Source organism: Sodalis sp. RH15 (genome assembly GCF_047324255.1).
Classification (GTDB): domain Bacteria; phylum Pseudomonadota; class Gammaproteobacteria; order Enterobacterales; family Enterobacteriaceae; genus Acerihabitans; species Acerihabitans ligni.
Genome location: NZ_CP178738.1, coordinates 1 through 57671 on the forward strand (window position 1 = coordinate 1; position 57671 = coordinate 57671).

Annotated in this window: 39 protein-coding genes, 2 tRNA genes, 3 rRNA genes, 1 pseudogene and 1 riboswitch (1 of these 46 running past the window's edge); of the genes and pseudogenes, 8 read left to right on the forward strand and 37 right to left on the reverse strand. The window is 53.8% G+C overall.

Annotated elements, in window-relative coordinates:
- Nucleotides 1-38: 38 nt before the first annotated feature.
- The 7 genes from rrf to btuB form a co-directional block, all read right to left on the reverse strand.
- Nucleotides 39-154: ribosomal RNA gene (gene rrf / locus ACL2XO_RS00005) — 5S ribosomal RNA — on the reverse strand.
- 125 nt (nucleotides 155-279) lie between these two features.
- Nucleotides 280-3490 (reverse strand): 23S ribosomal RNA (locus ACL2XO_RS00010).
- A 369-nt stretch (nucleotides 3491-3859) separates the two neighbouring features.
- Nucleotides 3860-3935, reverse strand: a tRNA-Ala gene (locus tag ACL2XO_RS00015).
- A gap of 192 nt (nucleotides 3936-4127) precedes the next feature.
- Nucleotides 4128-4204: transfer RNA gene (locus ACL2XO_RS00020), tRNA-Ile, on the reverse strand.
- A gap of 74 nt (nucleotides 4205-4278) precedes the next feature.
- A 16S ribosomal RNA gene (locus ACL2XO_RS00025) occupies nucleotides 4279-5821 on the reverse strand.
- The 16S, 23S and 5S rRNA genes sit together here with 2 tRNA genes alongside, the layout of an rRNA operon.
- A 353-nt stretch (nucleotides 5822-6174) precedes the next feature.
- Nucleotides 6175-7050: a glutamate racemase gene (gene murI, locus ACL2XO_RS00030; protein WP_132924418.1), complete on the reverse strand. Its 876-nt coding sequence runs from the start codon at nucleotides 7048-7050 to the stop codon at nucleotides 6175-6177.
- Nucleotides 6995-8875, reverse strand: a complete 1881-nt coding sequence (btuB, locus tag ACL2XO_RS00035; RefSeq protein WP_413726034.1) for a TonB-dependent vitamin B12 receptor BtuB — start codon at nucleotides 8873-8875, stop codon at nucleotides 6995-6997. Before btuB ends, murI begins: the two co-directional genes overlap by 56 nt.
- A gap of 69 nt (nucleotides 8876-8944) precedes the next feature.
- A riboswitch (cobalamin riboswitch) is annotated at nucleotides 8945-9132 on the reverse strand.
- A gap of 131 nt (nucleotides 9133-9263) precedes the next feature.
- Here btuB and trmA point away from each other — a divergent pair.
- From trmA to ACL2XO_RS00050, 3 genes are all read left to right on the forward strand, one after another.
- Entirely contained in the window at nucleotides 9264-10373 is a 1110-nt protein-coding gene (gene trmA, locus ACL2XO_RS00040) for a tRNA (uridine(54)-C5)-methyltransferase TrmA (RefSeq protein ID WP_413741942.1), read from the forward strand.
- Between the two features lie 284 nt (nucleotides 10374-10657).
- The gene (locus ACL2XO_RS00045) at nucleotides 10658-12016 is read left to right on the forward strand and encodes an MFS transporter (protein ID WP_413741943.1); all 1359 of its coding nucleotides are present in this window, start codon (nucleotides 10658-10660) and stop codon (nucleotides 12014-12016) included.
- Nucleotides 12017-12409: 393 nt separating this feature from the next.
- Complete coding sequence (locus ACL2XO_RS00050; RefSeq protein ID WP_413726036.1) at nucleotides 12410-13246, forward strand: NADPH-dependent oxidoreductase; 837 nt, start codon at nucleotides 12410-12412, stop codon at nucleotides 13244-13246.
- 129 nt (nucleotides 13247-13375) lie between these two features.
- On the opposite strand, the gene ACL2XO_RS00055 is transcribed toward ACL2XO_RS00050, so the two are convergent.
- Both ACL2XO_RS00055 and fabR read right to left on the reverse strand, forming a co-directional pair.
- Nucleotides 13376-13747: a YijD family membrane protein gene (locus ACL2XO_RS00055; protein WP_132924408.1), complete on the reverse strand. Its 372-nt coding sequence runs from the start codon at nucleotides 13745-13747 to the stop codon at nucleotides 13376-13378.
- A 5-nt stretch (nucleotides 13748-13752) separates the two neighbouring features.
- Nucleotides 13753-14397: an HTH-type transcriptional repressor FabR gene (fabR, locus tag ACL2XO_RS00060; protein ID WP_132924406.1), complete on the reverse strand. Its 645-nt coding sequence runs from the start codon at nucleotides 14395-14397 to the stop codon at nucleotides 13753-13755.
- Nucleotides 14398-14604: 207 nt separating this feature from the next.
- Between fabR and sthA the strand changes: the two genes are divergently transcribed.
- A complete protein-coding gene (gene sthA, locus ACL2XO_RS00065; RefSeq protein WP_132924404.1) occupies nucleotides 14605-16005 on the forward strand; it encodes a Si-specific NAD(P)(+) transhydrogenase in 1401 nt (466 codons plus the stop codon).
- Here the strand turns inward: sthA and oxyR are convergent.
- A complete protein-coding gene (gene oxyR / locus ACL2XO_RS00070) occupies nucleotides 15988-16908 on the reverse strand; it encodes a DNA-binding transcriptional regulator OxyR (RefSeq protein WP_132924402.1) in 921 nt (306 codons plus the stop codon). The genes sthA and oxyR overlap by 18 nt on opposite strands.
- Before the next feature lie 146 nt (nucleotides 16909-17054).
- Between oxyR and ACL2XO_RS00075 the strand changes: the two genes are divergently transcribed.
- Nucleotides 17055-17792 carry a glutathione peroxidase gene (locus ACL2XO_RS00075; protein ID WP_413741944.1) on the forward strand — a complete coding sequence of 246 codons (738 nt, stop codon included), beginning with the start codon at nucleotides 17055-17057 and terminating at the stop codon, nucleotides 17790-17792.
- Between the two features lie 74 nt (nucleotides 17793-17866).
- On the opposite strand, the gene argH is transcribed toward ACL2XO_RS00075, so the two are convergent.
- The 3 genes from argH to argC form a co-directional block, all read right to left on the reverse strand.
- Nucleotides 17867-19246 carry an argininosuccinate lyase gene (gene argH / locus ACL2XO_RS00080; RefSeq protein WP_413741945.1) on the reverse strand — a complete coding sequence of 460 codons (1380 nt, stop codon included), beginning with the start codon at nucleotides 19244-19246 and terminating at the stop codon, nucleotides 17867-17869.
- 67 nt (nucleotides 19247-19313) lie between these two features.
- On the reverse strand, nucleotides 19314-20090 hold the full coding sequence (gene argB / locus ACL2XO_RS00085) for an acetylglutamate kinase (protein ID WP_413743012.1): 777 nt from the start codon (nucleotides 20088-20090) through the stop codon (nucleotides 19314-19316).
- Nucleotides 20091-20111: 21 nt separating this feature from the next.
- A complete protein-coding gene (gene argC, locus ACL2XO_RS00090) occupies nucleotides 20112-21119 on the reverse strand; it encodes an N-acetyl-gamma-glutamyl-phosphate reductase (protein ID WP_413726039.1) in 1008 nt (335 codons plus the stop codon).
- A 236-nt stretch (nucleotides 21120-21355) separates the two neighbouring features.
- Here argC and argE point away from each other — a divergent pair, with 236 nt between their 5' ends.
- Entirely contained in the window at nucleotides 21356-22507 is a 1152-nt protein-coding gene (argE, locus tag ACL2XO_RS00095; protein ID WP_413741946.1) for an acetylornithine deacetylase, read from the forward strand.
- Nucleotides 22508-22769: 262 nt separating this feature from the next.
- Nucleotides 22770-25409, forward strand: coding sequence for a phosphoenolpyruvate carboxylase (ppc, locus tag ACL2XO_RS00100; protein ID WP_413741947.1), 2640 nt, complete (start codon nucleotides 22770-22772; stop codon nucleotides 25407-25409).
- 252 nt (nucleotides 25410-25661) lie between these two features.
- Here ppc and metF read toward each other — a convergent pair whose 3' ends face one another.
- The 6 genes and pseudogenes from metF to metB all read right to left on the reverse strand — a co-directional run bounded on the left by metF (nucleotide 25662) and on the right by metB (nucleotide 32288).
- The gene (metF, locus tag ACL2XO_RS00105) at nucleotides 25662-26573 is read right to left on the reverse strand and encodes a methylenetetrahydrofolate reductase (protein WP_132924388.1); all 912 of its coding nucleotides are present in this window, start codon (nucleotides 26571-26573) and stop codon (nucleotides 25662-25664) included.
- A gap of 307 nt (nucleotides 26574-26880) precedes the next feature.
- Nucleotides 26881-27462, reverse strand: a complete 582-nt coding sequence (locus ACL2XO_RS00110; protein ID WP_413741948.1) for an ankyrin repeat domain-containing protein — start codon at nucleotides 27460-27462, stop codon at nucleotides 26881-26883.
- A gap of 3 nt (nucleotides 27463-27465) precedes the next feature.
- Nucleotides 27466-27612 (reverse strand): annotated as a pseudogene (locus ACL2XO_RS00115) (ankyrin repeat domain-containing protein); the annotation flags it as partial.
- A 12-nt stretch (nucleotides 27613-27624) separates the two neighbouring features.
- Entirely contained in the window at nucleotides 27625-27987 is a 363-nt protein-coding gene (locus tag ACL2XO_RS00120; protein ID WP_413741949.1) for a hypothetical protein, read from the reverse strand.
- A gap of 702 nt (nucleotides 27988-28689) precedes the next feature.
- Nucleotides 28690-31125 (reverse strand): bifunctional aspartate kinase/homoserine dehydrogenase II, encoded by a 2436-nt coding sequence (locus tag ACL2XO_RS00125; RefSeq protein ID WP_413741950.1) that lies wholly within the window; start codon nucleotides 31123-31125, stop codon nucleotides 28690-28692.
- Nucleotides 31126-31127: 2 nt separating this feature from the next.
- Nucleotides 31128-32288: a cystathionine gamma-synthase gene (metB, locus tag ACL2XO_RS00130; RefSeq protein WP_132924382.1), complete on the reverse strand. Its 1161-nt coding sequence runs from the start codon at nucleotides 32286-32288 to the stop codon at nucleotides 31128-31130.
- A 324-nt stretch (nucleotides 32289-32612) separates the two neighbouring features.
- On the opposite strand from metB, the gene metJ reads away from it, so the two are divergent.
- Entirely contained in the window at nucleotides 32613-32930 is a 318-nt protein-coding gene (gene metJ, locus ACL2XO_RS00135; RefSeq protein WP_132924380.1) for a met regulon transcriptional regulator MetJ, read from the forward strand.
- A gap of 169 nt (nucleotides 32931-33099) precedes the next feature.
- On the opposite strand, the gene ACL2XO_RS00140 is transcribed toward metJ, so the two are convergent.
- The 18 genes from ACL2XO_RS00140 to tssC form a co-directional block, all read right to left on the reverse strand.
- Complete coding sequence (locus ACL2XO_RS00140) at nucleotides 33100-34470, reverse strand: VasL domain-containing protein (protein WP_413741951.1); 1371 nt, start codon at nucleotides 34468-34470, stop codon at nucleotides 33100-33102.
- A 146-nt stretch (nucleotides 34471-34616) separates the two neighbouring features.
- Nucleotides 34617-35051, reverse strand: coding sequence for a type VI secretion system baseplate subunit TssE (gene tssE / locus ACL2XO_RS00145; protein WP_413726045.1), 435 nt, complete (start codon nucleotides 35049-35051; stop codon nucleotides 34617-34619).
- 3 nt (nucleotides 35052-35054) lie between these two features.
- Nucleotides 35055-35591, reverse strand: coding sequence for a type VI secretion system lipoprotein TssJ (gene tssJ, locus ACL2XO_RS00150; RefSeq protein ID WP_413726046.1), 537 nt, complete (start codon nucleotides 35589-35591; stop codon nucleotides 35055-35057).
- Nucleotides 35572-36669, reverse strand: a complete 1098-nt coding sequence (tssG, locus tag ACL2XO_RS00155; RefSeq protein WP_413741952.1) for a type VI secretion system baseplate subunit TssG — start codon at nucleotides 36667-36669, stop codon at nucleotides 35572-35574. The genes tssJ and tssG overlap by 20 nt, the downstream gene beginning before the upstream one ends.
- Complete coding sequence (gene tssF / locus ACL2XO_RS00160; RefSeq protein ID WP_413741953.1) at nucleotides 36633-38396, reverse strand: type VI secretion system baseplate subunit TssF; 1764 nt, start codon at nucleotides 38394-38396, stop codon at nucleotides 36633-36635. The genes tssG and tssF overlap by 37 nt, the downstream gene beginning before the upstream one ends.
- A gap of 52 nt (nucleotides 38397-38448) precedes the next feature.
- Nucleotides 38449-40041 (reverse strand): type VI secretion system protein TssA, encoded by a 1593-nt coding sequence (gene tssA, locus ACL2XO_RS00165; RefSeq protein WP_413741954.1) that lies wholly within the window; start codon nucleotides 40039-40041, stop codon nucleotides 38449-38451.
- Nucleotides 40041-43115, reverse strand: coding sequence for an ImcF-related family protein (locus ACL2XO_RS00170; RefSeq protein ID WP_413741955.1), 3075 nt, complete (start codon nucleotides 43113-43115; stop codon nucleotides 40041-40043). The genes tssA and ACL2XO_RS00170 overlap by 1 nt, the downstream gene beginning before the upstream one ends.
- Before the next feature lie 286 nt (nucleotides 43116-43401).
- Nucleotides 43402-44571 carry a hypothetical protein gene (locus ACL2XO_RS00175; RefSeq protein WP_413726051.1) on the reverse strand — a complete coding sequence of 390 codons (1170 nt, stop codon included), beginning with the start codon at nucleotides 44569-44571 and terminating at the stop codon, nucleotides 43402-43404.
- A gap of 4 nt (nucleotides 44572-44575) precedes the next feature.
- Nucleotides 44576-44842: a PAAR domain-containing protein gene (locus ACL2XO_RS00180; protein ID WP_413741956.1), complete on the reverse strand. Its 267-nt coding sequence runs from the start codon at nucleotides 44840-44842 to the stop codon at nucleotides 44576-44578.
- 265 nt (nucleotides 44843-45107) lie between these two features.
- Nucleotides 45108-45761 carry a DUF2931 family protein gene (locus tag ACL2XO_RS00185; RefSeq protein ID WP_413741957.1) on the reverse strand — a complete coding sequence of 218 codons (654 nt, stop codon included), beginning with the start codon at nucleotides 45759-45761 and terminating at the stop codon, nucleotides 45108-45110.
- Nucleotides 45758-47350, reverse strand: a complete 1593-nt coding sequence (locus ACL2XO_RS00190) for a T6SS phospholipase effector Tle1-like catalytic domain-containing protein (RefSeq protein ID WP_413741958.1) — start codon at nucleotides 47348-47350, stop codon at nucleotides 45758-45760. The genes ACL2XO_RS00185 and ACL2XO_RS00190 overlap by 4 nt, the downstream gene beginning before the upstream one ends.
- A gap of 107 nt (nucleotides 47351-47457) precedes the next feature.
- Entirely contained in the window at nucleotides 47458-49959 is a 2502-nt protein-coding gene (locus tag ACL2XO_RS00195; RefSeq protein WP_413741959.1) for a type VI secretion system Vgr family protein, read from the reverse strand.
- Nucleotides 49953-52580, reverse strand: a complete 2628-nt coding sequence (tssH, locus tag ACL2XO_RS00200) for a type VI secretion system ATPase TssH (RefSeq protein WP_413741960.1) — start codon at nucleotides 52578-52580, stop codon at nucleotides 49953-49955. The genes ACL2XO_RS00195 and tssH overlap by 7 nt, the downstream gene beginning before the upstream one ends.
- Nucleotides 52581-52748: 168 nt before the next feature.
- A complete protein-coding gene (locus ACL2XO_RS00205) occupies nucleotides 52749-53240 on the reverse strand; it encodes an Hcp family type VI secretion system effector (RefSeq protein WP_132924354.1) in 492 nt (163 codons plus the stop codon).
- A gap of 32 nt (nucleotides 53241-53272) precedes the next feature.
- A complete protein-coding gene (locus ACL2XO_RS00210) occupies nucleotides 53273-54970 on the reverse strand; it encodes an OmpA family protein (protein WP_413741961.1) in 1698 nt (565 codons plus the stop codon).
- 1 nt (nucleotide 54971) lies between these two features.
- Entirely contained in the window at nucleotides 54972-55643 is a 672-nt protein-coding gene (gene tssL / locus ACL2XO_RS00215; protein WP_413741962.1) for a type VI secretion system protein TssL, short form, read from the reverse strand.
- On the reverse strand, nucleotides 55640-56989 hold the full coding sequence (tssK, locus tag ACL2XO_RS00220) for a type VI secretion system baseplate subunit TssK (RefSeq protein ID WP_413741963.1): 1350 nt from the start codon (nucleotides 56987-56989) through the stop codon (nucleotides 55640-55642). The genes tssL and tssK overlap by 4 nt, the downstream gene beginning before the upstream one ends.
- A gap of 17 nt (nucleotides 56990-57006) precedes the next feature.
- Nucleotides 57007-57671, reverse strand: the 3' end of a protein-coding gene (tssC, locus tag ACL2XO_RS00225; protein WP_203524096.1) for a type VI secretion system contractile sheath large subunit. The gene runs 886 nt beyond the window's last position; only the last 665 of its 1551 coding nucleotides appear in the window; its start codon lies beyond the right edge, outside the window; its stop codon occupies nucleotides 57007-57009.

Consider the following 57671-nt stretch of genomic DNA (forward strand, 5'->3'; position numbering starts at 1 on the left):
CGCCTCTCGTTACACTCGAGGTATCGGCCTTAATGGATGCCTGGCAGTTCCCTACTCTCGCATGGGGAGACCCCACACTACCATCGGCGCTACGGCGTTTCACTACTGAGTTCGGCATGGGGTCAGGTGGGACCACCGCGCTAGTGCCGCCAGGCAAATTCGTTATCCAACCGTCATCTTTTACTGATGACCATTGGCCTTTATCCGGAACAGTCGCTGAAAATTCTCTCATCGCCCTTGCGGACAACGCTCTCATCGCTCAAACACCTTAGGTGTTGTAAGGTTAAGTCTCACGGGTCATTAGTATCGGTTAGCTCAACGCATCGCTGCGCTTACACACCCGACCTATCAACGTCATCGTCTTTAACGTCCCTTCAGGCGGCTTAAAGCCACAGGGAAGACTCATCTCGAGGCAAGTTTCCCGCTTAGATGCTTTCAGCGGTTATCTCTTCCGCACGTAGCTACCGGGCAATGCCATTGGCATGACAACCCGAACACCAGTGGTGCGTCCACTCCGGTCCTCTCGTACTAGGAGCAGCCCCTCTCAATCTTCCAACGCCCACGGCAGATAGGGACCGAACTGTCTCACGACGTTCTAAACCCAGCTCGCGTACCACTTTAAATGGCGAACAGCCATACCCTTGGGACCTACTTCAGCCCCAGGATGTGATGAGCCGACATCGAGGTGCCAAACACCGCCGTCGATATGAACTCTTGGGCGGTATCAGCCTGTTATCCCCGGAGTACCTTTTATCCGTTGAGCGATGGCCCTTCCATTCAGAACCACCGGATCACTAAGACCTGCTTTCGCACCTGCTCGAGCCGTCACTCTCGCAGTCAAGCTAGCTTATGCCTTTGCACTAACCTCACGATGTCCGACCGTGATTAGCTAACCTTCGTGCTCCTCCGTTACTCTTTAGGAGGAGACCGCCCCAGTCAAACTACCCACCAGACACTGTCCTCGACCCGGATTACGGGCCGGAGTTAGAACATCAAACATTAAAGGGTGGTATTTCAAGGTTGGCTCCATAAGGACTGGCGTCCCTACTTCTAAGCCTCCCACCTATCCTACACATCAAGGCTCAATGTTCAGTGTCAAGCTATAGTAAAGGTTCACGGGGTCTTTCCGTCTTGCCGCGGGTACACTGCATCTTCACAGCGAGTTCAATTTCACTGAGTCTCGGGTGGAGACAGCCTGGCCATCATTACGCCATTCGTGCAGGTCGGAACTTACCCGACAAGGAATTTCGCTACCTTAGGACCGTTATAGTTACGGCCGCCGTTTACCGGGGCTTCGATCAAGAGCTTCTCCTTGCGGATAACCCCATCAATTAACCTTCCGGCACCGGGCAGGCGTCACACCGTATACGTCCACTTTCGTGTTTGCACAGTGCTGTGTTTTTAATAAACAGTTGCAGCCAGCTGGTATCTGCGACTGGCTTCGGCTCGGGAAGCAAGTTCCTCCACCTAATGCCAGCGTGCCTTCTCCCGAAGTTACGGCACCATTTTGCCTAGTTCCTTCACCCGAGTTCTCTCAAGCGCCTCGGTATTCTCTACCTGACCACCTGTGTCGGTTTGGGGTACGATTCGATGTGACCTGGTGCTTAGAGGCTTTTCCTGGAAGCGTAGCATCAACCCCTTCACCACCGTAGTGGCTCGTCATCACGCCTCAGTGTTGATAAGAGAACGGATTTTCCTGTCCTCTCCACCTGCACGCTTGAACCGGGACAACCGTCGCCCGGCCGGTCTAGCTTTCTCCGTCCCCCCTTCGCAGTCACACCCAGTACAGGAATATTAACCTGTTTCCCATCGACTACGCCTTTCGGCCTCGCCTTAGGGGTCGACTCACCCTGCTCCGATTAACGTTGAACAGGAACCCTTGGTCTTCCGGCGAGCGGGCTTTTCACCCGCTTTATCGTTACTTATGTCAGCATTCGCACTTCTGATACCTCCAGCAACCCTCACAGGCCACCTTCTCAGGCTTACAGAACGCTCCCCTACCCAACGGGCGTATCCTTAAAACGCCTTACCGTGCCAGGCGGGCACAGGATAACGAGTCGTAAACACGCCGTGAATCCCTCCCTGGAGGCTCGATCCACGCCATCCATGGCGTGGACGGTTTACTCTTTCGTTACCCTGACCCGCCTCTTTGACGCCTTACGCGTCATCAGGCACCTTAACCCGCGCTGATACGCGATTAAGCATTTTAAGTGATACGCCCGCTGCCGCGGCTTCGGTGCATGGTTTAGCCCCGTTACATCTTCCGCGCAGGCCGACTCGACCAGTGAGCTATTACGCTTTCTTTAAATGATGGCTGCTTCTAAGCCAACATCCTGGCTGTCTATGCCTTCCCACATCGTTTCCCACTTAACCATGACTTTGGGACCTTAGCCGGCGGTCTGGGTTGTTTCCCTCTTCACGACGGACGTTAGCACCCGCCGTGTGTCTCCCGTGATAACATTCTTCGGTATTCGCAGTTTGCATCGGGTTGGTAATCCGGGGTGGACCCCTAGCCGAAACAGTGCTCTACCCCCGAAGATGAATTCACGAGGCGCTACCTAAATAGCTTTCGGGGAGAACCAGCTATCTCCCGGTTTGATTGGCCTTTCACCCCCAGCCACAGGTCATCCGCTAATTTTTCAACATTAGTCGGTTCGGTCCTCCAGTTAGTGTTACCCAACCTTCAACCTGCCCATGGCTAGATCACCGGGTTTCGGGTCTATACCCTGCAACTGTGCGCCCAGTTAAGACTCGGTTTCCCTACGGCTCCCCTATTCGGTTAACCTTGCTACAGAATATAAGTCGCTGACCCATTATACAAAAGGTACGCAGTCACCCCATCACTAAGCCCCCTCTGCTTATTTTGTCGGTTGGGCGTCGCTTTCGCTCCGCCTGCCGCACCTTTAGCAAAGGATGCATATGCAGCTTCACCACTGGCTTAGTGATGGGGCTCCCACTGCTTGTACGTACACGGTTTCAGGTTCTGTTTCACTCCCCTCGCCGGGGTTCTTTTCGCCTTTCCCTCACGGTACTGGTTCACTATCGGTCAGTCAGGAGTATTTAGCCTTGGAGGATGGTCCCCCCATCTTCAGACAGGATATCACGTGTCCCGCCCTACTCATCGAACCCACAACCTCTGCACCTTCGGATACGGGGCTATCACCCTCTGTCGCCGGACTTTCCAGACCGTTCTCCTGATGCAAAAGCTGATGGTGGTTCTGGGCTGTTCCCCGTTCGCTCGCCGCTACTGGGGGAATCTCGGTTGATTTCTTTTCCTCGGGGTACTGAGATGTTTCAGTTCCCCCGGTTCGCCTCATTGCGCTATGGATTCACGCAATGATAGTGCAACGAATTGCACTGGGTTTCCCCATTCGGACATCGCCGGCTAATAACGCTTCATATCAGCTTACCGACGCTTTTCGCAGATTAGCACGTCCTTCATCGCCTCTGACTGCCTAGGCATCCACCGTGTACGCTTAGTCACTTAACCTCACAACCCTAAAGTGTCTGCGGAATGGCTGCGAAAGGCCCCTGCCGGTGTTGCGCGGTGCTCGCCATGCTCATGGACATCTAGTCCACTCCGCTGGCTGCGCGCCGGGCGCCTTGGCCGGGGCTTTCTCGCTCATCCCTTAACAGGGCCATCACTGACGCGATGACCTGTTTAGGTTTGCTTGCTTTGAGAGACTCGCATACTGATTTTGCTCAGCATGTTTTTTCAAATTTTCAGCTTGTTCCGGATTGTTAAAGAGCAGTATTTCGCAGCATACTTAACGCGCGTTCACCCGCAGGTGCCGCCATATCAGTGTGCTCTGAAATAATTAAAGAAAAACCAGACAATCTCTCATTTCGCGGTGCGAAATGGTGGAGCTAAGCGGGATCGAACCGCTGACCCCCTGCGTGCAAAGCAGGTGCTCTCCCAGCTGAGCTATAGCCCCAAGTCGTTTCTAACCTTTTAGTATCGTATCAATTCTTTTTCACGCGAATATCGCTGTGCATCAATGAAGAATACAAAGCAACGTCGTTAAAAAGGAAAGCAACACGATAGCCCATTCGTTTCCAGGCAAGGCGTGGGGTCACGAAGTTTATAATAATAAACGAGTGGCGCCGCAACGCAGCATGGGAAGGAATGGTAGGCCTGAGTGGACTCGAACCACCGACCTCACCCTTATCAGGGGTGCGCTCTAACCACCTGAGCTACAAGCCTATAGAAGGTTTTTCTTGCTCAATACTGTTATCAGACAATCTGTGTGGACACGTCACTCGACGCGTATCTTTCGGTAAGGAGGTGATCCAACCGCAGGTTCCCCTACGGTTACCTTGTTACGACTTCACCCCAGTCATGAATCACAAAGTGGTAAGCGCCCTCCCGAAGGTTAAGCTACCTACTTCTTTTGCAACCCACTCCCATGGTGTGACGGGCGGTGTGTACAAGGCCCGGGAACGTATTCACCGTGGCATTCTGATCCACGATTACTAGCGATTCCGACTTCATGGAGTCGAGTTGCAGACTCCAATCCGGACTACGACGCACTTTGTGAGGTCCGCTTACCCTCGCGAGTTCGCTTCTCTTTGTATGCGCCATTGTAGCACGTGTGTAGCCCTACTCGTAAGGGCCATGATGACTTGACGTCATCCCCACCTTCCTCCGGTTTGTCACCGGCAGTCTCCTTTGAGTTCCCGACATTACTCGCTGGCAACAAAGGATAAGGGTTGCGCTCGTTGCGGGACTTAACCCAACATTTCACAACACGAGCTGACGACAGCCATGCAGCACCTGTCTCAGAGTTCCCGAAGGCACAACTCCATCTCTGAAGTCTTCTCTGGATGTCAAGAGTAGGTAAGGTTCTTCGCGTTGCATCGAATTAAACCACATGCTCCACCGCTTGTGCGGGCCCCCGTCAATTCATTTGAGTTTTAACCTTGCGGCCGTACTCCCCAGGCGGTCGATTTAACGCGTTAGCTCCGAAAGCCACGGCTCAAGGCCACAACCTTCAAATCGACATCGTTTACAGCGTGGACTACCAGGGTATCTAATCCTGTTTGCTCCCCACGCTTTCGTACCTGAGCGTCAGTCTTCGTCCAGGGGGCCGCCTTCGCCACCGGTATTCCTCCAGATCTCTACGCATTTCACCGCTACACCTGGAATTCTACCCCCCTCTACGAGACTCTAGCCTGCCAGTTTCAAATGCAGTTCCCGAGTTAAGCTCGGGGATTTCACATCTGACTTAACAAACCGCCTGCGTACGCTTTACGCCCAGTAATTCCGATTAACGCTCGCACCCTCCGTATTACCGCGGCTGCTGGCACGGAGTTAGCCGGTGCTTCTTCTGCGGGTAACGTCAATGATTGAATCTATTCAATCCAACCCCTTCCTCCCCGCTGAAAGTGCTTTACAACCCGAAGGCCTTCTTCACACACGCGGCATGGCTGCATCAGGCTTGCGCCCATTGTGCAATATTCCCCACTGCTGCCTCCCGTAGGAGTCTGGACCGTGTCTCAGTTCCAGTGTGGCTGGTCATCCTCTCAGACCAGCTAGGGATCGTCGCCTAGGTGAGCCGTTACCCCACCTACTAGCTAATCCCATCTGGGTTCATCCGATGGTGTGAGGCCCTAAGGTCCCCCACTTTGGTCTTGCGACGTTATGCGGTATTAGCTACCGTTTCCAGTAGTTATCCCCCTCCATCGGGCAGATCCCCAGACATTACTCACCCGTCCGCCGCTCGCCGGCAAAGTAGCAAGCTACTTTCCGCTGCCGCTCGACTTGCATGTGTTAGGCCTGCCGCCAGCGTTCAATCTGAGCCATGATCAAACTCTTCAATTAAAAGCTTGATGCTCAAAGATTTCATCTGGTTAATCTTTTGAATTAACTGTTTGTCACTCTTCAAGACTTGTATTGTTGTGTTTCGATACGGTCTTGTGAGTGCCCACACAGATTGTCTGATAAATTGTTAAAGAGCATGGCCGGGGAGGTCTAAATCTCACCTGGCGCGGGTTGCGTATATTACGTTTTCCCGCTGAAGAGTCAAGCTTTTATTTGTTTTAACAAAGCGCTTTTCCCTTCCCGACCCGGTCCGTCGCAGCGGTTAATCCCGGTCAGTGGAGGCGCATTATAGGGACTTCCCGAGGCGTGGCAAGCGCTTATTGCAGATTTTTCGCTGACAGGCTAATTCTTACTCAAGACGGCGTCGTCATAGACAATTTTTCCAGTGAAAAGAAGCCATAACGCTGCAAAACCGGCAACAATTCCATCGATTGCGGCGTCATGGTTAAACAATAGGCTTTATTTTCACTCGTAGAGCCGGTACCGGTTATTTCATGCGCGATAAGCCAGGCCGCGCGTTTCGCAATCGCGGAACCTGAATCCACCAGCCGGGTGCCATCAGGCAACACCGCTTTGAGCTCCTCCGCCAACAAGGGGAAATGGGTACAGCCCAGCACCACCGTATCGGGCGGCTCGACTAGCCGCAGCCAGGGCCGCAGAATTTTTTGCAAAACGGGGAGCGCAATGGTTTCACCATGCAGTTTGGCTTCCGCCAATTCAACCAGTTCGGCTGAACCCAAGGTGATGATATGGCAGTCGGCGGCAAACTTGGCGATCAAATCATGGGTATAGGTACGGTGTACCGTGGCGCGGGTAGCCAATAAGCCGACGATGCCATTGCGAGTAAGTTTGGCGGCAGGCTTGATCGCAGGCACCACGCCGACGATCGGGCAGGCAAAACGCTCCCGTAAAGCGGGTAAGGAGATAGTGCTGGCGGTATTACAGGCCACAATCACCATATCCAGCGCGTGCAATTGCTGAACAGCTGCGACGATATTGACCACTCGCTCGACAATAAAGTCTTCCGGCTTTTCGCCATAGGGGAACTCTTCATTATCGAAAACATAGATATAATGCGGATCCGGCAGTAACTCCCGCACTTCATCATAAATGGATAAACCACCCACCCCTGAATCAAAAATCAGGATGGTGGGTCGTTTTGTCTTGCTACCGTCAGAAGGAATAGGTTCCCGTGAGATAAAATTCTCGTCCTGCGGTCTGGTAGCCATAAGCTGTCTCATACTCTTTATCAAACAGATTGGCTATTCTACCACGAACCGTCAGGTGTGGCGTTAACGGATAAGAAGCGGCAATGTCCCATAAACTGACGCCCCCCATCTTCACCACCTGTTCAGTGTTATAATCCGTGTCATAACGCTGGCCGAGGTAATGGTAGTTAAGAGACCAGTCAATGGACGCCACTTGCCAATCCAACTGGTATTTTATCTGCTGCTTGGCCCGGCGGGCCAGGATCTGGTCCGTGGTGGCGTCTCGGGGATCGAGATATTCCAGGGTTAATTGATGCCGGAGCGGGCCGGTATCTACCGAGGCGGTCCATTCCACCCCTTTGATACGGGCTTTGCCGATATTGTAGTAGCGTTCATCCGCCGTATCGTAATCGATGAGATTATCAATATCGTTGCGATAAGCCGAAATACGCCAGTCCACCGGACCTGTCAGTCCTTCAACGCCGCCTTCCCATTGTTTGCTCTCTTCGGGATCCAGGTTGGCGTTACCGCCATAAGCGCCGTAGAGCTGGCCCAGGTTCGGCGCCTTGTACGCGGTGCCGTAAGAGCCGATCAGGCGGTAGCCTTCGATAAACTCCCAGGCGGCGCTGCTTTGCCAGGTGCCGTGCCAGCCAAATTGTGAATTGTCATCTCCCCGCACCGCGCCTTCCAATGTCACCGGTCCGAAAAGCTGCTGCGTCGTGGCATAGATGCCTGTGTTGTGCTGCTCGTAGCCATCGGTGAGGTAGTCGGTACCGGGTTCGGTTGTCTGTTTCTGCCAATCCACCCCGGCGCTGACCAGACCGTGAGTGACGTGGAGGGTATTGCCCCATTGCAGGTTGTATTGATCGGAATCGTCCAGGGTAGCGGAAGCCGAATAGGGTCCGTATTTGGGATCGTAGTTATAGTCCTTGGTATGGCTATAGCTGTATGAGAGCTGGGAGGCGTATATACCTTCCTGAAAACGCAGGCCGGTATCATAGGTGCGGCTATATAACTGGCGGGTATCGAGCAGCGCATCTTCATGCGCCGGGTCGGTATAGGCATAAGTGCCGTCATAAGCGGTACGATTGTCGTAGCCATACACCCGCGCGAAACCGCTGAACTGTTGATTGAACGTATGATCCAACGACGCGAACAGGGTCTTGCTCATGAATCCGTCCCGGTCGGGCTGCGCCGGATCGCCATAAGGGTCGGGCAAATTGGCCTGCACATCGAATCCGCGGGTATAGGTGTAATTTCCCGCCACCGTGGCCACGGTATTATCCCCCAGCCGCTGCTGAGTGGACCCATCGTAACTTTGGTAACCCTTTGAACCCATGCCGGCGCTCAGGGTGGTTCCGGGTTTTTCGCGGGTGGTGATGATATTGACCACCCCGCCGATGGCGTCCGAGCCGTAGACGGCGGAGCGCGGACCGCGGATAAATTCGATGCGCTGAACCAGAGAGATGGGAATTTGGCTAAGATCGGATGAGCCGGAAATCCCAGCCTGATTCAAACGCACGCCATCGATGAGCACCAGGGCGTGACTGGAATTGGTGCCGCGAATGAACAGAGAGCTTTGCTGTCCCAGTCCGCCGTATTGCGCGATATCCACGCCCGGTAAACGGCTTAAGGCTTCAGCTACCGATTTGATTTGGCCACGGTCGATATCCTCGCGTGTCACGACGCTGGTGGGCGCAAGCACTGATGAAACCGGCTGTGGAAAACGATTTGCCGAAACAATAAGTGTGTCATTACTGCCGTTTGGAGCGTTGTTATCCTGCGCCCACCCGGAGAATGTCGTAACGGACAATGCCGCCAGAACGGTATTTTTGATAGTCAACATTGACGTAGCATCCAATAGATAAAATAGGATGCCGCAGGTTCCGTGTTTGATAGCACGCGATAAACAGGGATATTGCGACGAAATACCGGCAGGTTTTCGGGCTTGGGATGTGTTTAACACCAGGCGACGACTTCCCGTCGAAAAGACAGTGTCTGCTTCCGCTATCGCCCTGACGTCCCCTCACCGCTGCGCGTCAGCTCCAGCTTAGAACTGGATTCCCTTTTAACTCACAAGAGACCGGGCAAATATCCTACAATCAAAGGGATAATTATGTCTATAGAACTCATTAGGTAAGAAATTATAAATTGAACAGCATTGGACATCATCCATTTATCCCCTACAATCCCCACAAACCGATAAAGTTGGCCCATATCGACGAGAAATCATCATGACTACCGAGACGTTGCCTATCGACGCTTACGAAACGCAATTGGCTGAAAAAGCCGCCCGACTAAAAGCGATGATGGCAGCTTACCGGGCGCCGGAGCCGGAAATATTCCGTTCACCGGTAAATCATTACCGGATGCGAGCCGAATTCAGGATTTGGCATGAAGAGCAGGACCTCTACCACATCATGTTTGATCCGCTCACCAAAGAGCGTATCCGCATCGATTTCTTTGCCGCCGGCAGCGAGTTAATCAATGGGTTGATGACGGCAATGATCCAGGCCTTGCGCCTTTCGCCGGTTTTACGCCGTAAGCTTTTTCAGCTGGATTATCTCACCACCATGAGCGGTAAAGCGGTCATCACGCTGATATACCACCGTCCGTTGGATGACGAATGGCGCGAGGCCGCCGCAGCGCTGCGGGATGAATTGCGGGCGCAGGGTTTTGCGGTAAATCTCATCGGCCGGGCCGCCAAAACCAAAATTTGCCTGGACCGGGATTATGCGGATGAAAGATTGCCGGTATCGGGAAGGGAACTCATCTACCGGCAGATTGAAAACAGCTTTACCCAGCCGAATGCCGCCGTCAATATCCATATGCTGGAGTGGGCGCTGGCGGCAACCCAAGACGCACGGGGAGACTTGCTGGAGCTGTACTGCGGCAACGGGAATTTTTCGCTGGCGCTGGCGCGTAACTTTGAGCGGGTGCTGGCGACGGAGATAGCCAAGCCTTCGGTGGAAGCGGCACAGTATAATATTGCCGCCAACCATATCGGCAATGTGCAGATCATCCGCATGTCGGCGGAGGAGTTTACCCAGGCCATGCAGGGTGTGCGGGAATTTACCCGGCTGAAAGATATCGACCTGGCCAGTTACCGCTGCGAAACTATTTTTGTCGATCCGCCGCGCAGCGGGTTGGATGACGCCACGGTGGAGCTGGTGCGGTGTTATCCGCGCATCCTGTATATCTCGTGCAATCCCGAGTCATTGTGCCGCAATTTGGAATCCCTTTCTCAAACTCACGACATCATACGCATGGCGCTGTTTGATCAATTCCCTTACACCCGTCATATGGAATGCGGCGTCTTATTGACGGCAAAAACGCCTGAATGAGCGGCGCCTGTTTCAGGGCGCTCTGCACTGCCGATTCCCGCATCGGCGAATAATCATTTCCCGCCATTACCGACACCACTGGCCCCATGACTGCAAACGCCTCCGTCGGGGGGCAATTTTCCCATTCTTATGCCCAACTCTTGGGCCCCTCCCTGCCAGGCCCTGAATATATTTTTACCGCCTTAATCGATATGTGACATGCTTCATATCAAAAATCCCATGTAAATTTAAAATATACTTTCACATTAAATAAAATGACGTTTTGTTTTTCAATGGGGTGAAGGATGTCTCGGACAAACTATCGATGGGTAATATGCGCATTGCTGTTTTTTGGTACCACCATAAATTATCTCGACCGGCAGGTGCTGAGCCTGTTGGAGCCGGCACTAGCCAAAGAATTCAGCTGGAGTAACAGCGACTACGCGAATATCGCAGCAGTGTTTCAATTTACTTACGCTATCGGGATGCTCTTTGCCGGACGGTTTGTCGATTTTACCGGAAGCAAGGTGGGGTACGCCTGGGTGTTAGGCATTTGGTCCCTTGGCGCGGTATTGCATGCCTTTGTGGCGCAGATAGGGGGTGGGATTTCCGCTATGCTGTCCTCGTTGAGTATATCGGTGCCAATAACGATAGCCGGATTTATGTTCGCCCGACTGGTTTTAGGATTGGGAGAATCGGGAAACTTCCCATGCGCTATTAAAGCCGTCGCCGAATGGTTTCCCAAGAAAGAGCGTTCTTTCGCCACCGGCATATTCAATTCGGGGGCAAATGTAGGCGCCATCCTCGCTCCCTTGGTCGTTCCGTGGTTAGCTTTACAATGGGGATGGGAATCAACGTTTGCCATCGTAGGTGTTATTGGCTTTGTTTGTTTATTCTTTTGGAAAAGATTGTTTGATTTGCCGTTGAAATTATTTACCAAAGGAAAATTGAATCAAGCAGAGTACGACTATATTTCCGAGGATGTGGATTCGAAACAAAACCGGGAACAGGAGCACGAAAAGATTTCCTGGTTTAGTTTGTTGGCCTATCGCCAGACCTGGGCATTCGCCATCGGTAAATTCTTAACCGACGGCGTATGGTGGTTCTTTATGTTCTGGCTACCGGCCTATCTGACCGCGCAATACAAGATGACAGGTACGCAAATGATGTTGCCCATCGCGACGATATATTGTATGACAATGGTGGGCAGTATCGGCGGCGGCTGGCTTCCCGCCATGTTCATGAAAAAAGGCCTTAATCCTTATGTTGCCCGTATGCGGGCTATGCTATTTATCGCCGTATTCCCGCTGTCCGCCCTTCTGGCCCAGCCATTGGGTCATGCAGGATTCTGGATGCCGGTTATCCTGATTGGTATTGCCGCCTCCGCTCATCAAGCATGGTCCGCGAATTTATTTACCACTGTATCTGATATGTTTCCTAACAAAGCCGTTGCCTCGGTAATTGGTATCGGCGGCATGGCGGGCGGATTCGGCGGCGTGGCCGTTACCAAGGTCGCCGGCGCGCTGTTCGATCATTATCAGGCGCTGGGAGAAATCAACGTGGGTTACGGCATTATGTTTATGTTTTGCGGATTAGCTTACCTCATTGCCTGGGCATTGATGAAAACGCTGGTGCCTCGATTTAAAGTCATTGAATTTGGTTAATGTTATTTAAATGTAACTGACGCTACGCAGTCGTACTCTCTAATATCAACGAATACAGCTTGATTGCACAACATATATTTGTGCTTTCAAGCTGTGAAGCAGCATCTCCCTCATCCTGCGGTCGGGTTATAATTTATATATTCATTTTAAAAATACATCCGGCCGAATTTCCTCGCGGCCATCTTCGTTACCAATATCTAACAACCAATTATCCGTTTTAACTTAATACATACCTCCATCAACCTTATTTTTCCGGCAGTGAAAACATATATTTCGCCTGCGCAGCCGATGCGGTAGATAAATATTTTGTTTCCATCATTGCATTGACACAATTGAAACAGATAGGTATGCATTGAGGTATCGCTTATTATCTCTTCCGGAGCAATTACATTAATGGCAACGTCAACATCCAAAGACCAGCAGCATGCCGCTTTGGCGGCGCGCTACGGCTCTGAATTGCCGCCCGAATGCGGCCCATGGAATGAAACCATCGCCGCTTTGCTGTCTCATCGCTCGGTACGGAAATATCTACCCAAACCATTACCGGATAATACGGTGACAACGCTCGCTGCTGCCGCCCAATCGGCCGCAACGTCATCTAATTTGCAAACCTGGTCGCTGATTGCCGTAACGGATCCTGCGCTTAAAGCACGTTTGTCCGCGGTTGCGGCCGGACAGAAACACATTATTGAATGCCCGCTATTTCTGGTGTGGGTGGCTGATTTATCAAGGCTGCGCCGCGTCGGCGAACAAAAACAGCAGCAGTTGGCGGCATTAAATTACCTGGAAATGCTATTGGTGGCCACCATTGACGCGGCGCTGGCAGCGCAGAATGCGGTGGTGGCGGCCGAATCCCTGGGATTGTCCACCGTCTATATCGGCGCGCTACGTAACGATACCCAGCGGGTGGCGGCTGAACTAAATTTGCCTGAAGGCGCGGTAGGCGTGTTCGGATTATGTGTGGGCTATGCCGATCACAGCGTTCCCGCCGAGGTTAAACCGCGCTTACCCCAATCGGTGGTGGTCCATCGGGATCAGTATGATGTCGCGGGCGAACCGGCCCGGTTGGACATCTATGACCAAGACCTGGCCGAGTTCAGCCGGCGAAATGAACTGTCGGTGAGTAATTGGACCAATCGGGTGATTGCGCGAACCAAAGAGCTCAGGGCGATGGCGGGACGAGATAAATTAGCCGCGGCACTGCGCGCGCTGGGATTCCCTTTGAGTTAAAGACAAATGATTAAAAAGGTATTAGTGCGAAAATGCTTTGATATATGTTCTATGGTTTCTAGTAGACACTACCCGGTTTATAGGTAACTGAAATTGCATAGTTAATGGCTATGGAAGGCGTAATGCTGATTAAAAATCCTGGTCCTCACCAGAACGGTCTAGCCGTTTTAATTTTCGTCCGATCCAAAACACCAGCACTACCGCCAGGATGGCCGGCACAAAATTGGAACCGATGGCCGGATACTCCGCCCGGATAATGGCGCTATAAAGCAACAGACCCAGTAGGAAACTCGCCGCGGCCAGAGAAGGAAATCCCTGGGGCATGGCGCGATCCTGGTAATGCTGATGCAGGCAGTACACCGACAGCACCAACGTTATAATGGGGAAAATGGAAAAGGGCACAATGGAACTGAATATGGCCGCGAAGGCGCCATTGATGGATAAGCCGGCGATCAATGCCAGGACTAATATTCCTTTTTCTCCGAGGGGTTTGTTCGTCATATCACCTACCTGCTTTCATCAAGAGAAAGGGCGGCCGCTTTTTCCTGCTCCCGGCGATACCAGTAAAAGGCCCCCTTTGAAATCATTCGCAGCTGCAATACCAGGCGCTCTTCCAGTTCGCGACGCTCTTTGATGTCCACATCCAGCGCCTCGGCGCCGGCATTGAAGACAATGATGACCATGGCCTCGGCCTGGGCCTCGGTAAAGCTGCGCGGCATATGATTTTCGATTTCGAGATAGTCGGCAAGTTCCGCGATAAAATGCTGGATTTCGCGGGCGACGGCGGCGCGGAAAGCGCTGGAGGTGCCCGACCGCTCACGAAGCAACAGGCGGAAAGCATTGGGATTATTGCCGATGAATTCCATAAAGGTGGCGACCGAGGTGCGAATGACGCTGCCGCCCTTGGCAATGCGCTGTCGCGCCTGGCGCATCAGTTGACGCAGCATCAGGCCGCTTTCATCCACCATAGTGAGGCCAAGCTCATCCACATCGCGGAAATGGCGATAAAAAGACGTTGGCGCGATGCCGGCTTCACGGGCGACTTCACGCAGGCTCAGGCTGGCAAAACTGCGTTCGGCGCTTAATTGGCTGAACGCCGCTTCGACAAGAGAACGTCGGGTCCGCTCTTTTTGTTGCGCTCTGACGCCCATAATTCAGTCCAGCCCTCAATACCCATAAAAAACCACTATATCAAAATTTGTTGCAACCGCGTTGATACAAAATCTGAATTTTTCCAAAAACGCCCTAGCCTGCGTCCGTTAACAACTGGAATAAGAAAAAGCCTTCGGGCGTTGGGATATTCGGGCTACAATGTTACATTAACGTTGTGAATTTGTATAATGACAGGTTTGACGCGAATGCAATCAGAATACGATTATGATGCCATTATTATTGGCTCCGGTCCCGGCGGCGAGGGTGCCGCCATGGGATTAACCAAACAGGGCGCCCGCGTCGCAGTGATTGAACGTTATAACAGCGTCGGCGGCGGTTGCACCCACTGGGGCACGATCCCGTCTAAAGCACTGCGTCAAGCGGTAAGCCGTATTATCGAATTCAACCAAAACCCGCTATACAGCGGCAGCGCCCATCTGCCCCGGGCCAGTTTTGCCGATATCCTCCATCACGCCGATATGGTCATCAAGCAGCAAATACGCATGCGGCAAGGGTTTTATGAACGTAACCAGTGTCAGATCATTACCGGTGACGCCAGCTTTGTCGATGCCCATACGGTGAAGGTCCGCTATCCGGATAACTCGGCTGAAACGTTCAGCGCGGCCCATATTGTCATTGCCTGCGGCTCACGGCCTTATCACCCCCAAAACGTGGACTTTAATCATCCCCGCATTTACGACAGCGATTCTATTCTGGATTTAAAACACGATCCCCAGCACGTGATTATCTATGGCGCCGGGGTTATCGGCTGTGAATACGCGTCAATTTTTCGGGGCTTGAACGTTAAAGTCGACTTAATCAATACCCGCGACCGGCTGCTGGCCTTCCTCGATCAGGAAATGTCGGATGCGCTTTCCTACCATTTCTGGGAAAACGGCGTGGTGATTCGCCACAATGAAGAATATGAACAGATTGAAGGCACCGACCAAGGCGTTGAAGTGCATTTCCGGTCAGGAAAACGGATGCGTGCCGACTGCCTGCTGTATGCCAATGGCCGTACCGGTAATACCGACTCGCTGGCGCTAGAAAGTATCGGATTGGAAGCGGACAGCCGGGGCCTGATCAAGGTCAACAGCATGTATCAGACCGCCATATCGCATATTTATGCCGTCGGCGATGTCATCGGCTATCCGAGCCTGGCTTCCGCTGCCTACGATCAGGGACGCATCGCGGCGCAGGTCATCATCAAGGGACAGGCCAACGTACAGTTGATTGAAAATATTCCCACCGGTATCTATACCATCCCGGAAATCAGTTCGGTGGGCAAAACCGAACAGGAACTGACGATGTTGAAAGTTCCTTATGAAGTGGGACGAGCGCAGTTCAAACATCTGGCGCGGGCGCAAATTGTCGGGATGAACGTGGGGAGCCTGAAAATTCTCTTTCATCGCGATACCCGGCAAATCCTGGGCATCCATTGCTTCGGGGAGCGCGCAGCCGAAATCATCCATATCGGCCAGGCCATTATGGAACAAAAGGGCGAAGGCAATACTCTCGATTATTTCGTGAATACCACCTTCAATTACCCCACCATGGCGGAAGCCTATCGGGTCGCGGCCTTGAATGGATTAAACCGCCTCTTTTAGCGGGTTGGTGCCCATATAGGTCTGCATATGAACGCGAATGGACTCGGCCAACTGTTCATAGCGCGCGCGCAGCGGCGAACCGGGACGATATACCAAGGCAATGGTGCGTTTCGGTTCAGGTTTGTAGCAGGGCAGATAGCATACGCCGTCACGTTTACGTTCGTTGGGTACCGCCAGCGCGGGCAGCAGGGTAATGCCGCTGCCGGCGGCCACCATGTTGCGCAGGGTTTCCAGACTGGTGGCCCGGAAATGGGTGTCTTCATCGGCGCCTGCCTGGAAACAGAATCCCAAAGCCTGATCCCGCAGGCAATGCCCATCCTCCAGCATCAACAGCTTTTCCCCCGCCAGGTCGGACATCGGTACCCGATCGCGATCCGCCCAGCGATGATCGGTATAAATGGCCAAAAGCATCGGCTCGTCGAACAGCGGAATTTCGATGAAGGCTTCCGATTCCTTAACCAACGCCAGGATCGCGCAATCGAGCTTGCCGCTGTCCAATTGCAGCAATAGCTGGCTGGTCTGAGCTTCGTGCAGGTACATTTCCAGTTTTGGAAAAGTCTCATGGAGTGTCGGAATAATATGCGGCAGCAAATAGGGACCGACAGTGGGGATCAGGCCGATATGCAACGGGCCGGACATGGACTCCCCCTGCTGGCTGGCCATCTCGCGCAGGATTTTTACTTCACGCAATATCGTCCGGGCCTGCTCCACCAGCAAAAGTCCGGCCTGGGTGAACAGCACTTTGCGGCTGGTGCGCTCCAGCAGCATAACGCCTAGCTCGTCTTCCAGCTTCCGAATCTGGCCGCTCAGTGTGGGCTGGCTGACATGGCTGGCATCGGCGGCTCGTCGGAAATGACGATGCTCCGCCAAGGCCACCAGATACTCAAGGTCGCGAATATTCATTAACATCCTCCAATCCGCGATAGTTCGCGTCGATAGATAGGATAGCAATCAACGATTATACCTATCAATAGTAAATATCAATAATAACCCCAACGCAGTATGACATGCTGTTTAATCTTTTTTTCCTTTTTATCGATGGAGTTTCTATGATAAATGCCCGTGAAGGTAAAACCGTGCCGCAGGTAATATTTCACACCCGCAAGGACGACAATTGGCTCGATTTGACTTCAGACGATCTGTTCAAAAACAAAACCGTCATCGTTTTTTCATTGCCGGGCGCTTTCACTCCCACCTGCTCTTCCAGCCACCTGCCTCGTTATAATGAGCTGGCCGGGCTATTCCATCAGTATGGTGTGGACAGTATTTTATGTATTTCCGTGAACGATACGTTCGTGATGAACGCCTGGCAAGCCGATCAAAACGCCGGGCATATCACCTTTATTCCCGACGGCAACGGCGAATTCACTAAAAGCATGGGGATGCTGGTTGAAAAAGCCGACTTGGGATTTGGGCCGCGCTCATGGCGCTATTCCATGCTGGTACGGGATGGCATTGTAGAAAAAATGTTTGTAGAGCCAAACAAACCCGGCGACCCGTTTGAGGTCTCCGACGCCGATACCATGCTGTGTTACCTGGCGCCGGAATGTAAAGTCCAGGAGTCAGTCTCGCTCTTTACCAAGCCGGGATGTCCCTTCTGCGCCAAGGCCAAGCAGATGCTGCAGGACCACGACATTCAGTATGAGGAGATCTCTTTGGGCAAAGACGCTACTACCGTAAGCCTTAGGGCCATGACCGGACGCGCCACGGTACCGCAGGTCTTTATTGGCGGACGCCATATCGGCGGCAGCGAAGAGCTGGAAAGCTATCTGCTGCAGCCGGCTTGAGGTTGTCTATGCGGGCTCACGCCCGCCGAGAGGGTTGACGATGTGTCCGGTCGAGCAGGCTAAGGGACTGAAGGTTATTTAGCATCAAGGCGCTTGTGCGCTTCGTCAATGGCGGATGATACCTGCCGCGGGGACACGCCGCCTTTTGCCGAGCGCTTATCCAGGCAGGAACGCAATGAAAGCGCCGGATAGACATCGTCGGCAATGACCGGACTGAATGCCTGCAACGCCGCCAGCGGCATCTCTTCCAGGGGCAGCGTCTGCTTTATCGCTTCCACTACCGCCTCACCGACGATATGGTGGGCTTCCCGGAAAGGCACGCCTTTGGCAACCAGATAATCGGCCAGCTCAGTGGCATTGGCATAGCCCTGCTGGGCTGCTTCCCGGCAGCGTTCGCGTTTGACCTGCAGGCCGTCCAGGACCAATGCCGCCATATGCAGGCAGTCCAACCAGGTATCCATGGCATCGAACAACCCTTCCTTGTCTTCCTGCATATCTTTGTTATAGGCCAGCGGCAATCCTTTAAGGGTGACCATCATGCCGGCGAGCGCACCCTGCACCCGGCCGCATTTGCCCCGGATCAATTCCAGGGCGTCCGGGTTTTTCTTTTGCGGCATCAGGGAGGAGCCGGATGTGACGCGATCCGATAACTCAATAAACGCGGACTCGCCGGAGTTGAAGAAAATCAGATCCTCGGCAAAACGCGAGAGATGCACCATGCTGATGGCGGCATCCGACAAGAGCTCCAGTACATGATCGCGATCGGATACGCTGTCCAGGCTGTTTCGAGTTGCAGAGGCGAACCCCAGCCAATCCGCCAACTGCTCGCGATCGATGGGATATGCGGTACCGGCCAGCGCGCCGGAGCCCAGCGGGCTGACATCAAGACGTTTCAAGGTATCCTGCAGACGGCTTTCGTCGCGCGCCAGCATTTCGGTATACGCCAGGCACCAATGGGCAAAGGTTATCGGCTGGGCGCGCTGCAAATGGGTATAACCGGGCATGACCGCGTCTTGCGTGGTTTGTGCGACGGCTACCAAGGCTTGTTGCAGTTGGCGAACAGCGGAAATCAATTCCGGAACCTGCATTTTACACCACAGTTTCAGGTCGGTGGCCACCTGATCGTTGCGGCTGCGTCCGGTATGCAGTTTTTTTCCCAAATCGCCCACTTTATCGATCAACCGCTGCTCCACCCAGCTGTGTATATCCTCCGCATCGCTGGTGAGGATCGCTTCCGGCGTGGCGCGTACTTCCTCCAGGATAAACGCCAGGGCTTCCTCCAACCGGATCTGTTCGTCCGCGGTCAGCACACCGACGGTCACCAATGCTTTGGACCAGGCCACGGAGCCGATAAGATCCTGCTCGGCCAGCCGGTAATCAAACCTCAGCGAGTCGTTAAAGAGCTTGAAACGCCGATCCGCCGCCTGACTGAACCGTCCACCCCAAAGTGCCATGTCTTACTCCCCTCGCTATACCCTTCATTTTTCAAAAAGCTTTTGGGTATTCTATTTTTTGAATACATCAAGCCAGAATACGGGTGCCGATGGCGACGCCGTTGAATAGCGCCGGAAGCTGATCGGCGTGGCGCCAACTGGCGATATCCACCGGCCGGCCCAGCGTGCGAGCGGCATCCAGCGCCGCGTTGACTTTTACGATCATGCCTTCAGTAATAATACCCTGGGCAATCAGCTGCTCGGCTTTTTGCGCGGTCATTTCCGCGATGCGCCGCCCTTTGCCGTCCAGGATGCCGCTGACGTCGGACAACAGAATCAAATCGGCGCCCAGAGTCTCTGCCAGTGCGGTGGCGGCCTGGTCGGCGTTGACATTCATCAGTTCGCCGTCGTCGGTAATCCCGATGGAACTCACTATCGGCAAATAACCCGCGCTCAGTAAAGACGTCAATAACGCCGGTGAGCCCGGCTGCGCTTTACCCACATGGCCCAGTTTCGCATCCAGCGGCGTGACTTTAACGCTATCGCCGTCGCCCAGGCATAATCCCACCGCCGGGATAGCATGCTTTTTGGCCCAGGAAAGCAGGGTTTTGTTCGCCGTGCCGGCCAGCGCGCCGGTGATGATGTCTATCTGATCCGCCGGCGTAACCCGAAGGCCATCAATTTTCACTACCGGCAATGCCAGTTTTTTCATCAACTCATCCACCAGGCAACCACCGCCGTGAACTATCACCAGCGGACGCTGATGTTGAGCGCGATAGCTGTCCAGCGCAGTAAACAGTCTTTCCAGCGCTTCTTCGCTATCCAGCAATACGCCGCCTAATTTTACAATTAACGGATTCATTATTTTGTGCCTCGTTATTAGCCGTTAAAGCAGCGCCAGGGTTTGCGAGAAACCAAACCGGATGTTAGCGCATTGAACTGCCTGCGCCGCCGCTCCCTTTAATAAATTGTCTTCTGCGGCTACGACAATAAGATGTTCGCCCTGCACCGCAAAACCGATATCGCAAAACGGTAAGCCTACCACGGCTTTTAGCGCCGGCACGCCTTTATCATACAGCCGCACCAGCGGTTTATCCTGATAGGCGTTGTGATAACATTCGGCCACGTCTTCCGCCGTGACGCCTGTCTTCAGCCGGCAGGTGATGGTCGCCAGGATGCCCCGGGCAAAATTGCCGAGATGGGGGGTAAATATTACCGGGATCCCCAGATGCGCGGCGATTTCCGGCTGATGGCGATGGGTAAAAATCCCGTAGGGTTGCAAACTGACTTCGCAAAAGCTGCTGCCCAGCGACGCTTTACGTCCCGCCCCGCTCACGCCGCTGACGGCATTGATTACCGGCCATTGTTCTGCATTTAGCAGCCCCCCGTCCACCAGGGGCTTAAGAGCCAGTTGAGACGCGGTGGGATAACAGCCCGGGACAGCAATCAGCTGTGCGTGTTTCAACGCCTCGCCCTGCCATTCCGCCAGGCCGTAAACCGCCTTGGCCAGCCAATCGCCGTGCTGATGCTCAAAACCGTAATAGCGGCTGTAAAATTCCGGCTGGTTCACTCGATATGCACCGGACAGATCAAACACGACACAGCCGGCGGCCAGGAACTCCGGCGCCAGATCGTGGCTGACTTCATGGGCGGTGGCAAGAAATACCACATCAACGGTTTTCGCCAGTTCGCTCACGTCGTCCCCCAGGGGCTGTAGCGGCAAATCGACGATGCCTTTGAGCTGGGGATGAAGATCGGAGAGCCGTTTTCCCGCATCCGCACTTTGCGCTGAAACCGCCAAAGCGGCTATGTTCATATGCGGGTGACGATTCAGGTAGGCCGCAAGCTCAGCTCCGGCATAACCGCTGGCACCGACAATCAGCGTATTCAGCATGACGTATGTACACCTTCTTAATCAATATTAACAACGAGAAGGGATCTCCAGCGTCTTCGCCCTACAGCGTTCAAGTTGCGGCAACTCAAAAACTATTGGGTATATTGGCTGTTCACCCGCGAGGCCAAGCGTAGTAGTCTGTTAAGAATCCGTTTACTTAACGCTCAACGTTAGTGTATTTTTATTCACTATTATTGCATGAATATTGATACTATCCAACCCAAAGGCTGTCAACAGTGAAGAATAATTTGCCCCCGTTTATTGAGTTGTACCGTGCCCTGATTGCCACACCGTCCATCAGCGCCACCGATAGCGCGCTGGACCAGAGTAATCAGACGCTAATCAATTTATTGGCAGGCTGGTTCAGCGCATTGGGGTTCCAGGTCGAGATCCAGCCGGTTCCCGGCACCCGGAATAAATTCAATATGCTGGCGAGTATCGGCAGCGGTTCGGGCGGTTTATTGCTGGCGGGCCACACCGATACCGTGCCTTTTGACGACGGTCGCTGGACCCGCGATCCTTTTACCCTCTCCGAACATGATAACAAGCTATATGGACTGGGCACCGCGGATATGAAGGGTTTTTTTGCTTTTATTCTTGATACCCTGCGGGATATTGACGGAAGTAAACTGACAAAACCCTTGTATGTTCTGGCTACCGCCGACGAAGAGACCACCATGGCCGGCGCCAGCTATTTCGCCTCATCCAGCCAGTTAAGACCGGATTGCGCCATTATCGGCGAGCCGACCTCTTTGCAGCCCATACGCGCCCATAAAGGCCATATCTCCAACGCCATACGCATCGTCGGCCAATCCGGACATTCCAGCGATCCGAGCCGCGGAGTCAACGCTATCGAACTCATGCATGACGCGATTTCTCATTTGCTGCTATTGCGCAACACGTTACAGCAGCGTTATCACCATGCCGCATTTGAAATTCCCTACCCCACCATGAACCTCGGCCATATCCACGGCGGGGATGCTTCCAACCGAATTTGCGGCTTCTGCGAATTGCATATGGATATCCGGCCGCTGCCGGGCCTTACCCTTAGCGATTTGAACGGACTGCTGGGGGAGGCACTGGCGCCGGTAAGTGAGAAATGGCCGGGCCGGTTGACTATCGAGGCCCTTCACCCGCCCATCCCCGGCTATGAATGTCCGGCGGATCACCGTTTGGTGTCAGTGGTGGAAAAATTGCTGGGCACCAAGACCGACGTGGTCAACTATTGCACCGAGGCGCCATTTATCCAGGAGGTTTGTCCTACGCTGGTGTTGGGCCCCGGTTCCATTAACCAGGCGCACCAGCCAGATGAATATCTCGATACCGCATTTATTAAACCGACACGGCAGTTGATTTCCCAGGTGGTACGACATTTTTGTCTGCAGTAACTCTCCCGGCACCGTTGGTCGCCCGGCAGATTCGCGCCGGAAGGGAAGAAATACGTGCAAAATGTGCCATTTTTATACTGTTGGATAAGTATTGCTTATATAGGGTCCATGTAATTAACTTTCACGAATTGCCGTGAATGCGCGGTTTTATGCCGTGAAATGATGTCATTTGACGAATCAATCGATACATGGCTAGATAATGGCGGGTGATCTACGTCATTCGGGTGTAACAAACTTTCAGGTAAGTTGGATCAGGGTCCTTATGAACGAACAATATTCGGCAATGCGCAGCAACGTTAGTATGCTCGGGAAGCTTCTGGGCGACACCATTAAAGATGCAATGGGTGAAAATATCCTGGATAAGGTAGAAACCATCCGGAAGCTGTCCAAATCCTCCCGGGCGGGTAGCGAGACGCATCGCCAGGAATTGCTAACCACGTTGCAAAACCTGTCCAATGACGAACTGCTGCCGGTGGCTCGTGCGTTTAGCCAGTTTTTGAATCTGACCAACACCGCGGAACAGTTTCATGCCATTTCCCCCCATGGGGAAGCCCTTAATAATCCGGAAGGATTAGGTAAGGTTTTTGCCCGCCTGAAAGATAATAAAGAGCTGGATGACAAAGATATCCGCGCCGCCGTGGAATCGTTGTCCATTGAATTGGTGTTGACCGCCCATCCCACTGAAATTGCCCGCCGGACCTTGATCCATATGCTGGTTGAAGTCAATAACTGCCTGAAACAGTTAGACCACAGCGATTTGGCGGATTATGAGCGCAAGCAAATCATGCGCCGGCTGCGTCAACTGGTGGCGCAATACTGGCATACCGATGAAATACGCCATAACCGTCCCTCCCCGGTTGACGAGGCCAAATGGGGATTCGCCAATGTGGAAAACAGCCTGTGGGAAGGCGTACCGCAATATTTGCGCGAGCTGAACGAACAGTTGGAAAGCGTGTTCGGATTCAGCCTGCCGGTGGAAAACGTACCGGTGCGCTTCACCTCCTGGATGGGGGGCGACCGCGACGGGAATCCCAATGTCACCGCCGACATTACGCGCCGCGTGTTGTTGCTCAGCCGCTGGAAAGCCGCGGATCTGTTCCTGCGCGATATCCAGGTTTTGGTTTCCGAATTATCCATGACGGAATGCACGCCGGAAATGCGGGCGCTGGCGGGCGGCGACGAGGTGCTGGAACCTTATCGCGTGGTGATGAAGCGCCTGCGCGGGCAATTGGTCGCCACTCAGAACTGGCTGACCGCGCAGGTAAAAGGCGAACACCTGCTGCCGCCGGATGATCTGCTGGAAAGCAACGATCAGCTTTGGCAGCCTTTGTATACCTGCTATCAATCGCTGAAAGCCTGCGGCATGAATATCATTGCCAGCGGCCAGCTGCTTGACACGCTGCGCCGTATCAAATGTTTCGGCATCCAGCTGGTCCGTATCGATGTGCGCCAGGAAAGCACCCGTCATACCGAAGCGTTAAGCGAGATCACCCGTTATCTGGGACTGGGGGATTATGAAAGCTGGTCCGAGGCTGACAAACAGGCATTTCTGATCCGCGAACTGAACTCCAAACGGCCTTTGCTGCCGCGTTATTATCAGTTAAGCGACGAGACCCACGAAGTGCTGGAAACCTGCCGGGTGATAGCCGATGCGCCGCAGGGTTCCATTGCCGCTTATGTCATCTCCATGGCGAAAACCCCTTCCGATGTGCTGGCGGTGCATTTATTGCTGAAAGAAGCCGGCTGCCAGTTCCCGTTGCCGGTCGCCCCGCTGTTTGAAACATTGGACGATCTGAATAACGCCGATGACGTGATGAGTCAATTGCTGGGTATCGATTGGTATCGCGGCTTTATCCAGGGCAAGCAGATGGTCATGATCGGCTATTCCGACTCCGCCAAAGACGCCGGGACCATGGCGGCCTCCTGGGCCCAGTACCGCGCGCAGGACGCGCTAATCAAGACCTGTGAAAAAGCCGGCATCGCCCTGACGCTGTTCCACGGACGCGGCGGCTCCATCGGACGAGGCGGCGCGCCGGCCCATGCGGCATTACTGTCGCAGCCCCCGGGAAGCCTGCGGGGCGGACTGCGGGTCACCGAGCAAGGCGAGATGATCCGTTTCAAGTTCGGCCTGCCGGAAGTGGCCATCAGCAGCCTGGCGCTCTACACCGGGGCGATACTGGAAGCCAATCTGCTGCCGCCGCCGGAACCTAAGCAGGAGTGGCGTACGCTGATGGACGACCTCTCCACCACCTCCTGCAATATGTATCGCGGTTATGTGCGTGAAAACCCCGACTTTGTGCCTTATTTCCGTTCAGCCACCCCGGAACAGGAACTCGGCAAACTACCGCTGGGATCGCGCCCGGCGAAACGGCGGCCCAACGGCGGCGTGGAAAGCCTGCGCGCCATTCCGTGGATTTTTGCCTGGACGCAGAACCGGCTGATGCTGCCGGCCTGGCTGGGGGCCGGCGCCGCCTTGCAAAAGGCCGTCGACGAAGGCAAGCAGGATGAGTTGGAAGCCATGTGCCGCGATTGGCCGTTTTTTTCCACCCGTATCGGTATGTTGGAGATGGTGTTCGCCAAAGCGGACTTATGGCTGGCGGAGTATTACGACCAGCGTCTGGTGGAAGAGAAGTTATGGCCCCTCGGGAAGCAGTTGCGCAAGCAATTGGCGGATGATATCAACGTGGTGCTTACCATTGCCAATGACGATCATTTAATGGCCGACCTGCCGTGGATCGCGGAGTCCATCGCCCTGCGCAACGTCTATACCGACCCGCTGAACGTACTTCAGGCGGAACTGTTGCATCGCTCGCGCCAGCAGGAACAGCCCGACCCTAGGGTGGAACAGGCGCTGATGGTGACCATCGCCGGCGTGGCGGCGGGAATGCGCAATACCGGTTAGCAGAAAGATATCGTCAAATTCAAACCGGGCCCTGAGGGCCCGGTTGAGCTTATCGACAAAGTGTCCGGTCGGGACAGGCTGCCAGATCGTAAACACGCCGTGAACCCGTCCCTGGGGGCTCGATCCGCGCCATCCCTGGCGCGGACGGTTTACTCTTCAGGCAGCCTGTCCCGCCTTATTGAATCCGAGCATGTTTGTCAGCAATCTGAACAGGGCACTGGGGGCCCGGTTCTGAATTGACGGACTCGCGACTTAAACCTGGGTCTGTTCGGCGGCGACCTGCGGCCTCACGCCGAGGGTATGGCAAATGGCGTAGGTCAAATCGGCGCGATTCAGGGTATAGAAATGAAAATCCTTCACCCCTTCCCGGCTGAGGATTTTCACCATATCCATAGCAATGGAGGCGCCGACCATTTTGCGGGTTTCAGCATCGTTATCCAAACCGTCAAACATGCTGGTCATCCAATTCGGCACCTTTACATTGGTCATGGCGGCGAAGCGTTGCAGCTGTTTGAAATTGGATACCGGCAGAATGCCGGGGACGATTTCGGTTTCAATGCCGGCGGCCACGCAGCGATCGCGAAAACGCAGATAGCTTTCCACATCAAAAAAGAACTGGGTGATGGCCCGGTTGGCGCCGGCTTCCACTTTCTTCTTCAGGTTAATCAGATCGGACTGGGCGCTTTTGGCTTCCGGATGCACTTCCGGATAGGCAGCCACGGAAATATCAAAGTCACCGACTTTTTTCAGCAACGTCACCAAATCGGCGGCGTACATGGCCGGTTTACCGCTGCCGGGGGGCAGGTCGCCGCGCAGCGCAACGATATGACGGATGCCGCTGTGCCAATAGTCTTCGGCAATCTTTTTCAGCTCCTCCGGCGTGGCGTCGATGCAGGTCAGGTGAGGCGCGGCATCCAGGCCGGTGCGCTCCTTGATATCCTTGATAATGCTATGGGTGCGGTCTCGCTCGCCTGAGTTGGCGCCGTAAGTCACCGAGACGAAAGTGGGTTTAAGAATGCTCAGGCGATCGATGGAGTGCCATAGCGTTTGCTCCATTTCGCTGGTGCGCGGAGGAAAAAACTCAAACGAGACGTTGATATCGCCCTGTAATTCAGCCAGATTTTGGTTCAGGGCTTCCCGCTGATTGGCGTGAAAAAAACTCATACCTTTTCCTCTTGCGCGTGGGATTGTTCATTGATGACTATACGCTGATGACGGTGCGTTGCGAACTCATCTTGGTATGCGTCTATACGTTTAGACGGCTAAATTGAATTTGACGGAAATCGTTAGCAGAGTCAACAAAATCATTGCCGACGATGGGGAGGAATGTTCACCAATGTTGAAAATTTTTCACTTTAACGTGATTGACGTTTGCCAACGACCCGGGCTATTCCTGGCGGTCGTTTGAGTGCATAAACTTCAGTTGGTTATGGAAGAGAAAATATTTTGAATATTGAAAAATGAGATCAAATCAAAAAAGACCAAACCAGTTGGACACGTTTGGAGATTTAACTGATTGCCTTTCTTGAATAAGTTCGGCTATCTTATCAAACCCTTTGCGCACTGCCAACTCATAGGCTGTCATCCCATATATATTCTTGATATCTAATTTTAAATTTGGGATTTGAAGTAACTTCTCGGTTACGCCAAAAAACTCATGGGCTACCGAAAAATGCAGCGCAGTATTATTTTGCCGGTCAATTAGGTTAACGTCTACACCTCTTTTCGCTAAATCCTCAATAAGATAGTGATAAGGACTCAATATAGCCAAATGCAATAATGTCTCTTTGTTATTGTTCTGGTGGTTTATTGCAATAGATTCTTTATCAAGGAATAGATCAATGATAGCTTTATTTATACCATTATGCTTTTTAGCAAAAGCATGTCTTAAAGCCAGATCCCCATTTTCATCACAGACATTAACATTAATTCTTTTATGATCCAGCAGTGTCTTCACAATGTCGAAATTACCACATTTCACCGCATAGTGCAGGAGAGGGAGATAATTTTGATCATCATCATCGAGATCGCTGATATTACAATTGTCATCCAAATCAATGCCTGGCATGTCAAGAAGTTTAGTTAATGTACTTATATCATTATTCTTAATAGCATAATGTAACGGCGTATATCCCTCTTTATTCCTGGCATTAATATCTACACTTTCAATCTTAAGTAGAATGCTACATATATCACTTTTCTGGCTTTGAACCGCTCAATGCAACAAGTTATTATCTGTCTTATCCTCTTTAACAAGAAAATAGTTAATATTCATTAAACGCAGAAGATTAATACTCTGACAATCACCCTTATCAACCAGCGAAAACATAGCTCCAGCTAAATCTTTACCAGTCGCTAACTCAATGTTACGCACGGCTTGGGATAAGAAGAGATGAGACGTCGCTGCCAACGGCAGTGATTCCGAGATTGACATATTCTTTAATATTTTACCAATAATTTCTACAGGCAACCTATCAAAATAAGTGATATTATTATTCTTCATGGTGTGAGCGCTATTTTGTACGCCTATTGGCGGCTTTTGCCATAAGCTGAAACTTTGCGTATTGGGATCATACATTATATAATTTCCACTAGGACTGGAAGCAGTAGTACTAATCATCATTTGATATTTCTCATTTATTTAATATTATTTTATCTAAATTAAATATTTAACTTATATATACATGAAAAAAAAATAATATGGCAAATTATGAATTTTTTAAAATATTAATCAATTATCTCATTTGCCGCTAGATTCCGTTCGAGCAGGCCAATTAATTAACCTGTCATATCATGGTATCGATAGCAACTGTTCAACACAGATATTATCGCCGATTTTTGAACAAGAGAAATGAACAAATCGGGCGGAGAAAACGTTCGGCAAAAAATGTTAAACTCGGTTGAAGTCGATTTGGTAGCACCGGCGGTACCGGAGCGTTTATTAACAGAGGACCGTCGTGAGCTCACCTTACTATTCAAAGCAAACGTTATTCAAATTTGCTTTCAGCCATTTGTCGCCGCGTCGCCATCTTACTGCAGCTTAGATCAGCCAAGGTGTATATCTTGATATCAGTGTTTGTGATTGCGTAAAAATTCTTGAGCGCTCATGATTTTTTTCCACTTAACCCCTCAAATAATTTTCCTGTCTCGCGATGACCCTTCCTCTACGCCATGAGTTGTAGATTTTGTATACGATATTGACTTAACCCCGTCTTAATTTGAGGATGACGGCTTGCGGAATTTGCCCTCGGGCGGCATTTGCACCACCCGGCAAATTGATTTACAACAGCTGCGCCAACCTGTTGAGATCCGACTGGATAGCGCCGGCGGTGACGTCCCGCCCCGCCCCTGGCCCGCGAATCACCAGCGGGTTATCCCGATACCAGCGGCTCTCGATGGCAAACACGTTGTCGCAGGGCAGCAATGCCGCCAGCGGATGCTCCCGGCGTACCGCCTCGACCCCGACGCGGGCCTTGCCATTGGCGTCAAAGCGCGCCACATAGCGCAAAACCAGACCCAATTCGCTGGCCGCCTCCAGCCGCCGGGTCATTTCTTCATTCAGGGCATCGCCATCTTCGAAAAACTGATCCACCGAGCCGCTTTCGCTGCTTGCGGAAACCAACGATTCCACCCGCACCTGATTCGGCTCGATGTCGTAACCCGCTTCCCGGGCCAGTATCACCAGCTTGCGCATGACATCCTGGCCGGACAGGTCCACCCTGGGATCGGGTTCGGTAAGACCTTGTTGCCAGGCTTGCTCAACCAAATCGGTAAAGGGCACCGTACCGTCGAATTGTAAAAACAGCCAGGAAAGCGTGCCGGAAAAAATACCGCTGATGGACAGGATACTGTCGCCGCTGTCACGCAGGTCGCGCACCGTATGGTTAACCGGTAGACCGGCGCCAACCGTGGCGTTATAGAGCCAATGCCGCCCCGTTTTGGCAAAAGCGTCGCGAATTTGGCGATAATTATCTCCGCTGGAGGCCCCCGCCAGTTTATTGGCGCTGATGACATGAAAACCGTAGCTGGCGAAATCAAGATATTGATCCGCCAGGATTTCGCTGGCGGTCACATCCAGCACCACCAGATCGTCATAGGGATGAGCGCGCATCCAGAGAAACAGTTCTTCCGGATCCTGCTCAACGGCTTCATCGTTGAAGAAGGCCAGCGCCCGGCTGGCGTTGAGTCCCTCATAGTCAAGGAGGCTGCGCTGGCTGTCCACTACGCCGCTGAGGATAAATTCAAAGCCGGTACGGGCCGACAGGCTTTCCTGTTCGCGGGCAAACAGCTCCAGCCAGCGGGAGCCGATATTGCCTTTGCCGAACAGCACCAGGCCGATGCGCTTTTCAGCGCGAAACAGCGAGGTATGCAAGCCCTGAATGACATGTTCGGTGGGACCGACGCGCAATACCGCCACCAGGCTGATGCCGTCTTCCGCCTGCCAGAAAAACTCCACCGGCTGATATTTAAGCTGCTGATAAAAACGGTGGCAGTGCAGGGGGTTTTTGGCGACGCCGGCCCCCACCATAGCCACCAGCGCCAATCCTTCGCGCAGCTGCAATTGACCGGGCAGCTCCGCCTTTTCCAGTACCTGATAGACACTGCCGGCCACTTCGGCGGTATAGCAAAGCTGAATCAACCGACGATCGCGATGGACCCCCATGGCCAACGGTTTGATTTGCGTTCTTTTCAGAGCCGCATCAATCTCTTTTTGCGCCTGGCTGAAATCATGCTGCGGCGCAACCGACAGCTCAATCAGGCAAACATCATCATGGCTGGTGACAATTTTGGCGCCGGTGCCTGACGCCAGCACCCTTTCTATACGGGTCGATCCCTGTTCCGGCTGATAGCTGCAGCGCAGCATCAGGTCGATATCGCTGCCGGACACCGGCTGCAAGGTACGGGTATGGAGGACCGGCGCGGCCAACCGCGCCAATTCGCTGGCTTCATCAAGACGCAGCAGCGGCAGCAGACAGGCATCCTTGACCTTGCGCGGATCGGCGCTGTACACCCCCGCCACATCACTCCAGATGGTGACTCGCGTTACCCCCGCCAGGGCGCCGATTTGGGTGGCGGAATAATCGCTGCCGTTACGCCCCAGCAATACCGTATCCCCCGCCTGGTTACGGCTGATAAATCCGGTTACCACCAGGCGCTTGTTGGGATATTGGGTCAAGATCCGCTGTAACAGCGGCCAGGAGAGGGCTTCGTCCACCTGCGGCTGTGCGGCATATTCGGCACGCAGGAAATCACGGGCATCTAGCCAGGCCGCATCGATATCCTGATGGTTGAGCACCGCGGCCATCAGCCGCGCAGACCAGATTTCCCCGTGTCCCACCACTTCGGCATAGACGGCTTCGGTCATCTTGCCGTCCAGCAAGACCGCCAGGCGCTCGAGATCGCGCACAAACTCGGCGAACATCGCATCCGCCTGATCGGAGGGTAGCAGGCCGCTTATCAGTTGATGCTGATAACGACGGAGAGTTTGCTGGATCTGATGCGCGGAGATACGATCGCTCTGGCTGAATTTAAGCCAACTAATTAGCTGGTTAGTGGTGCTTCCCGCTGCGGAGACTACCATCAGATCGCCGGGTTGGCTGTATTCGGCCATAATACCCGCCACCCGTTGATAACATTTCACATCCGCCAGACTGCTGCCGCCGAATTTATGCAGTTGCCTGCCCACCGGGCGTCCAATCGTCCCTAAAGCACTCATACTTACCTCTTAGTCGCTGCCTGGAAGGCTTGTTCCAAATCAGCTATCAAATCTTCACTGTCTTCGATACCCACCGACAGACGCAATAGGGTTTCGCCGATACCGGCCGCCGCGCGCGCTTCCGGCGCCATGCCGGCATGGGTCATGGTCGCCGCATGGGAAATCAGGCTCTCCACACCGCCAAGGGATTCCGCCAGTGTGAACAGCTCCAGGCTGGACAAAAAGCGTCGCAACACGGCTTCGTCGCCATCCAGTTCAAAGCTCAGCATGGCGCCGAAGCCCGACTGCTGGCGGCAGGCGATTTCATGGCCGGGATTGCCGGGCAACCCGGGATAATACAGTTTTTTTACCAGCGGCTGCCGCTGCAAGTAGTCCACTATATCCTGGGCATTGCTTTGCTGCTGCCGAATGCGCGGATTCAGGGTACGAATCCCGCGCAGCAGCAGATAGCTGTCGAATGCGCCGCCCGTGACGCCGATGTTATTGGCCCACCAGGCCAGTTCGGTGGCGAGGGCTTCATCTTTGGCAATCACCGCGCCGGCCACCACATCGGAATGTCCGTTCAGGTATTTGGTGCAGGAATGCACCACCAGATCGGCGCCCAATGTGAGCGGTTGCTGCAGCGCCGGACTCATAAAGGTATTATCCGCCACGCAGATGGCGCCGGCCTCATGGGCAGCCCGGCAAATCGCGGCGATATCCACTACCCTCAGCAACGGATTGCTCGGCGTCTCAATCAGCACCAGCTTGGGATGTTCGGCCAGTGCCGCCCTCAGCGCCGCTTCATCACCCTGATCGACGAATTTTACCCGATACGCGCCGCGTTTGCTCAGACTATCGAACAGGCGATAGCTTCCGCCATAACAATCATGAGGCGCCACCAGCAAATCGCCGGGCTGAAGGAAGACCGTGCAAACCAGATGTATCGCCGACATACCGCTGCTGGTCAGTACCGCGCCGGCGCCATTCTCCAAATCAGCCAAGGCCCGCTGCACGATATCACGGGTCGGATTGCCCCGCCGGGAGTAGTCATGCGCGCGGGGTTGATTGAAATCCACAAAGTTATAGGTGCTGGAAAGCGTGATTGGCGGAACAACGCAACCGAACTGTTCATCATCATTAAGCCCGCTGCGAACTGCGATTGTGGCCTGTTTGCGCGTCATGTACTCACATCCTGATCAGTGCTGGAGAGTGGAGGTAAAAGAGTAACCTCCTCTTAGATAGACGTCAATACATCTGGACATCTAAACTTCTTAGCGTATAGATTGAGCAAATTATCAATAACAGCTAAAATTATGCGGGTTTAAAGTGTTAAAATCTAATCTCTCTTTTACCGTGGGTAATGGTAGCGGTCGAGTGCGTTATGATAGGAAAAGCTGATAAGTCGCAAAATAAGCGGGCGTGGAGTAGTGAGTAACACGAAGTTCCGGCATAATTGGCTCGTTTTTAGCGAATTTTAATCATTTTATGAGAAATTAAGGTATCCCATGGCGGAATGGAAAGGCGAATATGTCAGCCCTTATGCTGAACATGGTAAAAAAAGTGAGCAGGTTAAAAAAATTACGGTATCCATTCCGCTGAAGGTTCTGAAAATTCTTACTGACGAAAGAACCCGGCGGCAGGTTAATAATTTACGTCACGCCACCAACAGTGAACTGCTTTGCGAAGCCTTCCTGCACGCATTCACCGGACAGCCATTGCCCGATGATAACGATCTTCGCAAAGAGCGAAACGATGAAATACCGGAAGTAGCCAAAGAGATGATGCGCGAAATGGGTATTGATCCTGAGACCTGGGATTATTAACGCATTATATGCCGTAACAGCGCGCTTGGCGTAATTGCCGATTTGTCCCGGGCGTTCACGGGATTAATTCCATGAGCCTGACGAACCGGCGGAATTCTCTCTGGAAAAGATGCAACACAGGCTCGGCCGGCATATGAAAATACAAGAAATAGTATCCGGCCGCCGGCGTTCATTCCAAATCGGTCATCAAGGCAAAGCGGTTGAGCAACTGGCTAAAACGCCGTTCAATCTGCTGACGCAAAACAGGCGACGGCTCCTCTCCCGTCTGGATCTGCTCATGATATTGCCGCAATAGTTCTTCCAGCGGCAGTGTGCGATGTAATGGTTGCTGGATGGAGAAGACCGCGGTTTTAAGGGCCGACACCGTCATGTAGCGGCCCTTGGATTGCTCCAGCTGGTTTAATTGTTGCCCCAGTTGTTCCAGGCGTGTACGCGCCAAAAAAAAATTTGCCAATTCTTCTTCGGGCGTTGCATTGGCCAAACGCTGCCGGCGCCAATCAGCGGAGAGGCGCTTGATCCGCTCGCTATAAGGCCATAATTGACGAGCCTGCGCTAATAAGCCATCGCCGTGGCGGTGCGCCCATAATGGCGGCAGTCCCCCCAGCTGTTCCAACCGTGCCCCGGTGGCCTGTATCACCGCCGGCTTGGCCTGCGCCCGCTCCGCCGGCGAATGATGTTGCTCCAGGACATTGATTCTGCGTGACGGTAACGCGGCCGGCAAGGGTTGCGTTGTTGCCAGCAGGGTTTGGTCCAGGGTTTCTGCGGAATGCCGTTGTATCAGCATGCATCCCGCTACAGTCAGGGCAGTGATGAATATGCCTGCCGCAAAACCTTGCCAGGCTTTCCAGCGCGGCAGCCTAAGTTCGGCGACATGTATGCGCGGATGCGCCTGGTTTTTGGTTTCGGCAATATAGATGAGGGGTTCACTTTGCAATCCGGTCATGGAAGAGATGGCCGAAAGGTGATTAGACCCGCCGGGCAGCGGCGGGTTATCCGCCCTGATAGAGGAATCGTCGGTATGTTCCAGACGCAGCGCGGTATCATGGATGGTTTGCCGCAAGATATCCAATTTGCAAAGATGATTGAGTTCGAGAGTGCGCAACGCATCGCAAATCGTCTCCATCCCCCGATCGGCACGGTATAACAGGGCCAAATCTCCGTAGTCCACGTGGATCATACGCCAGACCTGCTGCAACCGCTCGCAGAGACCCGCCAGCAGCGCCACTCTTGCATGGGTTGGCCGGGGCCAGAAAACTGCCCATTGCTGGATAACCAATGCCGCTATCAGTTCAACGCCCTCGCACAATCCCGCCAGACCCGCCACTCGGGCTCGCGCCAACGTAAAATCCACCGCGGTATGCAGTTCAACGCCGTTTCGGCGGAACAGCGCCAGGCAAAGTTGTTCAATGCGTAACCAGTCCACGTCCGGGCGGGCGGGATGATGTAATTTATCCAACTCATCACGCAATGCGGTAAATTCGGTAAAACCACGGGGATCGCCGCCGGTGCTGACCCTATGGCCAGTGGTCATCAATGACATAACGCCTCTGTCTAAATTATTAATTTCAGTGAATTAAAGCTGTTTCAGACGGCCGGTAATTCTGCACTTCCGGCATGAATTCACCACCGGCCCCCGCCTTGGGCGGCCAGTCTGAAACCAGAGCAAATGCAAGACGAAACGCATTATCAGATTAAAAAGCGCTGTTGCCGGAGATGGCGAACAAGCATTTTACCTTGAGCGCTAAAGGTGGTACCGAAGGTGATTGGGCCGATGCCTTTGAGTTCCGCTTCAATGGAATATTCCAACTGCCCCGGAAGACATTGTGGCAACAGACTAATGGCAACGCCTTCCAGGCGCGGCTCGTATTTCAGCAGTACTAATGTCATGGTGGTTAGCAGGCCATATGCCGAGCCGGGCATGCCCTGCAGGATTTGACTCATATCCGGCAGACCGTAATCCGGCAAATGGCTGAGAGTGCCGGCCCGGCAATTAAGAATGCGCTGCAGATTGTCCAGCACGGAGAGGATGACCTGATCGCTGCCGCTAATTTGATGCAGTTCCATCTCGCCGCTGAAATTGTGCATCATCATTTCATAGAGCGAGGGATTTTGATGTTGCATTTTTTACTCCTTCGGCGCTTTCAGGCTCAGGGTATTCTCCCCCAGTTCAATCACGCGTGGGCTATCCGGATCCAACTGCTCACGGGGGATAATAATCCGCCAGGTGTTCTTTACCGTATCCGGCGAGCGGAACAACCCTACCACCGCCACACACTTCGCCTCTTTTTCCATTGGCATATTGAGCTGTGCGCCTTCGCCCGGCTTCACCACCACTTCCCGCCAAGACAAAAGATCTTCCCGCAGCAAGGTTTCACCATCGGTCAGCAGGCGTTGGTAGGTCGCTTTATCTACCTTGCTACCGTCGCGAAGCTGATAGACCCGTACCATAGTCGGTACCGACAGGGCAGTCATATCCGTTTCATCAGTATTCAATGACGCCCGAGCGCTGAAATCCAGATACAGCGTCTTGATTTGTTTGTAGAAAATGGCTTTAGCGACGGAACCGGTGCCGTCCACCACGCTTTGCGTCAGACCGCAGCCGCTCAGCGAAGAAATGATAAAGGTTAATACAAGCGGCGTTTTAAAAGCGATAACGGACATTCTGACACTCCATTGCAACGGTATTCGGCTGTAATCCCTGATAGCGCCCCAGGCCGATGGTGATGGCAGCAGGTATAGCCGACGAGGGTTCGGCGGGCCTCAGTCCAAGTACGCCGGTTAACCCCAATTGCACCTGTTTTCCGCCCAGTACCGGCGCCGGTAAACAGCAGCTGGACAGCCTCAGCTTTAAACGGATCGAACAACGCCAGCCCAGATAAACCCTCAGCAAAACCAGAAAATCCCGCTGCAAGGGGCCGCCCGGCAACCAGTCCCGCGCCTCATTGGGATTTTCCGTTGCTAACGTCAGTAACAGTTGGCTGTTGACATCCCACCCCGAGCCGCCAAGCACCACCCGTTGACTTAGATTTACCCTACGGGTTTTATCCAGGGCCGCCGCGGGAGTCAGGGTGATTTTTTGCGGCCAGTGAGGTGTCACCGAAGCGACAGTATCGGGTGCCAGCAGGGCTACCAGCGCTACCATTCCTTCCGCGGTGCGGGTCGGCAGACGCATCAGGCCAAGCAGCGCCAGAAATCGCGACATCGGTGTGGCGATATGAGCTGCCGTCCCCGGTATCCCCAGGCCAATTAGCCCCAGCAGACATTGGGAGATGGCATCCGTGCCGCCGGCGGCAAACGTGGCCGGATAGGAATACTTGCGCCAGATACGGTAAAATTGAGTAAAGATGCGGTGGTTAAAGATATCGAGGAAGGCTTCAAGGGCCTCATGCCCTTCCCGCTGGCGGGTGATATCATCCAGGTACGGCGTCGGTAACGGCGAATCCACGCCGTACAATCCGAGAAAGGAGGTTCGTACCGTGGCCGGGCGTCCGGGGCGTTCTCCATCGGTCTCGATGGCTTTCAATTCGCTGACCGGAAACCCCATGCCGGGATGAGGCCTGAAACGCACCGGATCGTTTGCCGGGTCGGCGGTACTGCCCAAAGGAAGGCTATCCGGCACGGCCAGTTCCACCAGTTGGCAAAAACGGTATACATCCACCTCAGCCATCCGATCGGCCATCGCTTCAACCAGCCGGGTAGCCCTCAGCCGGGCACCCGCTGACTGTGGTTCTCTTTCCATCGCAAACATGTTCCCAAGGGTTGAAGATTTAGCGTTAGCCGGGTAAAGAGATGGACATCAGCGTACAGCGCAAAGAAACGGCTGAGCATCTCGCCGAACAGGCTGATATCCCCTTCGCCGGCAAAACCGTTGCTATCAAGAGTGATTTCGATGTCGACGCCTCGCAGCAGGAAGCCTTTTTCGAATCGTTGTGCCAAATGGTGTTTCACCTCGACTATGGCGGCCAGGCGACGGCGGTTGAGTTCATCTTCCGTCCAGTCATAAAGCGCCAGCGTGCCCCGCAGCACTTCAGCATTGTCCATCATCGACAGGAAATTCGATCCCAGATGACTCAATACCCGCCAGTGGAAGCGATCCCGGTTCGGAGGATAACAAGGATGGGTGGGCGCGCACAGATTGCGCACGGCGAGGCCCGTTTGCGTGGATTGCACTACCGTATCCAGCAGAGTGCTTTGCAACGCCTTGCGGGGCAGTTGTCCGTTAGTGCCGGTCAATGTCAGAGACAGACACTCATTGGCGCTGAGTTTGTCGGTGTCGAACGCCTCGCCGCCCAAAATCAGCCAGGTATCGTGTATACCGCTGGCGCCGCGTTTGACGCGGGAATGGAAATAGCGCTCCGGCGCCTGCGCACGCAGCATGCCACCCTTGTGGCGAAAGCTGCTGAACGGTACGTATTCTTGATGTCCGCTGTGTTTGGAGGAAATCACGCTGTCCACTGAATAGATTTCAGTATGGCCGTCCTGCATGCGCATGGGCCGCAGCAGATAATCGGTTGCCAACGGAGAAAGCGTCAACGGATCGGCCTCGAGGGGAAACAGGTTTATCACCGGCACGCAGTGCAGGCGGATACTTGTGGTATCGATCCGCAAGTCATGGCGCCATTGCTCGCTAAGCACCACGTCCAGCTCAAACCAGGGCATTCCCTGCGTTAAAACGATGTACTCCAGTCCGTGCAACGCCACGAACATGAATTTTTCCCGGAACGTGAAGTATTCAAGCAACAATTGGTAGCCGCTGAAGGCACAGTCCCCTTTCGGCCACAGCCGATCCCGGTCGCCAAACCCCAGCGGCGAAAAAAAGCCTTCCAGCGGCCGGCGGTCCGTGTCGCCGGGCAGCCGAATGTACATCCCCTGGGTTTTCAGCGTTAGCGCCCGATGCAGCGCGCAGGCCACCGTGCTGTCGGCATTGAGGTATAACGGCAGGCGGCACAGGTCAGTTTGGCTCCAATCCGCCAGTTCGCCGCAGCCGAACCGCAGCCGGATGACAGAGCGGCCGTCCGGTTCGGTAACAACGCCGGCCGATTCCACAGACAGCGGGGTTAACGTCATGTCCTGGGTGGTGGTGTAGCGGCAGCGTGTCCCCTGAGGCCCCATGGGCCTGGACATCACCTCGAACCCGCGGCCGACGGTCTCACTGTGCTTCATCAGGCGCCGGTCTGGCGTCAATTCAACGATGGATAGCGACGGTATGGTGCGTAGATAGTGCGGCCACAGCAGGCTCACCAGCCCTTCGGTCAGCTCGGGCAGATCATCATCAAGCTTTTCACGCAGCCGCCCCATCAGGAAGGCAAATCCCTCAAACAGGCGCTCTACATAGGGATCGCGCGCGCCGACCTTGTCGAGGTTGAGCATCGCCGCCCGGTCAGGGTGCGCTTCGGCGAATTCCTTGCCCGCCTCATGCAGATAGCGCATTTCGGCGTCAAAATAACGCAGGGTCAAATCATCCATGGGGAAAATTCTCATTAAAAGAGGGCAATATAAAAATCGGATTTGAAAGAAATCACGAGCAAAGGATGGCGGCCCGCACCGGATCGATAGCCACCAGCGCAGCCAATAGGGCTTCCATCCGCCGCGCCAGCGCCGTCTTGTCGGCATCGTTGCGCTGAGCTTTCAACCTCATAAGTTTCAGCAGCCGCGCTTTGACTTCAAAGCTCAGCTCCGGCTCCCAATCAGCTAACGGCAAACCGGCGGAGGTAGTGTTGAGCTCTCCCAACAGATGCAGAGCCAGGTCATTTTTGCCGTACTGCTCGGCCACCCTCGCCATCAATAAACGCAATAACCAGCGTTGGCGAACCGTTTGAGTGCCGGGCCGGGCCGCCAGCCATGCCAATGCGGCGTCCACTCCGTCGCTGTCCGCCTGGGCCAGTGCCTCGCTTTCCAAGGCCAGAATGTCATTGCCATCCGCCGGCGCCGTTACTGAGGTTACGGGTGCCCAATGCTCGGCACTCCCGCTGACCTGCTGGGCTATCCAACCGCGAGTCACATCGTCGGCAAACGGCGTGCCGTCATTCCAGCTCAGATTTTCCAGCCCGGGCAAGCGCGCCAGCAACATCCCGAGATCCTGCTTGACGAGATCCGCCCAACCGGAGAACGGCTGCCCCTGCTTGCTCAATGCCTGGCAGGCATACCATTGCAAATCCAGCCAAAAGTGGTTAACGCCCTCCGCATACATCCGCTCGACCTGTTCCAGCAGTTCGTCCCAGCTCTGCTGCAGATACAGGCGTTTAAGCTGGGCGCGACAGTCACTGCGCGGCGGGGTCAAGCGGGTATTGCCAGCCTTTTCCTGCTGCGGTAAAAGATGCACCGTGTCCCAACGCAGACTTTTCATCAGGCGGTGGCTTGCCAGCCAGCCTTGCGGCTGTTCGCGCAGGTAGCGCGAGAGCGCTTTTCCCTGTTCCAGCAGGTCGCGGCCCGACTGAACTTGACGCAATCCCGGCTTCAGCCCGGCGGAAGAGGAAAGCATTCCGGGGCCATCCACGGCGCTGTGTTGCGGCACCACCGCCTCCAGCCCACCCGATTGCGCCAGACGCAACTCCAATGCGCCGTATAGCGCCCCCAGGGCCGGCCGGTCAAGCTCAGACCATGCGCCGACAGCGTGTTCCAGCAGGGCCAGCGCCGCCACGATGCGCACCAGCTCGCTCTTCGCCACTTCCGGATAGCGGGCCAGACTATCCAGCATTTTGTTGCCCGCCAGCCATTCCAACGCCGTTCTGCGGCCGTTGGGACGAGCCGGCAGCACCCGTTCGCCAAAACGGTCGACCAGTCCGGCCAGCAGCATCAGCCCGTCAGCCAGCCCCGCCTCGCCGTCGCCATGCAGGCGCGCCCACAGATAATAGGTAGCAACGCGGACGTCCTTACAGACGGTGGTTAGCAGCGTCTCGGCCAACTGGCAGATGAGGCCGGTATCCGCCCCGGTGATTTTATTGACCTCCTCTCGCATGCGCTGGAAATCGTCGCAATAACACGGGTCATCGCCTACCGGGTTATCAGCGGAGAGAGGCAGCAACCATTTTTCCCACTGGACCATGTGCCCACGGGCCAGTTCAAGCGCGTTCCGTTCCGCCAGACAGGTAGTGATTAATGTTTGCAACATCACCCATCTCCTCCTATGGCCGCGGTATTTCGTGGCATTGTTCCACCGCCGGTATCAACATCGAATATTCGGGCCGGCAGTGAAAAACCCCGCAGCTTCAGCAGCGCCAAGGGTCCTTCGGCCAGTTCGGTGCGCAGGTTCCAGGTTAGCGGTAAATCATCCGGGCCGGTCAAGACCAGGCGGTAAAGGGTATCGCCGTCATCCAGCGCCGTGACCTTGGCTTGCTCCAGCAGGCGGATAAGCCCCCAGGTTCCTTGTTCATCGGCGAACAGGCGCGGGCCGGCGTTCACACTGCTCCAGCTCAGCATCACTCCTGGTTTGTCCGAAGCACCCGGCCAATGGAAATTTTGCCAGCTTTCCTTCTGGTTGAAGTACCTGAGCTTCTGACCATCGAGATTGAAGGTGGTTTCCACCACATCACGTACCGGTTTGGCCATCAGCTCGAAACTTATGCCCATACCGCCGTTAGTGTATAAAATGTCGGCAAGCTGACTAAGGTGGTTAACCGCCCGCAGGAAAGCCGGGTTAAAATGCAGCCCTTGGCTGTTCAGCTTGTCCGGCACCCAGCGATTGCCTTCCTTGTGCAATACTCCGCTTAACTGGCGGGTCAGGAACTGTTCGATGCGTCCGGATTCAGTGCGGACAAATTGCCCAAGCATCGGCAGAGACGCATCGCTGCGCGTGTCCGCAAACGGGTAGCGCCCATTGAAAGCCCGATCCCAATTATCCGCTATCGACGTTCGCCACTGCACATTCAGGCTGGCGGCGGATGGCTGCAGTACCTTCTGCCACGCCTGGGCCAGCGGCTGGACAAACACCGCCCGGCCAAAACCGCTCCACTCTTCCCCCAGGCTGGCGGCAAGCAGGCTGCCGTATTCCTGCGTGTCTGTCAGATCAATGCTCTTGCCTTGGAACACCGTCTGCGCCAATAGCTGGGTCATCTCCTGCGGGTCATTGGAGTTCGCCACCTGCTGGAGTTTGAGGCGCACCCTGGTGATACGGGTCAGGAAGGTTTGCAGGCTGAGAGAGCTGTCGCCGGTCATGACTCCCGCCGGGCTTCCCTTTCCCATCATTGCCAGCAGCGGGCCAAAGGTGCCGTCCAACGGACCGGTCAACCCCGCGGCGCGCTGGTCGATGGCGAGCAGGTCGTCTTTATGCAGCAGGCTCTGTACGGACTTCACCAGCGAATCTGACAAGGCCGCTCCCCGTTGTCCGGTTTGCCCCTGATAGCTAAGGGTGTTCATCAGGGCAATCAGCGGGGACTGACGCACATCGGCCATCAGGGTGAGCTGGTCGGTCACATCCGACAGATTTTTCGCCTGCTTCCATCGCAGACTATTGAGAAAATTCAGCCAGGCACCGCTGAAATCGGTAAAATAGCGTTCGGTAAGGCGTTCTTCAAGCGCTTCCGGCGACACCTCGGCCGTCACCGGATGTGTGGCGTCGCTGAGCACCCAGTCAATTTCCTCCCGGCGGGAGGCAACGGCCTCATCAATGGCCTTCTGCACCTGTCCTTCCCAGGCTTGACGGGTAAATACCCCCGGCACCACTTCGGTGGAGCTGAACAATCCCTGCGCGTCCCTATCTCCTACCATATGCATTAAGCCAAGTTCGGCGTAGTTGTTCGACACGGATTGCAGTATCTTCTGATAAAGCGTTGCCTCGGCGTTACGCTGCCCGATCTGCACCAGCAATAGCCGGCGCACCTGCGCCACCAGATCAGCATCGGGCACGATGCGCCATTCCGGGTGCTCCGCCAGATTCACGGCATAAAAACTCCATAGCCCCGGCGACAGGCTCCGCCATAAGCCGGTAGCAACCCCGGCACGGACCGGTTCGTTTTCTTCGAGGATTCGAGTCAAAAAGTCCGCATCGGCTTTTTCCGGATACGCCAGCATCAGGTAGGCTTTAAGCCGGCCGTAGCCCACCAGGGCTCGCTTGGCGCGTTGCGGACTGTGCGGCGGCAGGGCAACCAGTTCAGCGAGATGGAAGCTTAACTGTTTTGCCGCGCCGTCACGGACAAGGCGATTATTCATGGCGCCGTAGCGCGGCCATAAGGCGGCCGATAACATGCCGCTTTGATTTAAGCCAAAACGTTGATACCAGGGCGCCCCGTGCGAGGAAAGATACTGCAACCGCCCCAGTTCATTCGCCAGTTGACGAAGCGCCTTCAATTGTTCGCCGATGGGAACGTCTTCCCTCAGCGCCGTCAGTTGCTCCCTGGCGGTAACGATATGACTGCGGTTGGAGATAAAAGAGAGCAGGCTGCCGCCCCCCCACAGCAGCGTCAATCCCAGCACCGCATAAAAAGCGTTTCGCTCCCACGAAAAACCGGCGCGGCGGCCTCTGGCCGAACTATCGTTTACAATGCCTTGCCATGCCGGATCCGAACACCAACCGTGCCCCGTCCCGGACGCTTTGTCATTGACCGGCAGGCTGAACATCATGCCGCGCAGCGACAACGCGCAGGAGAAGTCTCGCCACAGCGGAACCAGCGCCTGCTGCCAGTGCGTTATACCCTCCCGCTCCAGATACAGTGACAAACGAAGCAGGAAATCATGTCGGGTAGTCGCCAACACCTGACCCATGCCCTCGCGGCGCAGCGGTGCAATCAGATCAAGCAAACGGGCGGATAAATATTCAGATGTACAGGCTGCCGGCAACAGGCATCCCACCGGCGCGCCAGGGCGATCTCCTTGCGCCCAGGCGCTGTCGCATACCTGCCACAGATAGAGCGGCGCCTGCCAGCCTAACCGCTGTCCCTGACGCAGAAGCTGGCGCAGACCAAGATAGATGTGCCTAGGCTGGGCGCCCTGGGTTTCAGTCACCGCCCAGACGATGCCGTCCAGGGGACGCCGCCGGCGCAACGCGCGAAGCCGGGCAATCAGTTCTTCATTCGGATCGGCTTGTACGCTGCCGCCCCACAGCAGCAATGTACTGTTGCCCTCCAGCCAGCGCTGCAATGTAAGACCGGGCGTGATGGCCTCTACCTGTTCAGGCTCGCCGATAACCAGCAGGATACGCACCTTGCGGCGCCAGAAACGACCGTGATGCAGGCGAAGGCCTTCCACCATAGGTTGGAGCGCATTTTCTTGCGCCTTTAACTGGGCAAGTCGCTGCTCCTGCTCAGGATATACCCCCGCTTTTTCTGCATCATTTTGAGCCTTCTTAAGAAGGTATAAAGGAACAATGATTGATATCAAGCGAATAAGAAGTATGAGAGTCAGAACAATAAACCACAGGGTTATCTTCTGTGCCCGACCGAGTATGCCAATGCCATCGCCGAAATAATCAATGCTCAGCCATAGACCAGATGCTATTGCAATAAAAAAAAGAATAGAACCTACCACTTTCCAGGGATTAGGCAGTATCATTATGCACCACCTCGGAAGATTGAATTGCATTAACCACCCAATTTTCTTCCCATCGCCCCAATACTATTTGATTTTCATTCATATGTTGAGCAATATCCGCAGCAACTCCTAATGCCATCCATCCTCCCAAGGGTCCCGTTTTCCCAACAAATTTTTCAAAATCTATAATATTTTCTGATAGGAATTCCATTATATATTTTCGGTGTTCTTGCAGGATCGTCATGTTGAATTCATTACTTTTCATATCCGCAAGCCATATTTTATTGGCTAGCCTGGACACATTTTGCATATTAAGCATAATGCTATATTTCGATTGGAAGTCATCGCTAATAGCATCCATTGTGCGGTAAACTTTAGCTTTACCCGACAATTTATGATCATCTGCCCAGTCGTCAGAAACGAAAACAAAGATTGCCGCCATTTCGGAACAATTGCACATTATTGGGAACTGGAGTGCGAGCAAAATATTTACATTTTCTTCAGAAGATTTTATCCAGTCATTTAATATCGTCTGGGGCAATGCTCTAACAATCTTGATGGATTGTTCAGGTCGAATTTCACCATTACTATCAACGAAGGCAGATCGAATAGCGTCGCAGATTTGAACGTCGTATTTTTCCTCTAGAGAAATAACAGTGATATACGGTTTAAAGGAATTTGGTAAATTCCTTAAAGTAGATGAAACAGAAGAAAGCAACGATAAAATTATTTTCCTAATCGTCAAGTCTGGAAATTGAGTTAATTTGTTGACTTGATTATACCTTACTTCTAATGAGTGGGCAGGATTAATCAAAGATGATGCGGTTAAACCCTCCGGTAAATACACCGTACTATTTATGACCATTAAATATCGGCTTGCCCAGCTTTGCCGGGCGGCTAACGCGTCTTTGTGTATTTGTTTGGTTTGGTTATACTGACTTACCCTATTACCATATAAAAGCAATTTAAAACCAAATAAGCCCGTCCAGATTAAAAGCAGTATGCCGAAGGTATATTGCCAAAAGGTCACGCTGCCCGTTTCAGTCCAACCCACGGGCCAAAAAAAATGTCCCATCAGGCAAATAACAGGAATTGAAATGAGCACGCCCCCCCACACTTTCAATGCTGTCAAAGCAGGGGAAGCTGTTGCAGGTAAAGTGAATATCTCCCACCCCATCGTATCATCCTAAACCGACGCCCGGCGTGCTTGAGATGACCACACAGCCGCATTCACAACGACAACCGTCCACGACAATCTCTTTGCCATCTGAGAACCACTCGGATGAGCCTTCGATAATAGAATTATTGCCATGGTCCGATATTGGACAACTGATCATATCACCTTTAAGAGCAACTTTTTCATTGTCTATTAACATGGAGGATGAGGCAGAAATCACTTCACCTCCGTGAGAGGTTTTATCGCTTAATAAAACAAAGCCTTTTGTCATACTCACTCCTTATATTATTAATAGTGTTAAAATTTTAGTTACAATTCAAATAAATAAAAAACCAGGTTTTTTATAAAAAATTAATATTTAATTTATTTTTAATGAATTACTCTTCAGAAAATGCGCTATGTCGACAAAAAAATTGTTACCATTCGCCGTAGGGGAACAGCATCATTGGTACTTAGGCTCGCAAAAGCATTATCTCCCCACTTACCCTCGCTGGCAGGATTAAGGCCGCCGGCTATCATGTGTCTGTCATTACAACTTACCACTCTCCATAAGGAAACTGTTTATCTTTTATAAAGTCCTTAGTATCTTGCGGAACTTGATATCCTACTATTTCAGGACACCATTTCATCTCCTTTTCAGAGACGCTGCTTCCTTCAGCAATAACAACCCTCTTTCCGTCAGGGCCCGGGTTTCTCAGCCAAGCTTTTATCGCTCCGCCTGGCGCCAGGCCGAAATAAACCACTCTTCGATACGCCCCTCTCATTCGACCTGAGTCCAAACGATAGAAAGCCTCTTCCTGCATCAAATCGCTCCCCTCCTTTGGAATGGTAATAGTGCTTTCATAGGTTTTTTGCTCCACTACCGAGAACCAGCATATGCTGAAAATCCAGGGCACTCCGGGGACAGCGTCATTGGTACTTATCATGGCAAAAGCATTATCTCCCCACTTTCCTTGGCTGGCAGGATTAAGGCCGCCGACACCCTTTAAAATCAAACCAGATTCGTATACATCACCCTTGGTGTTCATCATTCTTGCTATCCTTGGCTCTGCAGGAAACATATACGGGTCTACTATTGAATAATACCATTTCCCCGGCCATCCTGACGTGCCGGTTTTAATTGTCTCTTTATTACCGGCCTTACAGGAAATGAGTGAAAGCAATATTATAATTAATAATAGATACTTCATAATTTTTTTCCTTGTAAGTCATAAACGTTTCTTTTTCCATTCTCCGTAGGCCTGTTTGGAAAAAAAATAACGGCGAAACTTGCTCCATCATCAAAAATATCTTGCTGAGTTTTTGGGTTTTTCTTTATGGCTTTCCAATTTGCCGAGCAATGTATATATTTTTCTGCCAACAGAGCTAATTCATCGGAATTGAAAGGAATAATGTTTTCACCCTTCCTTATGGCTTTGCCTTGTGCGCGCGCTTTATCCATCAACGTATGCAGCACTGCCGGCACCGGATACCGATCGTTTATTTTACCCTTATCGAAAATACATCCCGCCTCTTCGGCCGCATCAAGCATCACCCGCAATATGGCTAATGACCAACCATTGGACACATTGCGCTGCATGCGTATGGCCGCACCAACATATTTCAACCTTCCCGATTGCTTTTCAGAAGGTACCGGCTCATCCCAAAGTTGAATCCAGGTATCCGCTTTTTGTAACATCGGTCCCCATATCGGATCGGCAAGTCGCGCCTTTTTTTCCAGCTCTGACCTTTTATAAGCGCTTGTAGAGTTGTTTTCCATTGATACCGGGACCGTATTGTACTCTGGGCGACTTATAAGGTAGTCTTCTGTTTCTAATGGATGATAACCGCCGCCAATATCGCTGTGCGCGCCTGGCAACGAGAGTTCCGGATAACCCGGCTTCACGCTGTTTAATGAAAAATTGTGCCTAAACTCATGCTCTGCAGTGATGTGAAAGACTCTTTTTGCTATGCCTACCGGAAGATAGATATTGACATCACCGGTATCTGAGCTGCTCGGGACAGGGGTGGCAACAGCTGCCACGGTATCAAATAACCCCATAAAACGTATAGAGTGATTGGCAAGATTTAAAATAGAAATTTCAGCGCTTTGAAAGATATCTGTTAGTGAGGAGAATAATTCATTATCTCGTTTTCTGATTCTATTAGAAAAATGGCGTGCGGCGGCGGCACCCCGGCTAAAACCAAAAATATCAAATTGAATTTTAACTATTTCCACATTTGTATAATATTCCAATGATACTGGTAAAGATTCTTTTATGACATCAATCGCCCGATTTGTTTTAGCGATAATACCGGTGCTGCTTCTTCCGGTAGCCATACCTATACTGGAATCAGACTCTCCATTAATAGTGCCTATACCTTCCACATAATATTTGAACTGAAGATTTTCTTCTGACGTCGAGAAATCTGGAACACTATCGTTTCTATATAAATTATATAAACAATGGATATTGGTATAAGAACCATCATAACTGATTCGCGCTATATCTCCCCGCAGGCCAAAACGATCTGCCTCGCAGGCATTTAAAATTCCTTGAGCCTCACTATCATTATAACCTACAGATTCCGCAGAGCAGTTCTTTTGACGCAGAGTCGAGTTAAACGCATTATTCCCGGTGCCGTCAAAAAACACCCCCAGCGTCAAGGTTATTTTTCTTTTCGGCATCGCCGAACATGACACCGGTATGCCTTTTGCAAAAGGTGCCGTATTTCCTGAACTGGTCACTACTGACTTTTCTTCGTTTTGTTGATTGTGTGGTTGTTGATTATCTTTCATATTATTGCTGTGGATATCGAATATTTCCGTGGCGGCATAAAAACAGACGACGCCTTATTATAGTCATCGTGCCGCAATGATCTTTGGTTAACGAATAATCGTCAAAATCATGAAAATTCAATGCTTATCTTTTCCGGAGATGACGTCGTAATTTCCATTGTTTTTCCCTCCATATCAGTGACGCCCTCAAATACCTTTCCTTCAGCGGTTGTTATGCGATAGCGTCTATTCGGCAGTACTTCCCCTGTTGTTTCATCCTTCGCGATAAAGAACTCGCTAAAGCCTGAAGGCAACGTAACCGTCGGCGCACTGTAGCTGGCGGCATTCATTTTTTGTACACAGGTTGATTTCAATAAAATATTATTCGGGCAACCCAATTCAATGTTTCCGCCTTTCATTCGAATATACGCATTCCCGCAATTCAGCAATAGTTCATCTTGGGCGGTGATCTGCACCTTACCTTCAACGCTTGCAATATCGATATTTTTTCCCGCTAAAACGGAGAGCGCATCATTTTGTGCTTGGATATCGACTTTGCCGCGATTAGCAAAGAGCTTCATTCCCTTATTTTTGGCGAACAGGCTAACTGCCTCACCCGCCGCGACCATAAATGTTTTCAGTACGCTGATATCAGCATTCTTTCCCGCCGTCAGCGACACCGAGCCTTGCCCTGATGAAAGCTGTACATTTTCCGGGCTAAGCACCGCAGCGCCATGGGGGGCATGGACCACAAGCCCGGCTTTGGCCAGTTGATGTAATGCTGAATTTAATCGCTGTTGTCCTGATTCTTCAGCCAGCTCGGCTTTAGCGAGTTCTGACGCCTGAGACAATGTTTTAACGATAGATAATGCCCTATCTAACTGCTCAATGGCCGCCTGCATATCCAGTTGATTTCCATTGGCCTTCGGCTGCGCATCGGCGCTGATGAAGATGCCCTTGGCCGCCCGTATTGCCCCGTGCAGGTCGGTTCGAATCTCAAACCCCTCGCCGCGGGGCTGCTTGCCGCTGTCCACCAGATGCCCCAGATTAAGCTGGGTTTTGCCGCCATACTCGGTGCTGAGCTTGATATGCTCCCGATCCCGCGTGTCGTCCAGCCGCAGTTTGTTGTTTGCCGGCGTGCGCAGCACGTTGCGCTTGTAGTTCTGCAGCGTGACGAGATCCGGGGTTTTGGAATCATGCAGGGCATAGGCGATATAGGGTTTGTCAGGATTGCCCTGTTCGAAGGCTATCGCCACTTCGGTGCCCGCCAACAGCGGCGTATGCAATCCATAGGTATCGCCGGCATAGGGCCGCGCCTGACGCAGCCACAGGCTCTCAAAGCCGGGTTGCCATTCATCACGATCGAAATCGAACGACACCCGGTAGCGTCCGTCACTGTCGATATGGCTGTAGGTGTCATTTACGCGCGTGCTGGTTACCCGGGCCGGCAAGGTGCCGGCCATTACCGGCTTCGCCGTCGGCTCGGGGCGGAAACAGACGATTTCCGAATAGGGGATGGCGGTAAACTCCACCTCAAGACCCCTGTCTCGCGCCGCACGGCTGCGGATGCCGGTTATCACCGCGCCTTCCTGGAATACACCCGGCGCATTCTCACCCCGGACCTTGAGTTCCTGGCCGGGAGCCAGTATGGCGGAGCTGGTAAAACCTTTCAGTTTGGTTTGCCGGTTCAGGTAGCGCTCATGGCGCAGCCGGGCGTAAAACGTTCCGCTTTCAGGCTCCGGGTCCGTCGCGTGTTTGTCGCCGATGGTGAGATAATTGTCCGCATAATGATAGGCTTCACCGTAGGTCGTCTTGTCCCCGCGGGTTACATCCGCCTCACCGTCCATAAGCGCCGAAGCATCGCGATAATTGTAGTCGCGGGTACTGACTCGGCCCTCCACCACCCGGTACGCCGTTTGCAAGTCCCAGACGCAGGAAGCCCCGCCGGCATCCAGGCCCGAGGGGTTACGTAGCGGCAGAAGCGAACCGGACCGATAGTGGCGCTGGTCGTCATAAAATTCCACCACGTCGATGTTGAGCCGCGGGTCGGCGGTGAAGAGAAACCAGATCCCCACTTCGGCCAGCAGACGACTGATAAAGGTCAAATCGTCCTCGCCGTATTGCATCACCAGTTCGCGTTTCGGGTAAACGCGGACCAAGGTGAATAAAAAGTCCTGGCCCTTAAAGCAGTGGCGGTCGCGCAATACCTTCTCCACAATTTCCGGTACGGATAAATGCTGGTAAATGCGGTGCTGCAGGCTGTTCCTCAGCAGAGCGAGGCGCGGGACCAAGGTAACTTCATAGCGGCTTTCGTCCCTGGAGGCGGAGAGGCGTTTAAATCCGGCAACCACGCCGTGGATCGAGCGTAACGGGGCCGCAGCCGGCGCCGGCAGTCCGAACTCCGGCAATACGGCAGGCGTTGCATTGAGGGTAAAAGTGGCATCCCGCATCAGCATTTGGGTTGAAGGAATATCCTTTGCCGGACTGGTGAGTTCGATACGGTAGCGAAACGGGCGGCTGAGATGCTCTTCGCCGGTAAACGCCAGCACATCCAGAGGCGTTTTATTGTCCCACACCAGGAGCTTATGCTGGCGATGCTCGAACGGCAGAATATTAGCGGCGTTTAACATGGCTTGCGCTCCTCGTGGCTAAAGTCCAGGGTAATGCCTTCATCTATGCTGTAGTCCAGTTTCAAGCCGAGCGGTTTGCGCAACTCGGCGTGACGCTGCAAAAGTTGCTGGCTCAGCACCGGTAAAATTTGTTGGTTCAGCAGGCTATCGATATTGCGCGCCCCGCTGTCCGGCAACAGGCAGGCGGCTGCCAGCGCCTCCGGCAGGCTGTCGGTGTATTCGCAGCGCAAACCGTAATGCTGGTGCAGGCGCCGGATTACCTGTTGCAATTTGATGTGGACAATGCGCTTCATGGCGGCGGCATCGAGCGAACGGTATATCAGGGTTTGGAAACGCGACAGCAGGGCGGGTTGAAAACGATCGCGCAAAATGGGGCGCAGCAGTTCGTGCAATGTGCTATCCGGTGCATCCGGCTGCTGTTCCAGCGCAGCCATCAGCCTATCGCTGCCGAGATTGGCGGTCATCATGATGACGGTATTGCGAAAATCGATCTCCCGTCCCTCGCCGTCCCTCATCACGCCCCGATCAAATACCTGATAGAACAGATTGAGTACGTCAGGGTGGGCTTTCTCCACCTCATCCAGCAGCACGACGCTGTAAGGACGTTTACGTACCGCCTCGGTGAGCACGCCGCCTTGGCCATACCCGACGTAGCCCGGCGGCGATCCCTTGAGCTGGGAAACGGTGTGAGGCTCTTGATATTCGGAAAGATTAATGGTTATCAAGGAACGGTTTCCGCCAAAAAGCGCATCGGCCAACGCCAGCGCGGTTTCTGTTTTGCCGGTGCCGCTCGATCCAACCAGCAGGAATACGCCTAAAGGACAGTTTTCAGGCGTCAACCCGGTTTTTGCCACCCGCAGCCGTTGCGCCAGGGACTCAATAGCGCGATGTTGACCGATGATCCTTTGCGACAGCGTGTTTTCCAGTCCCAGCAAATTGACCTGTTCATCTTTCAACAGACTGCCGAGGGGGATCCCGGTCCAATCCGCCACCACCGAGGCCACCATACGTACATTTACATCCGGCGATATCATTGGCGAATTACCCTGCAACAGCGCCAGCTTTTGCTGTAAAGCGTCGACATGGCCGTCGAGGATGTTATTCCCCCTGGCGGCCAGTAGCTGTTTCGTCAGCTCTTTCTCTTGTTGATAGCGTTCTTGGACGGCATTGAGCTTTTCGTGCAGCTTTTCACGGCGGATATCGATGTCAAGCAGCCGATCCGTGCCGGAGGTAAATCCGGTGGCTGAATCCTGTAGCAGTGACTCCCGTTCCATATCCAGCGCGGTAATCTGGTTTTGCAATTCCATGAGTTTATCCGGCCGGGTATTCAGGCTCATGTGTGCCCGCGCCCCGGCGGTATCAAGCAGGTCTACGGCCTTGTCGGGCAATTGCCGTCCGGTGAGATAACGGCGGGATAAGGCGACGGCGGCCCGTATCGCGTCGTCCTGGATATGCACGCCGTGATGGACGGCATAGCGCTCTTTGAGCCCGCGCAGCATCAGGCAGGCGGTGTCATCGTCCGGTTCGGCCACTTTCACCATTTGAAAACGCCGTTCCAAGGCGGCGTCACGTTCGAAATAGTGTTTATATTCCCCCCAGGTGGTGGCGGCGATAGTGCGAAGCTCGCCGCGGGCCAGCGCGGGTTTCAGCAGATTGGCGGCATCGGCGCCGCCCGCCTGGTTACCGGCGCCGATCAGGGTATGGGCTTCGTCGATAAACAGCAGTACCGGGCTGGGGGCATTTTGTACGGCCTCGATGATGTTTTTCAGACGCTGTTCAAATTCTCCTTTTACCCCCGCGCCAGCCTGAAGCAGACCTAGATCCAGGGTACGTACGCTGACGGATTTCAGGCTATCCGTCACCTCGCCGCTGATAATGCGCAGTGCCAGACCTTCAACCAGCGCGGTTTTACCCACGCCGGGCTCGCCCACCAGAATCGGATTGTTTTTGCGTCGCCGCGACAGGATATCGATCATCTGCCGGATTTCCGCGTCGCGCCCTAATACCGGGTCAATCTGCCCGGCACGGGCTTTGGCGGTTAAATCCAGCGTGAACTTGTCCAATATCTGTTGCGTCTGGGATACCGAAGGGGGATCTGTGGGCAGCGATGAAGACAGCATGGACGCAATGTCCGGCTGTGGGCACTGTGGCCGTTCATCCGATTGCATATCCAGCAGCGGCAGCAGACGGCTGAGCTGGGCATCGCCCAGGCCGGGCGGCAGCCAGGGCGTTTTGGTTTGCAACAACGAAGGCGTGGATATCAATGCAAACAGTAAATGCACCGAGCGTATTTGCTCAATGTTCTCTTGCAGCGAGGCCTCAAGCCAGGCCGATTTGATTAACCTCTGCAACGCATTGGAAAGCTGCGGTTTACTCTGGATGCTGCGGGGCAGCTTTTCAAGCTGTGATAACAGTCCCTGCCACAGGTCATCCATATCCCACTCATAGCGGCGGGCGATCACCGTGATATCCCCTTCTCCCTGCTCAAGCAGTTTGAGCAGCCAATGTTCGACGGTAATTTCCCCGTGGGCCCGCGTTTGGCATAAGGAGGCCGCGGCGGCTAAGGCTTCGGCGCAATAAGGGTTCAGTCGGCGCAATAACGGGGCACAATGGTTGTCCATATTGTCAGGTCTCGTCTCAGTGGCCTTGAAGGCGATAGCTACCGCACGGCCCGTGTCCCGGTCCGGTGAGGGAAGCATTGTGTATGGTCTTAGCTGAAGAGCGTTCCGGACGCCGCTCAGATAACGCCACTAAGGCCGCAGGCGGGCTTCCGCCTGCGAACCGGGTTATCAGGCGGAAGCCCGTTCGTTCCAGGAATCGGAATGAATAATGTTGCCGTCTTTATGGGTCCAGATTATTTTCTCGTAGCGGAATTCCACCTGCTCCAGGTGGTTGTGTCTCTCCTTGGCCGGATCTTTGATGTCATGCATCAGCGGGGCCACCTTCACGACCTTGACGTTTTCCAGCCGGGTGTTGAAGTACTCTACTTCCTGTCCGGCATCGTCGATTTTGTACCATTTGATTTCCGCCGATTTGAGCGTCTGGCCGGAGGTGACGGCTTTATAAAGGTAGGGACTTGACGCATCCACTTCCTTGGTGAAAACCAGGGGGGTATGGATGCGGGTGCCGGTCAGCTTGCCGGTGTTATTATCCGTGGGGATATAGAGGCTATGTTCCAGAGCCGTCATTTCTATACTGCCTTCGCGACCCTGAACGTTTACAGACCCTTTGATGTCTGCGCCGCCGTCGTCTTTCAGCCAGAGATATGCGGGAATTGCCATGGGTTAACTCCTGTTATTGATGAATATCGCCTTCATTGGCGAAGAGGTGGTGCCTGAATCCCGGCCACGGGTTGACATGCCCCCGGCTCCGGTATCAGTCTGATGTCGACCCGGCGGTTGGCCGCACGCCCGGCCACGGTGTCATTACCGGCAATGGGCCGGGCGGAACCGTGGCCCTGTACCGCAAAACAGCCGGACGGAATATTGCCCATGGTGCGCAGCCAATCACGCACCGCTTCGGCGCGAGCCAATGACAAATCCTGATTGCGCCGGTGGCTGCCGGTGTCGTCGGTATGGCCGGCGACGACTATCAGCCATCCCGGCTGCGCCTTGATATCCATCAAGGCGGCCACCAGCACCTTGGTGGCCTCGGGTTTAAGACTGGCGCTACCGGCATTGAATAACGACAGGCTGTTAAGATTGAGGGTTTGCGGACCCGGCGCATGGGGTTGCGGTGCATCCGATACAAATAGGGGCGGCATGTAACCGTCAATGGCCGCCAGCAGCCCGGCGTAAAGACTGGTGCCGGAATACAAGCCCAATCCAAGGCGCAGCGGTGTTCCCTGCCGATGGTAAAGCTCCAGTTCCTTGGCATCGTTAACCAGTACCGTCAGGGCTGACGCCTTGGGGCCATGGGCCGACGGGGGAATGTTATGATAACGTTGCAAATCGGCGGCGACGCGGATCAACAGGCGCTGGTTGTTCCAGGCCACGATGCAAAGCGCGGCAAGACAATATCCGGTCAGCACCGCCATACCCCAAGCCATCGCCCGCCGGCAGGCGGTCGGCCCTTGTGGCCGAGGCAGCATCCATAGCAGGGGATCGGGGAAAGGTAACGATATTTCCCTTGCGGAAGAAAAAGACACGGGCCGCAACAGTGTCCGGGCCGCAAGATGGCGTTGCCAGACATTGCCGCTCAAGACGGGCATTGACGTAAAGCGCACCGCCAGATCCGATTGGACTCGAGGTGGGCAGCCATATTTGTCGGCGGGTTTTTCCGCCATCAGCGTATCGCGGTACCAGGCCAACAGGGCCTGTGCTTCTATAATCTGGGGCAAGTGATGGATAGGCTCCCCGCCGCTTTTTATGGACAATCCGTCCTCTGTTTCCTGCCCGGACGCTGCCAGCTCGCCGATTATGCCGAGGGCTCCCTCTGTCGGGCAGAAATACCAGGGGCCGTCTTTGCCGTTGAGGAACAGGCATATCATTGCCGGCGGCCTGTGGCCGATATTGCGGGACATCCCCGCCAATTCATGATGCCAGCCGCGCAAAATCGTCCGGAGGACGCCCTGATCTGTATGCGACTGCGGAGACAAAAAAAACATTGCGGCCAGTTGCCGCCTCCAAGCCGGACGCTGCGCCAGGAGGACAGGCGTCAATCTGGCCAGCTCTTTGGCCGCGCCAAGCCGCAGGTAGCAGCCGTGGGGGATTTCACGCACCAATGCCGGGCCAAATAGTCTATCCAGATCGTCGCTGTCGCCGCAGACCAGCACTATGGGCGTGGAGCATTCACCGGGCAATGCCGCCAGCAGATGTTGATATTCGGCGGAGACGGGAAATGCCTTCCGCCCGCAAATTATCCAGGCTCCCGCCACGGCCGACAGCGTTAGCGCCCCGCTGAAGAATCGCGCCGTCATTCCCCAAGGCAGGACACCCAGACATAACATCAGCGTTAAACCGCCAATAAGCAGCCATAATCCGCGTTTCATGCGCACCGTCATGATTGGCATTTTATTGAGATTCCGGCAGCAGTTCTGTCAGCAGCATGTGAAGATGATGGTGCAGCCCCCACCAAAGCCCGGCCACTGAAAAGATGGCGATACCGCCCCAAAACCATAAAGAGCGCCTGCCGAAAAATTGATAAAGACTGTCAGCGTCCGGGCTGAGCAATACCGATGCCGGCGTTGTTTCAAGGGCAGGGATTTTGGTCTCCAGAACGGCTATCAATTGATCTCGCGGCCCTTGCGGCTGGTTACGATAGCGGCCCTGAAACCCCAGCACCAGGATGCGGTGAAAACAGATCAAAACCGTTTCATCGGGCGCGGGCTGGTTCAGTACCGTCCTTATCCGCTCAAATAAACGCTCGCCGGCTTGAAGAGTATTGAAAAAGTGAGCCTGCAGCGGTTTTGCCAGCCATATCTGATGCCCATCGTCAGGGATGTCATTGCCGAAACCGCGGCCTAATACGGTTTCATCCAGCAAAGCGCATTGCGCATAGGTAATATGATCGATGCTCTCGTCGGAATAGTCCGCCAGGAGCAATTGCCGACGGACCTCTTCAACCTGTCCCTGGCACTGCTGATAGAGTTTTTCGCCCTGCTCGGCGGCCGCCCCGTTGCGCAGCTGGATCACCGTCAGGAAGGTTTCGCACAGCAGGTTATCGATGGAAAGCGTTGTTTTCATGCGCGCAGCACCGCAAAAAGTTCGAGTTGTATATCAGGCAACGAGCCCGGCACATAAAGATAACAACAGCCGGCGGCCAGCATGGCTTGAGCCGCGGAATGGCTCAGATCCATGGCAAAGTATTGATTTTCAAGACGCAAAGGTATCGCGGCAGGCACTTGGCTCAGGCAAACCAGGGGGACTCCGTCCAGAGCGGTGTTAACCAGCTCGTGCACATCGTCCGGCGCCCCGATTTTGCACAGCGCGGGAAACTGGCTTTGTAACCTATGGGCGGGCACACTGGAGCGTACCGAGAGATAAAAATCCGCTTCTTCGCGCAGGCGAACATCATTCAGTGGTGCCTTCCAATAGTTGGGGCCGATGCTCTCAAGCGCCAGCGTCAGTACCCGCGAGGGCAGACTGGCCTCCAGTAAGGTTCCGATAAGGCCGAACAGCGGTGGAAAAACCGTCTCCAAGCGTTCATGGTCATAAGGAGGGATCGCATCGATATCCTGGTCAAGGGAAAACGTCAGCAGCGCACCGGCCAGTTTTATCAGTTCGCGATACAGCAGTTCCGGATGAACCGCCGGGTCTCTGAGTAAATCAGCCAGCACCGGCTCGCTGGAATTGAGGGCATTAAGCAGCCAGAACAGCGAAACATCCGCCACGGCGAAATCCGCCATCCTCTGGTTGCTTTCCCGGCGCATCCCCATCAAGCGTCGGCGCTTGGCCTGTAGCTGGCCCATCAGCAGGCCTAACGCGCGGTACATCTCATCACCGGCGCCAAACGATAATAACGGCGGAATGAACTGTCGATCCAATTCCCAGTTGCCGCGCCCGTCACGTAACAGCCGCGCCACCGGGCAGGTCAGATATTCGCCGTTTTTGTCGAAATCAAAACGCAGCGAGAGTTCATAGCGTTCCACCGCGATGGATTCGCTTTCATTGCCTAATACATCCTGTACCTCCGCCCACTCCTGGCGGTAACGGACCGGATGCCCTTTTTCCTCCTCTTGCCGCCGGCAGTTACCGCCGTTGGCGTGTTCCAGCGGCAATGCCAGCAAAACCTCCACCCGGCGAACATCGGCGGGAAGAACCTGGGCAATATCGCATGGGGGAGGCAACGTATCGCAGCGATCGGTGTCGATCAAACTCCCATCGGCCATGCGAACATGGAGATACTCCGCTTTTAGCCGGTTCAGCCGCAGCGCGTCGGTATCGAACCGGGCGGCCAGTACGCCCCAGGGATATCGCACGCTCAGTCGGTCAAGGCAGCTCCGGTGAAAAGCTTCCCAACGCGCCTGCTGCTGAAATTGCTGAGGCGCCAGAAAAGCGCCTTCGATCCAAAGAGGCCGGTAAATTTTCATGGGGGTTGTTGTCCCTCTCAAACCTTGGCCCGCGGCATTTGAGATACCAGTGAAAGATTCACATCCATCCCTTCCACCTGGAAATGGGGCACCGCATAGAGTTTGACGCGAAAGAAACCCGGGTTGTCATCAATATCTTCAACCGTCACCTTTGCGTCGCGCAGAGGATGCGACGCCTGTAAATCGTCCCCCGGATCGGTCATTTCCGTCACCAGGCCGCGGATCCAGTTATTCAGCTCCAGCTCCAACAGGCGGCGATCTTTGGTGGTACCGATATTTTCACGCTGGATAAGCTTCAGGTAATGAGCGATACGCGACAACAGGAAGATATAGGGCAGGCGGGAATTGATGCGGCTGTTGGCCGTAGCGGTCTGACTGTCGTATAACGCCGGTTTCTGCACCGAATTGGCGGAGAAAAAACAGGCATAGTCTCGATTTTTATAATAAGACAACGGGATAAAGCCCAGGTTGGCGAACTCGAACTCCCTGGTTTCCGGGATCATGACTTCCGAGGGGATCTTGACCTGATTGCCCGTGCCGAGATCATAAAGGTGGATAGGCAGGTCGGTCACCGCCCCACCTGCCTGTGGCCCGCGGATTTGCACGCACCAGCCGTTTTTGATAAAGCTTTTCACCATGTTGGCGGCAAAGGCGAAAGATGCATTGGTCCACAGGTAGCGAT

Excerpts from the sequence above, each read along its gene's own strand:
- murI (WP_132924418.1), bottom strand. The coding sequence starts at position 7,050 with ATGGCTACCAGACCGCAGGACGAGAATTTTATCTCACGGGAACCTATT.
- btuB (WP_413726034.1), bottom strand. The coding sequence starts at position 8,875 with ATGTTGACTATCAAAAATACCGTTCTGGCGGCATTGTCCGTTACGACA.
- trmA (WP_413741942.1), top strand. The coding sequence starts at position 9,264 with ATGACTACCGAGACGTTGCCTATCGACGCTTACGAAACGCAATTGGCT.
- ACL2XO_RS00045 (WP_413741943.1), top strand. The coding sequence starts at position 10,658 with ATGTCTCGGACAAACTATCGATGGGTAATATGCGCATTGCTGTTTTTT.
- ACL2XO_RS00050 (WP_413726036.1), top strand. The coding sequence starts at position 12,410 with ATGGCAACGTCAACATCCAAAGACCAGCAGCATGCCGCTTTGGCGGCG.
- ACL2XO_RS00055 (WP_132924408.1), bottom strand. The coding sequence starts at position 13,747 with ATGACGAACAAACCCCTCGGAGAAAAAGGAATATTAGTCCTGGCATTG.
- fabR (WP_132924406.1), bottom strand. The coding sequence starts at position 14,397 with ATGGGCGTCAGAGCGCAACAAAAAGAGCGGACCCGACGTTCTCTTGTC.
- sthA (WP_132924404.1), top strand. The coding sequence starts at position 14,605 with ATGCAATCAGAATACGATTATGATGCCATTATTATTGGCTCCGGTCCC.
- oxyR (WP_132924402.1), bottom strand. The coding sequence starts at position 16,908 with ATGAATATTCGCGACCTTGAGTATCTGGTGGCCTTGGCGGAGCATCGT.
- ACL2XO_RS00075 (WP_413741944.1), top strand. The coding sequence starts at position 17,055 with ATGATAAATGCCCGTGAAGGTAAAACCGTGCCGCAGGTAATATTTCAC.
- argH (WP_413741945.1), bottom strand. The coding sequence starts at position 19,246 with ATGGCACTTTGGGGTGGACGGTTCAGTCAGGCGGCGGATCGGCGTTTC.
- argC (WP_413726039.1), bottom strand. The coding sequence starts at position 21,119 with ATGCTGAATACGCTGATTGTCGGTGCCAGCGGTTATGCCGGAGCTGAG.
- ppc (WP_413741947.1), top strand. The coding sequence starts at position 22,770 with ATGAACGAACAATATTCGGCAATGCGCAGCAACGTTAGTATGCTCGGG.
- metF (WP_132924388.1), bottom strand. The coding sequence starts at position 26,573 with ATGAGTTTTTTTCACGCCAATCAGCGGGAAGCCCTGAACCAAAATCTG.
- ACL2XO_RS00120 (WP_413741949.1), bottom strand. The coding sequence starts at position 27,987 with ATGTATGATCCCAATACGCAAAGTTTCAGCTTATGGCAAAAGCCGCCA.
- ACL2XO_RS00125 (WP_413741950.1), bottom strand. The coding sequence starts at position 31,125 with ATGAGTGCTTTAGGGACGATTGGACGCCCGGTGGGCAGGCAACTGCAT.
- metB (WP_132924382.1), bottom strand. The coding sequence starts at position 32,288 with ATGACGCGCAAACAGGCCACAATCGCAGTTCGCAGCGGGCTTAATGAT.
- metJ (WP_132924380.1), top strand. The coding sequence starts at position 32,613 with ATGGCGGAATGGAAAGGCGAATATGTCAGCCCTTATGCTGAACATGGT.
- ACL2XO_RS00140 (WP_413741951.1), bottom strand. The coding sequence starts at position 34,470 with ATGTCATTGATGACCACTGGCCATAGGGTCAGCACCGGCGGCGATCCC.
- tssE (WP_413726045.1), bottom strand. The coding sequence starts at position 35,051 with ATGCAACATCAAAATCCCTCGCTCTATGAAATGATGATGCACAATTTC.
- tssJ (WP_413726046.1), bottom strand. The coding sequence starts at position 35,591 with ATGTCCGTTATCGCTTTTAAAACGCCGCTTGTATTAACCTTTATCATT.
- tssG (WP_413741952.1), bottom strand. The coding sequence starts at position 36,669 with ATGGAAAGAGAACCACAGTCAGCGGGTGCCCGGCTGAGGGCTACCCGG.
- tssF (WP_413741953.1), bottom strand. The coding sequence starts at position 38,396 with ATGGATGATTTGACCCTGCGTTATTTTGACGCCGAAATGCGCTATCTG.
- tssA (WP_413741954.1), bottom strand. The coding sequence starts at position 40,041 with ATGTTGCAAACATTAATCACTACCTGTCTGGCGGAACGGAACGCGCTT.
- ACL2XO_RS00170 (WP_413741955.1), bottom strand. The coding sequence starts at position 43,115 with ATGGTGGAAGGCCTTCGCCTGCATCACGGTCGTTTCTGGCGCCGCAAG.
- ACL2XO_RS00175 (WP_413726051.1), bottom strand. The coding sequence starts at position 44,571 with ATGGGGTGGGAGATATTCACTTTACCTGCAACAGCTTCCCCTGCTTTG.
- ACL2XO_RS00180 (WP_413741956.1), bottom strand. The coding sequence starts at position 44,842 with ATGACAAAAGGCTTTGTTTTATTAAGCGATAAAACCTCTCACGGAGGT.
- ACL2XO_RS00185 (WP_413741957.1), bottom strand. The coding sequence starts at position 45,761 with ATGAAGTATCTATTATTAATTATAATATTGCTTTCACTCATTTCCTGT.
- ACL2XO_RS00190 (WP_413741958.1), bottom strand. The coding sequence starts at position 47,350 with ATGAAAGATAATCAACAACCACACAATCAACAAAACGAAGAAAAGTCA.
- ACL2XO_RS00195 (WP_413741959.1), bottom strand. The coding sequence starts at position 49,959 with ATGTTAAACGCCGCTAATATTCTGCCGTTCGAGCATCGCCAGCATAAG.
- tssH (WP_413741960.1), bottom strand. The coding sequence starts at position 52,580 with ATGGACAACCATTGTGCCCCGTTATTGCGCCGACTGAACCCTTATTGC.
- ACL2XO_RS00205 (WP_132924354.1), bottom strand. The coding sequence starts at position 53,240 with ATGGCAATTCCCGCATATCTCTGGCTGAAAGACGACGGCGGCGCAGAC.
- ACL2XO_RS00210 (WP_413741961.1), bottom strand. The coding sequence starts at position 54,970 with ATGCCAATCATGACGGTGCGCATGAAACGCGGATTATGGCTGCTTATT.
- tssL (WP_413741962.1), bottom strand. The coding sequence starts at position 55,643 with ATGAAAACAACGCTTTCCATCGATAACCTGCTGTGCGAAACCTTCCTG.
- tssK (WP_413741963.1), bottom strand. The coding sequence starts at position 56,989 with ATGAAAATTTACCGGCCTCTTTGGATCGAAGGCGCTTTTCTGGCGCCT.